This window comes from Mesorhizobium sp. CU3, assembly GCF_006442965.1.
Lineage (GTDB): Bacteria > Pseudomonadota > Alphaproteobacteria > Rhizobiales > Rhizobiaceae > Mesorhizobium.
Genome location: NZ_VFWX01000019.1, coordinates 57672 through 115342, shown reverse-complemented (window position 1 = coordinate 115342; position 57671 = coordinate 57672). Strand labels below are relative to the sequence as shown.

The window sequence follows — 57671 nt, the reverse complement described above, 5'->3', positions numbered from 1 at the left end:
CAAGGCGCTGCGCGTCGATATGCAGATCGAGCTGAAGCGCATCCAGCGCGAGATCGGCATCACCACCATCTTCGTCACGCACGACCAGGAAGAAGCGCTGACGATGAGCGATCGCATCGGCATATTGCGCGACGGCCGGCTGGTGCAAGAAGGTCCGCCGGAAGAGATCTACGACCGGCCGCAAAGCGAGTTCGCCGCGACCTTCCTCGGCGACGCCAACATCTTTCGCGGCAATGCCACCGGCAACGGAATCCTGCTGGCCGACGGCACGACGATTGCCGCTGCCGTGGGCGACAGGTTGGTGCCCGGCGCCAAGGCAAGCTGCGCCGTGCGGCCGGAACGCATCCAGATTTCGACCGGGGTAGTGAAGCCCGACACGGGCAATGCCAACTCGCTCAAGGGGCAGGTGTCGAAACGCATCTTCGCCGGCAACAACAGCACCTATTTCGTCGACCGGGACGGCCAGACGCTGAAAGTGATCGTGCAGAATACGGGCGCCGAACGGCTGGCCGAGGGCGAACCGGTGGTGCTCAGCTGGTCGCCGGACAGCACGGTGCTGATCGCGGCCTAAACTGGCCACGGGCCGGTCAAATCTCCGGAATGCTTTCGCGGAAGATTACCTGCAGGCGCGGCTGGTGCAGTTCGTAGGGCAGTCCCCTGACCGAGTGGGACAGGATGTTGAGCGCTTCCCTGGCCTCGACGCGCGGGTTCTGGTCGATGACGGCATCGAGCGTGCCGTCGAGCAGCAGTTCCTTGGTGCCGTCCGTCACCTCATGGCCGAGGAAGATGATCTCCCGCGCCCGGGCCCGCTCCTTGAGCGCCCGAGCGATGCCGGTATTGCCGGCGCCGACATTGTAGATGGCGGCAAGATCGGGATGGCGCTCGAGCAGGGCTGAAGCTTCCGAATAGGCCTTCTCGCGGTCGTCGAGCATTTCGCGCATCTCGACGATCTCGAGGTTGGGCGATTCTTCCGCCAGGATGTGGCGGAAACCCATCTCGCGCTCCTCATGGCCGCGATAGGCGAGCGAGCCGGCGAACAGCGCGACCTTGCCCGGACGGCCGACGCCCATGAAGCGGTTGAGGAGATAGCCGGCCAGCCGGCCGGCGGCGCGGTTGTCGATGCCGATATAGGCGACCCGCGGCACGTGCAGGATGTCGGAGGCGATGGTGACGACCTTGACGTCGCTGGCCGACAGCGAGCGGATCGCCTCGCGCACCGTCGGATGGTCAAGGGCGATGACGCCGACGCCTTGCGTCTGGCCGTGCAGGTCCTGCAGCAGGCGGGCGAGGCGGTCGGGGTTGAAGCCTTCGATGGTGGTGACGCGGACATCGAGGTCGGGCCGCGTCAGCGCCTGTGCCTCGATGTGGCGATGCAAGAGCTTGATGAAGGAATTGGTGCCGGCCGGCAGGGCGAAGTCGAGCCGGATCGTCTGCCCCGGCACGGCGCGCTGCGGCGTGCCGTTCGGCGTTTCGGCGATATAGCCTAGGCGCTGCGCCATCTCGATGACGATCTCGCGGGTACGCGCCCGCACGCCTGGACGGTTGTTCAGCACGCGATCGACCGTGGCCGGGGAAACGCCGGCTTCGCGGGCTATGTCTGTCAGGGTTGACCGCACGTCTGGCACCTCATCGCAAGCATCAAAATCACGCAGCCTCCAATCCGTTCCGGGAAACCGCTCGGAAGCGGCAGCGATTCTGATGTGAAATGATGTAACCGGGCTTGGCCTCTACGCAAGCCGAGGCGTTACACAAGGCTGCGAAGGTCCGGCCAAGCCGACCGGATCGAGGCGAAAACCCCTCAAATCCAAGCAATGGGTGCGACGTGACGGGTTCGGTGGACAGCATTCTCTCCCTCATTTGCGATCTTATGACGTGTTTTGAGTATTTATGATGTTGACAGGCTTCATGCTCTGTCGTCAATATCCCTCACGTGGGCCATGGAGGAACAGGCCCGAGGGAGGAACTCGATGTCTCAACTGATCCGCATGTCGCGGCGCCGCCTGCTGGCGTCCGGAGGAAAGGCGGCGGTGTTCGTCGCCGCGACTGGCATTGCACCGCAGTTCATTCGTCCCGGCCGCGTCTTCGCGGCGGACGCGCTGGCGCCCGGCATGATCGGCGGGCCGACCGGCTTCGACGGCGCCGAGCGCTATCAGTATGGACCCGACACGCCGGAAGGCCGCGCCGTCGAGGCGGCCAAGGCGCTCAAGGCGGCCGGCAAGGCGCCGGCGAAGATCGTGCTTGGCCTGTCCGACGGCTCGATCGGTCAGCTGACCAAGCCTTTCCCGGCGGGCGCGCCGTCGATCAAGGATCTCTGGGAGAAGGAAACCGGCATCGCGATCGAGATCGTCGGTCTGCCCAACGGTCAGGAATTCACCAAGACGATGCAGGACATCTCCACCAAGGGTGGGGCCTACGACATCTATTCGACCGAGTGGAACCGCCTCGGCGATCTCGCCGAAACCGGCGGCATCGCCAAGCTCGACGACTTCGTCGCGCAGCACAAGCCGGAATGGGACGATCCCAAGACCGGCTACGTCAACGGCGCCAAGGGCGTGTCGCTGCTCAACCAGTATCGCGGCTCGACCTATGGCGTGTCGCTGGACGGCGACTTCCAGACCTGGGTCTACCGCACGGACCTGTTCGGCGACGCCGCCGAGCAGAAGGCGTTCAAGGACAAATACGGCTACGACCTGGCGCCGCCCAAGACCTGGAAGCAGCACAGCGATGTCGCGGCGTTCTTCCAGCGGCCGGACAAGGGCCTGTTCGGTTCGACCGATCTGCGCAACCAGGGCTGGGGCTACACCAACTGGTACCAGCGTTACGTCTCGATGGCTTCGCCCAACCAGTTCCTGTTCGGCGACGACGGCAAGCCGCTGATCAATTCCGAGCAGGGTATCGCGGCGACCAAGGAATATGTGGAGTCGCTGGCCCATCATTCGCCGGACGCGATCTCGTGGGGCTGGCCGGAACAGTACGGCAATTTCGCCAAGGGCGGAGCGGCGATGACCTGCGCCTTCTCCAACCTGCCGAAATTCCTCGACAATGCCGGCAACAAGGATTCCGCCGTCACCGGCAAGATAGGCTCGATGCTGCCGCCGGGACGCGAGATCGACGGCAAGCTGATCAGCCGCTCGGTGCTCTGGTTCTCGCTGACCGGCATGGTGTCGTCGCAGTCGAAGAATCCGGAGGCCGCTTACCTTCTGCTGCAGTGGCTCGGCTCGGCCCGCATCTATGCCTGGATGAGCGCCAATCCCGGCGGCTATCTCGATCCGTTCCGGCTCTCGGATTTTTCCGATCCGCTCGTGCGCCAAACCTACCACGCCTACCACATGGACGTGGTGCGCGAGACGGTGGCGCGCACGGTGCCGACCATCAACTATCCCGGCGCCACGGCCTTCCACAATGCGCTGGACGAGAACCTGATGGCCTCGCTGACCAAGGCCAAAACGCTCGAGCAGGCGATGGCCGACACCGAGCGCGAGTGGAAAAAGATAGCGCGGCGCACCGGCGAGGAGAAATTGCTCGAAGCCATCAAAACCAACAAGGAGGCCTGGCCGACGGTTCTCGATCCGATCAGCTGATCCACCTCCCTGGATCAGAGCCGGAGGGGAGGGGCGAAAGCTCTTCCCCTCTGCACTCAACGCCACCAGCAAAGCAGCCAGATGAAGCGTTCCGTTCCTTTCGAGATTTTCCGCTACGCCGCGATCTTCGCGGCGATGGCGGTGACGCTGGTGCCGATCCTGTGGATGGTGTCGATGGCCTTCAAGCCGATCGGCGAATGGTCGGCGACGGGCGCCGACCTGACATGGTGGCCGAAGCAGCCGACGCTTGCCAATTTCGAGTTCGTCTTCGGCCATTCGACCAACGACCTGATCGTCGCGCTCGACCACACGGCGCTGAAGCCGATCCTGTCGTCGCTGCTTTCGGCGGTGTTCGGTACCGCGATCGCCATGTCGGCGGGCACTGCCGCGGCCTACGGCCTGTCGCGCTTCGGCTCCGGCCAGAACCTGCCGCTGGCGCTGATCCAGCTCAGGCTGTTTCCGCCGATGGCGGTGATGATCCCGGTGATGATCATGTGGGCCTTCCTCAACCTCAACGACACCTGGTGGGGCTTGGCGCTGATCTACGGCATCGTCACGCTGCCCTTCGCTTTCTGGCTGATGAAGACTTTCTTCGACGATATGCCGCGCGAGATCGAGGAGGCGGCCCTCGTCGAGGGCTGTTCGCGACTGCGCGTCTTCACCCGCATCACGCTGCCGATGATGCGCGCGCCGCTGGCGAGTGCCGCGCTCTTCGTCTTCATCCTGAACTGGTCGGATTATCTGATCGCGCTGCTGCTCACCACGCGCGAATGGGTGACAATCCCGGTCTATATGGCCTCGCTGTCGTCCTCGATGACCGGGCAGCTTTATGGCGCCAAGGCCGCGCTCGGCCTGATCGCGGCGGTGCCGCCGGTGATCATGGGCATCGCCATCCAGCGCCACCTGGTGCGCGGGCTGACCTTCGGAGCGCTCAAGCAATGAGCGCGGTGACGGCGACGATTGCGGAGGGCGAGATGGACGCACGGACAAAGCCCGCCGTGCCGGACGAGGGCGCGCGGCTGGGCTTCCGGCTGACCCTGCCGGCGCAGATCCTGGTGCTGTTCATCTCGGCCTTTCCGCTTTTGATGCAGCTCTACATCAGCGTCACCGACTGGTCGCCGCTGTCCGGCGTCGGCTGGTGGAACGCCTGGGAGATGTGGAACAGCTTTGCCAATTACACCGATCTCGCCGCCGATACCCGCTTCTGGAGCGCGTTGCAGCGCACGGCGATCGTCATGCTGGTCTGCGTGCCGGCGGAGTTCCTGCTCGGCCTGGCGCTGGCGACGCTGTTCGCCGACGATTTTCCCGGCAAGCGCGTCTTCTATTCGATCCTGTTGATGCCGATGATGGTGGTGCCGGCGGTCGCCGGCTACATGTTCTTCATGCTGTTCCAGTCGGGCGGTCCGGTGAACGACATCCTGGCGCGGATCATCGGCACGCCGGTGACCATCGCATGGCTGTCGGATCCGACCTTGGCGCTGATTGCCGTCATGATCGCCGACATCTGGCAGTGGACGCCGCTGATGTTCCTCATCCTGCTCGCGGGACTGGTCGGCGTGCCGGAGGACCAGATGAAGGCGGCGACGCTGCTCGGCGCCAATCCTTGGCAGCGCTTCACCACCATCGTGCTGCCGAAGATGAAGACGATCATCATCATCGCGCTGGCGATCCGGGTGATCGAGAATTTCAAGATCTTCGACACGCTCTACATCATGACCGGTGGCGGCCCCGGCGTCGCCACGGAGACGATCTCGGTCTACATCTACAAGGTCACCACCCAGGACCTGATCTGGGGCTATGTGGCGGCCATCGCGCTTGCCATCCTGATCGTGCTTTCGATCGTCGCGGTCTACGCCATGAAGCGCATGGCGAAAGCCCGGGAGGTGCCGGCATGAGCGCCATCCATCTCAAGAACCTCACCAAGTCCTTCGGCGACTTCGCTGCGCTGAAGACGATGGACCTCGAAATCGCCGATGGCGAGTTCATGGCGCTGCTTGGGCCGTCGGGCTGCGGCAAGTCGACGACGATGAACATGATCGCCGGCATGGAGGAGCCGACCAGCGGCAAAATCCTGTTCGGCGAGCGCGACATGGCCGGCGTGCCGATGGGGCGGCGCGGCGTCGGCTTCGTCTTCCAGAACTATGCCATCTTCACCCATATGAGCGTGCGCCAGAACCTCGCCTACGGGCCGAGGATGCGGGGTGCGGCCAAGGCCGAGATCGACCGCCGCGTCTGCGCCATCGCCGAGATGCTGCAGCTCACGCCGCTGCTCGACCGCAAGGCCGACCGGCTGTCGGTCAATATCCTGCAGCGCGTGGCGATCGGCCGCTCGGCGATCATGGAACCGGCGATCTTCCTGCTCGACGAGCCGCTGTCCAATGTCGACGCCGCTTTTCGGGCGGTGATGCGCACCGAGCTCAAGCAGCTGCAGCGGCAGTTCAGGCAGACGATGGTCTATGTCACGCATGACCAGCTCGAAGCGATGACCATGGCCGACCGGATCGCGGTGATGGATCATGGCGTGCTGCAACAGGTCGGTACGCCGCTCGAGGTCTACAACAATCCGGCCAATGTCTTCGTCGCTCGCTTCATCGGCGCGCCGGGCATGAACTTGCTGAGGGGCAGGCCGGCCGAGAGCGACCGTGGGTTGGTGGTCGATCTCGGACCGCTCGGCGTAACGCCACCCTTGCCGGATGGATTGGCTTCGACTGTGAGAGCGATGCGCGGCGACGTGCTCTATGGTTTCCGGCCCGAGCAGGTGACGCTTGCGGAACGCGGGCTGTCAATGCGGGTGAGCTTCGTCGAGCGGATCGGCGCGCGCACCATCGTCCATCTGGGCGAAGGCGAGGGCGCGGTGAAGGCGGTGTTCGAGAACGACGTCGGCCTGTCGGTCGGACAGACGGCGGTCGTCGCGCCGCCGGCTTCGTCGGTGCGCGTCTTCGACGCCACCACCGGCGTCTCAGTGAAGGCGGGCTGAGCCATGGCCGATATCGTTTTCCGCAATGTCACCAAGCGCTACGACAAGACGCTTGCCGTCGACGATGCTTCGTTCACCGTCAACGACAACGAGTTTTTCTGCTTCTTCGGCCCGCCGCTGTCGGGCAAGTCGACGATCCTGCGCCTTGTGCTCGGATTGGAAGCGCCGGATCAAGGCGAGATCCTGATCGGCGGCAAGCCGGTCAACAATGTCTCGCCGGCGGAGCGCAACGTCGCCATGGTGTTCCAGAACCTGGCGCTGTTTCCGCATATGAGTGCGCTCGACAATGTCCGTTTCCCGCTGGTCGAGCGCAAAGTCGTCGAGCTCGATATCAAGAAGCGCGTCGCCGACGTCGCCGCCAAGCTGCATATCGGCCACATCCTGCACAAGCCGCCGGCGCAGCTTTCCGGCGGCGAGCGGCAGCGCGTGGCGATAGCGCGCGCTTTGGTGCGCGACCCTGCCGCCTATCTGATGGACGATCCGATCTCGGCGCTCGACGCGCGGCTGCGCGAGGAAACGCGGGTCGAACTGAAGCGCATCCAGCGCGATCTCGGCAAGACGCTGATCTATGTCACGCATGACCAGGAAGAGGCGATGTCTGTCGCCGACCGCATGGCGATCCTGGAGAACGGCCGGATCCGGCAGGTCGGGGCGCCGGCCGAGATCTACGACCGCCCGGCCAGCGCCTATGTGGCGCGCATGCTGGGATCACCGATGATGAACATTCTGCCATCGGTGCGCGGCGCTGGCGGCGTCGAGGCCGCGGAAGGGACGATCCGCATCGCCGATGCCAAGGCGCCGACCGAGGCGATCGAGATCGGGCTGAGGCCCGAAGACATCAAGGTCCGGCCTTGGACGGATCAAGAGACGGCGGAAGCGGGCCTGGGCCGCCCGGCGCGGGTGTTCGAGGTCGAGCCGCTCGGCGGCTACACCGTGGTGACGCTCGCTGCCGGGCAGGCGCGGCTGCGCGCGCTGCTGCGCGGCCAGCCTGACATCAGGCCGGACGCCATGGTGGCGATATCCTGCGAGCCGGCTCGCGTGCATTATTTCGGCCAGGACGGAGGCGCGTTGTGACGGCAGCCGCGAAGAAAGCATTTCGGGAGGAAGACATGGCAGGCAAAGGCTTCGAGCCGGACGTCAAGGTTCGCACCAAGGAATACCGGATCGGTTGCGTCGGCGCCGGCATGATCATGGCCGAGTGTCATCTCGCCGCCTACAAGGAGGCCGGCTTCCCGGTGGTGGCGATCGCCTCGCGGACCAAGGCAAATGCCCAGAAGGTCGCCAGCCGCTGGGGCATCCCGACGGTGCATGACACGCCGGAACAGCTGATCGAGGATGTCAATGTCGAGATCATCGATCTCGCCTTTCCGCCGGACCTGCAGCCGGCGCTGATCCGCCATGCATTGAAGCAGAAGCATATCAAGGCGATCCTGGCACAGAAGCCATTGGCGCTGTCGGTCGAGGAAGCCGTCAAGCTGCGCGACGAGGCGGCGAAAGCCGGCAAGATCCTCTCGGTCAACCAGAACATGCGCTACGACCAGTCGATGCGCGTCTTGAAGCAGATCATGGACAGCGGCGCGCTGGGCGACATCGTCTTCGCGCAGATCGATATGCATGCCATTCCGCATTGGCAGACATTCCTTCAGGGCTACGACCGGCTGACGCTGGCCAATATGAGCGTGCACCACCTCGACGTACTGCGCTTCCTGTTCGGCGATCCGGAAGAGATCACCACGCTGACGCGCAAGGACCCGCGCACAACGTTCGACCATTCCGACGGCATCACCGTCTCGACGCTGCGCTTCCCGTCCGGCGTGCTCGCCGTCTCGCTGGAGGATGTGTGGTCCGGCCCGCGCCAGGAAGGCTATCGCGACGACCAGCACATCAACTGGCGCGTCGACGGCACCAAGGGCGTCGCCAAGGGCACGATCGGCTGGCCGACCGGTGCGGCCTCGACACTGACCTATGCCTCGGCCGAGACGACCGGCGGCGAGTGGGTGAGCCCAAGCTGGGAGACGATGTGGTTCCCGCACGCCTTCATCGGCGTGATGGAGCAACTGCAGCATGCGGTGAAGACCGGCACGCCGCCAGCGCTCTCCGTCGCCGACAACGTCAAGACCATGGCGCTGGTCGAAGCCGGCTACCGCTCGATGGCCGCGGGCCGCACGGTCAAGCTTTCCGAAATCCCGATCAACTGAAATCACTGGCAACTGAATCGCTTACAGGGAGGAATTCACATCATGATGCAGGCAGGTATTTTCACGGGCTATTTCCCGTACGGCCTCGAAGAGACGGCGCAAAAAATCCGCGGCCTCGGTTTCAACACGGTGCAGCTCGACCTGCACTTCAAGGATGTCGACCTGTCGGCCGGGCAGATCACCAAGGACAAGGCGAAGAAGGTGCGCGACGTCTTCCGCGACCACAACCTGCCGGTCTGCTGCGTGTCTGGCTACACCAACATCATTCATCCGGACAAGGCGGAGCGCGAGAAGCGCGTCGGCTATCTCAAGGAGATCATCCGCAATGCGCGTCACTTTGGCTCGCCCTACGTGATCTCGGAAACCGGCACGTACAACACCGAATCCGACTGGGTGCACCACCCGAAGAACAAGACCGAGGAAGGTTTCGAGGAGTGCCGCAAGGTGATCGCCGATCTGGCCCAGACGGCTTACGACCACGGCGCGGTGTTCCTGCTCGAGACCTATGTCAACAACGTCGTCGGCTCGGTCGAGGAGACGGTGAAGATGTTTGCACAGGTCGACCATCCGGGCCTTGGCCTGTTGATGGATCCGACCAACTATTTCGAGACCCACAACATCGACCGGATGGACCAGATCCTCAACCAGGTGTTTGACACGCTGACCGACAAGATCAAAATCGCTCATGCCAAGGATGTGAAGCGCTCGGGCGACGACAAGTCGGAGAAGCACGCCGATATCGGCGACGCCGATGCGATGGAGAGCCACACCTTCCGCGGTGTCGGCGAGATCGAGCTGCCGGCGCCGGGCCTCGGCTCGCTGAACTACGACCTCTACCTCAAGCGTCTCGCCGAAAAACATCCGAACATCCCGGTGATCATCGAGCATCTGTCGGAAGACGACGTGCCGCGCGCCAAGAAGTTCCTCGACGGGAAATTCCGCGCCAACGGCCTCTGAGGTCGCCAGGCGCCGCCGGCTGAAGGAATGACAGCAAAGTGAAGGATGCCGCCGTCGCATGGTGAAGCTCTATGGACAGACGCTTTCGCGCCGGCAGGTCGCCGAACGCTCCGGCATGCTGTCGCAATTCGCCGGCGTGCGGCTGATGACGCTCGGCGACGGCGTCGAGCGCGGCATCCGCATGCTCGAATTCCGCACCGGCTCGGGCCTGCGCTTCACCGCGCTGGTCGACCGGGCGCTCGACATCGCCGATTGCGAGTACAAGGGCCAGGCGATCGGCTGGCATTCGCCGAGCGGGTTCCGCCATCCCGGCCTGCACGACTATGAGGGCGAGGACGGCTTTGCCTGGGGGCGGTCCTTCTCCGGGCTGCTAGTCACCTGCGGCCTCGATCATATACTCGGCCGCAGCCAGGTGCCGGCCGATAACTACAATTATCCTGGACGCAGGACGGTGACGCATTCGCTGCACGGCCGCGTCGGCACCATTCCGGCGCGGCTGACCGGCTATGGCGAAAGCTGGGACGGCGACCGCTGCGTTTTGTGGGCGGAAGGCACGGTACAGCAGGCAAGCGTCTTCGGCGAGGACTTGCACCTCGTCCGCCGCATCGAGGCCGATGTCGGCGGCAGCGAGATCCGGCTCTCGGATCGCGTCGTCAATCACGGTTTTCACCGCACGCCGCATATGTATTTCTACCACGTCAATGTCGGGCACCCGCTGCTCGACGAAGGTTCGCGCTATCTGGCGCCGATCCGCGACGTGATCTGGGCCGCGCATGAGGGTGAGCGCTACGAGGCGCAGAAGGTCGGATACCGCACAGTGCCCGCGCCGCAACTAGGCTTCAGCGAACAGGTCTGGCAGCATGAGCTCGACGCCGACGCCAAGGGCGAGGTGGCGGTCGCCGTTGTCAACGACCGCCTCGGCCTCGGTTTCGAGGTCGTCACCCGCAAGGACCAGCTGCCTTGCTGTTACGAGTGGCAGAATTTCCAGGCCGGCCAGTATGCGCTCGGCATAGAGCCTTCGACCCATCATGTGCTCGGCAATCTTGCGGCGCGCGAGCGCGGCGAGATGATCTGGCTGGAGCATGATGAAGCCCGTGCCTATGACGCCGTATTTCGTGTTCTCGACGGCGCCGACGCGATCGCCGACGCTGAAGCCAGGATCGCGGGCATCGCCCGCCAGCCCGAGCAGGATTATCCTCAGCCCTCCGGCAAATTTCCAAAACTGGCGGGCAGGGCATGAGCGCGACATTTATCCAAAGCAAGCCCTCCGGCCGGCGGACCGGATTGCCAGCGGTGCACGAAGATTGGAGGTCGAAGTGACGACGATGGCAAACAAGCGCGACTACAGCCTTGTCGGCGAAAGCACGCGTAAGGCGATCGAGACCGGGCTCGCCTCAGCCGAGTGGTATCACACCGATGTGCCGCGCAAGGCGATGAAGGAGCTGATGCAGCGCTCCGACGGTCCGGCGATCCGCGACTCCGTCATCTGGATCGCGGCGATCCTCGGCTCGGCCGCCGGCATCGTCTGGTTCTGGGGTTCGTGGTGGGTGGTGCCGTTCCTGTTCGTCTATGGCGTGCTCTATGGCTCGTCGAGCGACTCGCGCTGGCACGAATGCGGCCACGGCACCGCCTTCCGCACGCGCTGGATGAACGATGTCGTCTATCACATCGCCTCCTTCATGCTGATGCGCAACCCGGTGCAGTGGCGCTGGAGCCATGCGCGGCATCATACCGACACCATCATCGTCGGCCGCGACGCCGAGATCGCGGTGATGCGTCCGCCCGATCTCATCAAGGCGGGTCTCGCTTTCACCGGCATCCTCGATTTCCGCTATTCGCTGCCGATCCTGGTGCGCCAGGCTTTCGGCACATTGTCCGATGACGAGAAGAGCTACATTCCCGAGATGGAGCAGCCAAAAGCGGTGATCGCGGCGCGCTGGCACATGGTCGTGTATGTCGCGACGATCGCTGTCGCGATCGCGTTTAGATCATGGATACCGCTGGTGCTGATTGGCCTGCCGCGCCTCTACGGCACCTGGCATATGGTGACGACGGGCCTGTTGCAGCATATCGGGCTCGCCGACAACGTCATCGACCATCGGCTGAATACGCGCACCGTCTACATGAACCCGGTCAGCCGGTTCATCTACTGGAACATGAACTACCATGTCGAGCACCACATGTTCCCGATGGTGCCCTATCATGCGCTGCCGAAGCTGCATGAGCTGATCAAGCACGATTTGCCGGTGCCGAACCCGTCGATGTGGCACGCCTATCGCGAGGTGTGGCCGGTGCTCATTAGGCAGTTGAAATACGAGGATTTTTATCTCAAGCGTGAATTGCCGTCGACGGCCAAGCCCTATCGCGGCGAGTTCCACGACGTCGACATGTCGGCCGCGGCCGAGTAACAACGCCTGCAAGGATGTAAGATGAGCCGAAAGAGACCCACCGTCGCCGATCTGCGCGCCATGAAGGGCAAGCGGCAGCTGACCATGCTGCGCGTGCTGACGCTGGACGAGGCCGAGGCCGCCGAGCGGGCCGGCATCGACATCGTCTCGGTGCCGCCTGAACTGGTGCTCAACCCGCAATATCGTGACGCGGCGCCCAGCCTCTTCACCATGCCGGGCGAGAACTTCTTCGAGATCGGCACGGCTGACGATTTCGTCCGCTGGTCGTTCCGGCTCTACAAGGCCGGCGCCGACGCCGTCTATTGCAGCGCCGGTTACGCCACGGTCAAGCGCATGGCCGACGACGCGATTCCGGTGATTGGCCACGTAGGCCTCATTCCGTCCCGCGCGACCTGGACCGGCGGCTTCAAGGCTGTCGGCAAGACCGCCGAAACCGCCATGCAGGTGTTCGAGGCGGTCAGGCAGCTCGAGGCCGCCGGCGCCATCGGCGCCGAGATCGAGGTCGTGCCGGTCGAGGTGGCAAAGGCAATCTCCGAGCGCACGCCGCTGATCATGCTGTCGATGGGCGCCGGCACCGGCTGCGACGCGCAATATCTTTTCGCCGAGGACATTCTCGGCACGAACAGGGGCCACATGCCGCGCCACTCGAAAGTCTACCGCAACTTCGCTGCCGAATACGATCGACTGCAGGCGGAACGCGTCGCGGCGTTCTCCGAATATGTCGCCGACGTCAACAGTGGCGCCTATCCGGAAGACCGGCATATCGTGCATATGGATCCGGCCGAGTTCGCCCTCTTCATGAAGAAGGTGGACGCAAGGTTCGAGTGAGCCGCGCTACTAGAGCGGTTCACCGTTTCATGGAAGCGGCGAACCGCTCTATCCCTTTGTTTTTACGCAATTCCTGACGGAAAGCCGCCCACACTTTTCCTGGAATTGCTCTAGGCCTGCCAGCTTCCGTCGGCGAGCGCTGCGTAGAGGGTGTTGGCGCTGGTCCCCAGCGGCCGGTCTTCCTTGAGCGTCGCGACATGCGCGCGGACCGCCGCATGGATCACTCCGGTTGCCGGCGCCAGCACTAGACCTTCGCGCAGGTCGACGGCCTGGGCCGCCGCCATCAGCTCCAGGGCGATCAGACGCCGCCACAGCGTGATCATCTCGGCGCATTTGGCAATGGCGAGCTGCGTCTGCGTTGCGTGATCCTCGACGCCCTCGGACACCGGCAGGAAGTCGAGCATCACCGGATTTGCCTTTTGGCGGATGCCGGCGAGGATCGCCGTCACAGTCTTCTGCAGCGGCACGAAGCCGGCGGACGCGCCGCCGATCGGCGACAGATATTTCGGCAGGCCGTGGCGGGTTGAGCCGGTGAGTTGGATGAAGCGCGCGGCGCATGCTGCCGCGCATTGCGCGATCGCAAGGCCAAGCGTCTCGAAAGCGAGCGCCAGCGAGGCGGTGTGGAAATTGCCGGTCGAGAGCACCAAGCCGTCCTCGGCCAGCACCAGCGGATTATCGGCGGCGGCGTTGAGCTCGATCTCGACCGCGAGCCTTGCGTGGTCGATCGCCTGGATCAGCGTCCCATGGATCGAGGGCATGCAGCGGATCGAGAGCGGATCCTGAATGGTGGCCGGCGCCGGCTCCTGGTCGCGGGCGAGCAGGTCGCGCAGCGTCTTTGCGGCCAGCAACTGGCATGCCGCGGGGTGGGCGATATGCAGGCGCGGGTCGAGAATGGTACGGTTTGCGCCAAGCGCTTCCATGGTCAGCGCGCCGGCCTGTTGCTGCTGTTCCATCGCCGACAGCGCATCGACAAGCGCCAGCGCGCCGGTGCCGGCCGAGACCGCCGAGGCATTGATCAGCGACAACCCGTCCTTCGGCGCCAGGCTGACAGGCGCCAGACGCGCCATCATCAGCGCCTTGGCGGAAGGCATGCGACGGCCCTGGTAGTCGGCATCGCCTTCGCCGATCAGCGTGTGCGCGATCGCCGTCATCATCACCAGGTCGCCGGCGCCGATCGAGCCGAGCGACGGCATCACCGGATGGACGCCGGCATTGAGGGCTTCGACGAGCGCCGTGAACACATGCGGCGAGAGGCCGGAACCGCCCGCCGAAAGCATGGCGAGGCGGGCAAACATCACCGCTCGCACGGTCTGTATCGGCAAGGCTTCGCCGACCGCGGCGCCGCGTCCGTCGAGGAGCTGACGCTGGAAGGCGCTGGCGTCACCTTCCACCGCCGTGCCGAGATTGGCGCCGAGACCGGTGTTCAGACCGTAGATCTGCTGGCCGCCGGCCGCCGCCTCGTCGAGGACTTTTCGTGCCTTGCCGAGCTTCTCGACGACCAGCGGCGTGACCTCGACCTTGTCGGACTTGCGCGCGACGGCCGCGACATCGTCGATGCTGACGCCGGCGCCGGTGAGAACGAGCGGGCTCATGCGAATCTGAGCCTCTGGCCGATGCCGTTTTCGCCGGCCTTGGCGAGCATCGCCTTGCCGAGCGCGATGTCGGAGAGCGACAGGCCCCGGTGCCAGAACAGGATGGTTTCGTCGTCGCTTTGCCGTCCAGTTTTCTTGCCGGCGACGATCTGGCCGAGTTCGGCATGCAGCGTGGATTCGCTCAAGCGTCCGGTCTCGACATGGGCGCGCAGCGAGCCGAACTTGCCGGTCTTGCACTGGCCCCAGTCGTCGACGACGATCTTCACCATGATGTCGGTGAGCGACAATTCCACCGCGCTCATCGTGCCATAGGGCACCACCAAAGCGCCGGGTTTGATCCATTCGGTCTTGAGCAGCGGCTGCGGCTCGTTCAGACGCGACGCCTCGACGACGATGTCGGCGCCCTCGACGCAGCTTTTCCAATCGGCGACGGCGGTGACCTTCTTGCCGAGGTCGGTTGACAATTTCGTGGCAAAGCCGTCGCGGCTTTCCGGCCGACGCGAGTGGACGCGGATCTCGTCGAAGTCGAAGAGGTGGTCGAGCAGGCGCACGTTCCAGTAGGCGGTGCCGCGCGCGCCGATATGGCCGAGCACCTTGGAATTCTTGCGTGCCAGATGTTTGGCGCCGATCGCTGTGACGGCGCCGGTGCGCATGTCGGTGATGACGGTGGCGTCGAGGATGGCGCGCGGCGTGCCGGTGCGCGGATCGAAGAGGTTGAGGATGCCGAACTCGGACGGCAGGCCGTGCTTGTAATTGTCGACATAGTCGCCGACGATCTTGACGCCGGCGGCGTCGAGCGGCGCCACATAGCCGCGCAGCACGTTGAAGTGGCCGTGGAAAGAAGGGTCGGGCTCAAGATGGACACGCGGCTCGATCACCGTCTCGCCCTTGCCCTGCGCGACGAGCCCGGCCTCGACGGCATCGATGATCTCGGCGTCGGTCATGGCCAAAGCCTCAATGTCGAGTGCATTGAGATAGTCGATATAGATCGGCTTCATGCATTTTCCTCAGCCCATCCCCGCGCCCATCCATAACAGGCGAAACGACGACACGGAAGTTTGTTGGTTAAGCTCTGGACTGGGTGGGCTTTATGCTGTTCAACCGGCGCGTCATGAGCAGCATCCCCGACAACGAAGCCGTGTCCGGCGCGCCGTCCGTCGAAGCGAACCAGGCACGGCGCGTGGCGCTGATCGTTGCCGTCGCCTTCTTCATGCAGTTGCTCGATTCGACGATCATCTCGACATCGCTACCGCAGATGGGCCAATCCTTCGGCGTGGCGGCGGTGGCGATGAGCATCGGCATCACCGTCTATATGCTGACCATGGCGGTGTTCGTGCCGCTGTCGGGCTGGCTTGCCGATCGGTTCGGCGCGCGCAACGTCTTCCTCGTCGCGATCGCGCTGTTCACGCTGGCCTCGCTCGCCTGCGGATTTTCGCAAAACCTGACCCAATTCGTCGCCGCGCGCGCCGTGCAAGGCCTGGGCAGCGCCCTGATGACGCCGGTCGGCCGCATCCTGGTGCTGCGCAACGCCTCGAAGTCCGAACTGCTCAACGCCACGGCGCTGATCACATGGCCGGCGCTGTTCGCGCCCGTCGTCGGGCCGGTGCTCGGCGGTTTCATCACCACCTATTTGTCCTGGCACTGGAATTTCTTCATCAATATCCCGCTTGGGCTGATCGGCCTGGCGCTGGTCGGCCGCTTCATTCCGGGCGGCCGGGAAGCCGATGCAAAGCCGCTCGACTGGCCGGGATTTTTCCTGACGTCGCTCGGGCTAGCCTGCCTGCTCTACGGCCTTGAGCGCATCGCGCATCCGGAGGACGGGATGTGGCCGACGCTTGCGCTGCTCGCCAGCGGCGTCGTCATCGGCTGGCTGGCGGTGCGGCATCTCAACCGCGCGCCGCATCCGCTGCTCGACCTCTCCTCGTTAAAGGTGCAGACCTTCGCCATCTCGACGCTTGCCGCCGGCACCATCTTCCGGGTCGTGATCAATGCCACGCCGTTCCTCTTGCCGCTGTTGTTCCAGGTCGGCTTCGGCCTTACGCCCGTCGACGCCGGCTTGATGATCCTGGCCTATTTCCTCGGCAATCTCGGCATGAAGACGGTGACGACGCCGACCTTGCGACGCTTCGGCTTCCGCTCGGTGATGGTCGTCAACGGCATCGTCGCCTCGGCCGCGATCATGGCCTGCGGCTTGATATCGCCCGAGACGCCGCGGGTTCTGGTCATCGCCTTGATGGTGATTGCCGGCCTGTCGCGCTCGATGCAGTTCACCGCGCTCAACACGCTCGCCTTCGCCGATATCGCCGCCGCCCAGCGCAGTTCGGCTGCAACGCTGTCCTCGATGCTGCAGCAGATATCGATGCTGTTCGGCGTCGCGGTGGCGGCCGCGATCCTCAACCTGTCGCAGATCGCCAGGGCGCGGCCGGTGCTGGATCTGGTGGATTTTCGGGTAGCCTTTCTCGTCATCGGCGCCATCGGGCTGATCACGGCGCTGCGTTTTCTGGTGCTGCCGGCCGACGCGGGAGCCGAGGTTTCGGGCCATTCGGCGCAGCGTTGACATCCAGGCGTCGCGGAGATCGCGCGACCGGATTTCATAGAGGAGCAATTATCGTGGCCACCACAAAGCTTCTAAGCGATGCCGAGGTCGAAAAAATCCCGGCGGTGAAGGCCGTTTTCGACGACATCCGCGCAACGCGGAAATCCGATTTCGTCAACAATTTCTGGCGCGGGCTGGCCAACGATCCGGCGGCGCTGAAGCGGGTCTGGGAGCAGCTCAAGGCGGTGATGGTGGCCGACAGCGCCATCGATCCGCTGACCAAGGAGATGATCTATATCGCGGTGTCGGTGGCCAATGGCTGTTCCTATTGCATCCACTCGCATACGGCGGCAGCGCGGGCCAAGGGCATGACCGATGCGCAGCATGGCGAGTTGGTGTCGATCATCGGGCTCGCGGGCCAGACCAACCATCTGGTGACGGCCATGCAGATCCCGGTCGATCCACAATTCGAGGTAAGGTGATGGGCGACTTGGCTGGATGTGTTGTTTAAGAGCTATTCTCGCTAAAATTGTAAGCGTCGTCATCGTCGAGTTTTAGGAAATTGACCCTAAGCAGCTACGGAGGACAATGCTGGGGGTCGATAATGCAGGCGATATTCAATAGAAACGTTCTTCTAGCGATATTATTTTCGGCTCTGACTGTTGTAGGTTTCTGGCTGTTGACCAAGCCCAAGCAGCCAGCGCAACTTCCGACCTTTAGTCGCAGTGTTGCGAAATCGCTTGACGAAGGGATTGCACGCTACGGTGCCGAGGGTTTTCGCAAGAAGAACGAACAGGAATTTCTGGACGCCCTCGCGAACTTTCAAAAGAACGGACCTAAAGCGCCCGACACGTCGCAATAGAGGCACCCTAACTGTGATGTTTGGGCAAAGCCTTCACGCCGGCCGGTAAACCCTCTTCGCCGTGTTCCAAAAAATGTCCGTCTCGGCTTCTGCGCCATGCTTCGCCACCGCCGCGCGGTGCGCCTTGATCAGGTCGGCATGGCTGGTCCAGAGCTTTTCGATCGGGAAGTTCGAGCCGAACATCAGCCGGGTGCTGCCGAGGATTTCGACGGCGTTGTCGACGATGTAGGCGATCAGCTTCGGGTCGTTGCGGTGCTCGAACGTGCCGAGACCCGACAGCTTGGCATAGAGGTTCGGCGCCGTAGCGAGGGTCCGCAGGCCGGCTTTCCAGGCTTCGGTGGTTTCGGGCTCCGTGCCGGTCAGCATGCCGGCATGGGTGAGGATGAAATCGGTTTCCGGGTTTTCGCCGACCAGCGTCAGCCCGTCCTTCATCTGGGCTGGGAAGAGCTGCAGGTCGAAGGACAGGCCGTAGTCCTTCAGCCGCGCGACATTGGCGCGAACATTGGGATCGATGACTTGGTCGGCCGAGGCGGCGAAGCGGAAGGCGGGCGTTTCGTGCCAGTGCAGCTGCATGCGCACGCCGCGCAGCAGCTTGTATTTCATCAACCGGTCGATCTGTGGCCGCACATCGTCCACGGTCATGTCGGCATAGCCGACGATGGCATGCGGCCAGCCGGTTTCATCCGCGGTCTTCTGCAGGAAGGCGACCTCCTTCTCGAAATCCGCCTTGGCCCAGTTGGTCTGGACATAGACGGCCTTCTCGACCCCGGAGCCTTTCTGGTCGTCGAGGAATTCCGTGATCGGATAATCGCGGCGAATCGGCTCGTAGGGGCCGAAGATGCGCGGCACCATCGGCCCGACCAGCCAGGGCTGGTCCTGCTGACGCCAGATATGGAAATGCGCGTCGATGGCCTTCTGCATCACGAGACCCTTTTCCAGATGGCTTCTGCCGCCGGAGCGTGGCGGGCGAGCGCCAGGATGAAATCGCTGAGGCTTCGGACCGACGAGCCGTCGACCAGGTCGTCGAGAACCGGCAGGATGGCACGAAGTGCATCGGTCGCCGGGCGAAAGCGCGGATCGCCGGCGAGCGGCGTCGCCAGTGACAACCGGAAGGCGCGGTCGCTCAGCCGGCGCATCGCGGTCTGGAAGGCGGCATGGTCGCCGCGCTCCAGCGCGTCGGACAGAATGACGACACAGGCGCCGCGCGCGAAGGCGGAAAAGCGCGGCACCGAGAGCAAGGCAAGCAGGGTCGGCCCCATGCGGGTGCCGCCGTCCCAGTCGTCGACGAGCAATGCTGCGCGCGCCAACGCCTGCCCGCGGTCGCGGATGCGCAGCGCCGACGTGACGCGGGTGAGCCGCGTGCCGAAGGTAAAGATTTCCGCGCGGTCGGCACCTTGCACCGTAGCGTGCGCGAGCTTGAGATAATCGGCGGTGTGGAGCTTCATCGAGCCGGAGACATCGATCAACAGCAGCAGTTTTCGCGGCACGGTCTGCCGGCGGCGCAGTTGCGGCGAGGGGATATCGCCATCGGCGCTGACGATTTCGCTGAGCGAGCGCCGAAGATCGAGCGTGCCGCGCGAGCGGGTGCGGGTTGTGCGAAAGGAGCGGCGGGGGGGGAGGGCGGAGGCAAGCTTGCGGCGGAACTGGCCAAGGCCATCGATATCACGCTGGAAGTCGCGGCTGCTCAATTGCTCGAGTGCGGAGGACAGTTCGCCGCCTTTCTCCCGGCGAGTGGTTTGCTTTTCCTCTTCGCGTGTGCCGCGATCGTCCTTGATGCGGGTTTCTTCGTCCTCTTCGCCTTCGATCGAAGGTTTGGCGTCGCCGTAGAAATAGGCGCGGAAATGCGCTTCGAATTCGCTGCGACGGTCGGGCGAGGGGGCCAGCGTGGCGAGTGCGGCTTCGCGGATGTCGTTCATCGAGCGGGGGCCAAGCAGGGTTACGGCCTGCATGAAGCTGGTGATTTGCTCGGGGGCAATGGCGAAGGCGTGACGGCGTAGCAGGCGAGCAAAGCCGAGGAAGGGCGCGGCGGCTTGGGGTAAGCCTTCCTCGCCCCGTTTACGGGGAGAGGATGCCGGCAGGCAGGTGAGGGGCAGCGCCGACATCGGAGGTTGGCGCTGCCCCTCATCCGCCCCTTCGGGGCACCTTCTCCCCGTGAACGGGGAGAAGGGATTGTTGAGGTCGCGCATCACGCAAGGGCCTCCTCGACGATCTTTCCGAGGCCCGGCGCGATCGCAGTCAAATCTTCCTCATCCTTGATCAGCACGCCGATAGCCCGCCGAAAGGCCTCCGGCCATTGGCAGCCGCCTTTCTCAAGGATGGTCGCGGCATTCGCCCATTCGACCGCCTCGGCGATGCCGGGGGGCTTGGCCAGCGGGCGCGCGCGGATTTCCTGCACCGCGTTCGCCACCGCGCGTGCGGTCGCTTCGGCGACGTCGCTGGCGCGCAGCATGATGATCTCGGCTTCGCGGGCGGCGTCGGGATAGCCGATCCAGTGATAGACGCAGCGCCGTCTGAGCGCCTCGGCCAGCTCGCGGGTGCGGTTGGAGGTCAGGATGACGATCGGCTGGGTCGCGGCGCGGATCGTGCCGCGTTCCGGGATGCTGATCTGGAAGTCGGAGAGGAATTCCAAAAGCAGCGCTTCGAACTCGTGGTCGGAGCGGTCGATCTCGTCGACCAGCAGCACGCGCTGGTCCGGCGCTCGCAGCACCTGCAGCAGCGGGCGGGCGATCAGGAAGCGGTCGTCATAGATGTCGATCTCGTGCTCGCCGGCATGGCGGATGGCGAGCAATTGGCGCTGGTAGTTCCACTCGTAGAGCGCATGCGCGGCGTCGATGCCTTCATAGCATTGCAGGCGCACCAGCTCGCGGCCGAGCAGCTCGGCGACCGCTTTCGCGGCTTCGGTCTTGCCGACGCCCGGCGCGCCTTCGAGCAGCAGCGGCTTGCCCAGCCGGATCGCCAGGAAGATCGCGGTCGCGAGGCTCTCGTCGGCGAGGTAGCGCGAGGCGGCAAGACGGGCGGCTATCGCCTCCGGCGAGGCCGCGATCTCAACGGCGTCGGTGAGAGCCATCGTCCCGCTCAGCTTGCTGCCTGCGCCTTCAATGCGCGCAGGATGCGTTCGGGCGTGATCGGCAGCGTGTCGATGCGCACGCCGACGGCGTCGAAGACGGCGTTGGCGACCGCAGGGATCTGCGGGTTGGCGCACATCTCGCCAGGTCCCTTGGCGCCGAACGGCCCGTCGGCGGATGGGCGCTCCAGCACGATGATTTCGGTCTCGGCCAGATCGCCGGGGCCAGGCATCAGATATTGGTTGAAGTCGGTGCCGCCATGGTCGCGGTTCGGGTAATAGGGCTCGGTCGTCTCGTAGAGCGCGTGGCTGATGCCCATCCAGGAGCCGCCGACCAGCTGCTGCTCGACCATTTTCGGATTAAGCGCCCGGCCGATCTCAAAGATGTTCTTCACCGTCAGCACCGTCACTTCGCCGGTCTCGTCGTCGACCTCGACCTCTGCCACGGTGCAGGCGTGGGCGTAGCAGGTGGACGGCTTCATCGCGCCGGTTTCCTTCTCTGGATAGGAGCGCGGGATCAGGAACATGCCGCGTCCCGAAATCGAGCGGCCGCGCTTGAAATGCGCCGACAATGCGACGTCGAAGATCGAGATCGATTTCTGAGGCGCGCCCTTCACCTGTATGTTGCCCTCGCCGTCGGTCTCAAGGTCGGAAGCGTTCACCTCCAGCTCCTCGGCCGCCACTTCCAGCATCACCTGGCGGGCTTCCTTGGCGGCCTGGATGACGGCGTTGCCGGCGCGGTGCGTGCCGCGCGAGGCGAAGGTGCCCATGCAGTGCGGACCGGTGTCGGTGTCGGCTGTGTCGATGATGACGCGGTCGGTCGGCACGCCGATCGTCTCGGCGCAGATCTGCGCCATGATCTGCTTCATGCCCTGGCCGAGATCGACCGACGACAGCGTCACCGTGAAATTGCCGGTCGGCGTCGAATGCACCAGCGCCTGGGTCGGGTCGCCGCCGAGATTCATGCCGGTCGGATAGTTGATCGCGGCGACGCCGCGTCCACGCCGGATCGCCATCTCAGGCTCCCTTCCTGTAGGAGGACATCGCCATGTATTTCTCCGCCACCGGCCAGTTGGCGGCGCGCGAGGCTTCCTGCATGCATTCGATCAGCGCGGCGCCCTCGGTCGGCTGGCGATGCGCCTTCATGTCGCCGTCGCGATAGGCGTTGATGAAGCGGAATTCGAGCGGATCCATGCCGATCAGCCGCGCCAGCTTGTCCATCTGCACTTCGAGCGCGAAGTCGCCGATGGTGACGCCGAAGCCACGCATGGCCGACGAAGGCGTGCGGTTGGTGTAGACGCAATAGGTGTCGATCCAGACATTGGGGATCGTGTAGGGGCCGGGATAGTGCGCGGCGCCCTTCTGCGCGCCATAGGGCGAGTGGCGCGAATAGGCGCCGGCGTCGGTGTAGCCGGTCACCTTGCGCGCGACGATGCGGCCGTCCTTCATGACGCCGTCCTTGATGACGACCTTTTCCGCCGCGCGCGGCGAAGAGACCTGCATCTCTTCCTCGCGGCTGTAGATGAAGGAGACCGGACGTCCCGTGAGCTTGGCGGCGAGGATGGCGATCGGCTCGACGATGACGTCGACCTTACCGCCAAAACCGCCGCCGACGGTGCCGCCGACGAAATGCAATTTCGAACCCGGCATCTGCAGGATGATCGAGGTGTTGTCGAGGGTGAAGAACATCGCCTGCGTGTTGGTGTAGCAGGTGAAGCGGTCATTGCCTTCGGGCGCCACGACGCAGCCGGTCGTCTCGGTCGGCGCGTGCTCGATCGGCGAGGACTGGTAGCTTTGTTCGAGGATGTGGTCGGCCATGGCAAAACCTGCCTCGACATCGCCGAAGCGAACCTTGCGGCACTCGCCGCTGTCATAGAGGTAATAATTTTGCCCGTGATGTTCGTTGACCAAGGGCGCGCCGGGCTTCAGCGCTTCTTCCATGTCGAAGACGGCGGGCAGCACCTCGTAGTCGACCTTGACCTTGGCGGCGGCCTCCTGCGCGGCGCGCTCGGTCTCGGCCAGCACGGCGACCACGGCCTCACCCTTCCAGCGCACCTTGCCGTCGGCCAGCACCGTCTCGTCCTCGGGGCCGATCTGGATCAGGATCAGGATGGTGTAGACATTGTGCGGCACGTCTTTCGCGGTGAGCACGCGCGCGACGCCCGGGTGCTTCTCTGCTTCCGAGGTGTCGATCGAGCGGATGCGGGCGTGGTGGTGCGGGCTGCGCACCATCTTCAAATGCAGCATGCCGGGAAAATTGCGGTCGGCGAAATAGGCGGTCTTGCCGGTCACATGTCCCGGTGAATCGAGGCGCGGCCGCGGCTGACCGATCTCGTGCAGGCCGTCCTTGCGGACATCGGCGAAGTAGTTCTTGCGCAGCTCCATGGCTCGTTCCCTCAGGCGGCGTTCTGCGAGTTGGCGCGCGCGGCGGTGAGCACCGCTTGGATGATCGGCTCGTAGCCGGTGCAGCGGCAGATGTTGCCGGACAGCGCTTCGATCACCTCCTCGCGGCTGGGGTTCGGCGTGCGGTCGAGCAAGACCTTGGCGGCCATGATCATGCCCGGCGTGCAGAAGCCGCATTGGGTGGCGAAGGCGTCGAGGAAGGCGCGCTGCAACGGATGCAGCACACCGCCTTCGGCAAGGCCGGCGGTGGTCTTGATGTCGGTGCCGTTGCAGGTCTCGGCAAGTGTGAGGCAAGAGAGCCGCAGCTCGCCGTCGATGATCACCGAGCAGGCGCCGCAAGTGCCTTGGTGGCAGCCGCCCTTCGGCGAGGTGTCGCCGATCTTGTCGCGCAGCGCGTGGAGCAGCGTCGTGCCGCTTTCGACGAATTCGGCTTTCTCCGAACCGTTGAGCGTGAACTGAACCGGGACTTTTGCCATTCTTTCCTCCCTGCTCGCCTGCCCGAATGAACCGGACAGACGCGCGTCCCCCATGGATGTTTATGTCAGCAACAATCGGCCGAGATGGACCGGCAGCACCTCGGCGCGATACCAGGCGCTGGCGATCGGGTCGGTGATCGGCGCGATGCCTTCGACCGCGGCGGCCAGCGCCGGCGCGATCTCCTGCGGCGTCAGCTTGCAGCCGAGCAGCGCCTTCTCCGCCGCCTTGGCGCGCATCGGCCGGTCGGCCATGCAGCCCAGAGCGATGCGGGCCGAGGTCACGCTGCCGTCGACCGTGCGTTGCAGATGCGCGGCGATGCTCAGCACCGAGATGCCCTTCGGCTTGATGCGCGACACTTTCAGGAAGCGGAAGCTCTCCGCCTTGGGCAATGAAAAGCCGACAGCGGTGACGATGGCGCGACTGGTGTCGCGGCCGGCCAGGAAGGTCTCGATAGGCATTTCGCCGTCTTCGGTGGCGACGGTCGCGTCCAGCGCCAGCAGCGCGACCGCGAAGTCGCCGTAAGGGGCAGTGGCGAACAAATTGCCGCCGACGGTAGCCATGTTGCGGATCGCCGGGCCGCCGACGGCGCGCGCGGCCGGCGCAAGTGCTGCAAGCTCTGGACGGCGCGCGATCGCCGCCATGGTGACGGAAGCGCCGAGCCAGACCTTGTCGTCGGAAACCGCGATCTGCGACAGGCCGGGGTCGGTGACACGGATCAGGCTGGAGACGGAAACGTCGCCTTCATTGGCCGCGCGGATGACGAGCGTGCCGCCGCCAAGATAGCGGGTGCCCGACACCTGCAGCGCGGTGTTGGCGTCTTTCACGCTCGAAAAGGTGCGTAGCGCAAGCGACATGGCGGGCTCCCGTCAGCTCTGACCGGCGAAATGGGTCTTCAGGGCGTTGAAACCGCCTTGGAAGACGTTGGCGCCCATGCCCTCGGCCAGCTTGTCGGCCTCCTCGGGCGCGGCGTCGAAGCTTGCCGTCCATTCGGCGTAGGTGCGGTTGCCGTCGGTGACGCGCCGCAATTGCAGCGTCGCCTTGTGGTTGGTGAGCGGCTGCGGCGTTTCGAGGATGGAATAGCTGACCAGGAAATTCTGGTCGGAGAAGTCGAGCAGTTTCTCCCGCACTGTTGCGCCGCTGACCAGTTTGAAATTTCGCACGCAGCCGATCGCGGTGGCGTCTCTGCCGTCTTCGATATGGCTTTCCACCATGCGCGGATGCCAGCTCGGCAGACCGTTGAAGTCGCGGATGCGCGCCCAGACCTTTTCGACCGGCGCGTCGATGACGCTGGAAATGGTGACTTTCGCCATGGACTGGGTTCCCTTGCCAAGATCGATAGGAGGCTAGGGCCGCCGGCGGGCCGGCGCTTATCAATGCGTCTTGAGCGCGTATCAACCAGTCGGAAAAACAGGCGCCCTAGGTGATCGCCCGTGCGGCTTCTCGATAGAGCGTCGGCGGCACGCCGACATGGTCGCGGAAGAAGCGCGAGAAATTGCCCTGGGTGGTGAAGCCGAGATTGCAGGCGACCGAGATCAGCGGCTCCTGCGACCACTGCAGCTGGCGCACGGCTTCTTCCATGCGCAGCGTGTTCCAGTAGACGTTGGGCGTCAGGTTGGTCTGTTCCTTGAACAAAGCGAAGAAGTGCGGCCGGGATAGGCCGACCGAACGGGCGACGTCGTCGAAGGAGATGCGCTCGCAGACATTGGCCTTCATCAGCTGGATCGCCTTGCGGACGCGGAAATCCTGCAGAGTGTTGAGGCGGCAGCGGGCGACCTGCGCCGAGGCGTCGGCAGCATCGAGCACTGAGTCGATGAAGCGCTCGATCTCGTAGTTGGCGACGTCGTCGACGCTTTCATTGTCGCTGAGGTGATCAAGAAGGTTGGCCGCGGCCTGATGCAGCCAGGGTTCCAGCGTGATCGCGGCCTGCGCGAACAGCGGCGCCGACGACGGCAGGTCGCGACGGCGGCGGGCCCAGTCCGGATCGATGTAGAAGGCCAGGAACAGGCCTGGCCTGCCGTCATGCGAAAGCGCATGGCTGTGCGGCTGGAACGAATTGATGCCGGCGGCGGTGTCCGGTCCGAGCCGCACCGTCTCGCGGCCGATGGTCATTTCGCCGGCCGTGCCTTCCAGCCAGATGATGAGATGCGCCTCGCCATGCGCATGGGTGACGAAGTCGTTGGCGACATTCAGCACGGAGACATGTCCGAACCGGCCCCAATAGAGCCTGATCGCGTCCGTCATGGGTATCGTTCCTCCCGCAGGCGACTGGCCTCCCTTCGCCTGCGGGGGAATAGTGCGGCGGGTGTCTGGTCGCGTCAAGGCAGGCAGAATACGGCCGAACCTGCGTCCCTGCCGTCCGAACGGATTTTCAGACTGAGCGATAGGGACCGAACCGAATAGCGCTAGTCGCTGCGCCTGAAGTTGCGGATACGGTCGAACAGCACCGCCAGGATGATGGCGCCGCCGATAAAGGTGCCCTGCCAAAAGGCATTGATGCCGAGCAGCCCAAGGCTGTTGCGGATCACCTCGATCAGCGCAGCCCCGACGACAGCGCCTATGGCGGTGCCGACGCCGCCGGCGAGATTGGCGCCGCCGATGACGGTTGCGGCGATCACCTGCAGCTCCATACCGGTGCCGAGATTGGTGGTGACCGCGCCCAGCCAGCCGGTCTGGATGATGCCGGCGATTCCCGCCGACAGCGCAGAGATCATGTAGACGGCGACCTTGATCTGCTTGACGGGAACGCCGGTCAGCGTCGCCGCATGCTCATTGCCGCCAATGGCGAAGATATGCCGGCCGAACTTGGTCCAGCGCAGGATGAAGCCGGTGATCAGCGCCAGGATGATCATGTAGAGCACCGGATTGGCGATGCCGAACACCCAGGCGCCACCGCCCAGCGCCAAAAGCTTCTGGTGGTCCGGCCCGAACTGGAAGACCACTGTGTTGTTGGACGCGACCATCGCAAGGCTGCGCGCCACCGACAGCATGCCGAGCGTCACCACGAAGGGCGGGAAGCCGAGATAGGCGATGAGCATGCCGTTGAAGGCGCCGATGGCCAGCGCGGTGACGATCGTGGCCAGTATGCCGATCTCGATCGAATAGCCGGCATGCATGGTGACGGCGAGCACCATCGAGCACAGGCAAAGCACCGAGCCGACCGACAGGTCGATGCCGCCGGTGATGATGACGAAAGTCATGCCGAGCGCGACGATGGCGACGAAGGTGACGTTGCGGGTTATGTTGAAGAGGTTCTTCGAGGTGGCGAAGGAATCGGTGGCGAAGGACAGGAACAGGCAGGCGAGGATGACCGCGATCACCACCCAGAAGGTCTGGTTGGCGAAGAGCCGCGAGAAGAAGGTGTGCTGCTTCTGCGCGATCGTCTGGTCTAGGGTGACTGCCATTATCGACCTTTCCTGCTGAACCGATAAACGCCGCGTTTGCGGGCGTTCATCCCACTTGCTCGATCGCGCCGGTGATCAGGCCGGTGACCTCCTCGGGCGAGCTCGAGGCGATTTTCTTGTCCGCGACCTTGCGGCCGCGCCGCATGACGATGACGCGGTCGGCGACATCGAAGACGTCGGGCATGCGATGGCTGATCAGCACCACGGCGATGCCTTGGTCGCGCAAATGGCGGATCAGGTTGAGCACCTCGGCCACCTGCCTTACCGAGATCGCCGCCGTCGGCTCGTCCATCAGCACGATCTTGGCCTGCGACAGCATGGTGCGGGCGATCGCCACCGCCTGGCGTTGGCCACCCGACATCTGCTTGACGAGGTCGCGCGGGCGGGTTTCGGATTTCAGCTCGGCAAAGAGCTGGCCGGCGCGCTTGTACATGGCGCCATAGTCGAGGATGCGAAGCGGGCCGAAGCCACGGCGCAGCTCGCGGCCGAGATAGACGTTTGCCGCCGCCGTCAGATTGTTGCAGAGCGCCAGGTCCTGGTGGACGATCTCGATGCCATGCTGGCGGGCCTCGGCCGGTTTGTGCAGGACGAGTTCCTTGCCCTCCAGTTGCATGGTGCCGTGGCTCGGGCGGAAATTGCCGGCGATCATCTTGACCAGCGTCGACTTGCCGGCGCCGTTGTCGCCCATCAGGCCGACGACCTGTCCGGCTTCCAGGGTGAACGAAACGTCGTTGACCGCCTGGATGGCGCCGAAATGCTTCGAGATGTTGGCGAGTTCGAGAACCGACACCAGCCTTAAGCCTCCCCATCTGTCCGCTGCCTTGGCCGTCCTGAATGACAGCGTGGCGCAGGTTCGCCCGTCCTGTTCCTCCCAAGCGGGCGCGATGCACACATTTAGGCAAATGCCGGCAAAGGCGTCAATCAATTGTCGGACGATTAATTTCGAGACTCGACGAAAAATCGGTTTTGTAGGACAAATAGCAATTGACGTTAGCGGAAAGCCGATATTAGCTAAGCCTCGGAGGAATAGTTTGCCCGTCCAGCGCGTATATGGCGCAAGGGGCAAATGGTTTGAGAGTGAGGGATCTGAAGGCCGGTCTTGATTCGACTGGCCACGGATCGGCAGATGCTTATCAGCCTGGGCAGGACATGAGCGCTCCTTGGAGGCTCCTTCTGTTCTGTTTGGTCCGGGCTGATCGGTGTGGCGGGCACGCCGTGTCCGTCTGGTTCAAGGGAGGAACTGATTATGAGGAAAACACTTTTGCTCGCCGCCGTCGCCGCCATGGCGATGGGCGCCGGGCCGGCTCTGGCCAAGAAACAGCTCGTCATCGTCGTGAAAGGTCTCGACAACCCCTTCTTCGAAGCCATCCATCAAGGCTGCGAGAAGTGGAACAAGGAAAATGCCAGCTCGGAATATGAGTGCTTCTACACCGGCCCGGCCTCGACGTCGGATGAAGCCGGCGAGGCGCAGATCGTGCAGGATATGTTGAGCAAGCCGGATACGGCGGCGATGGCGATCTCGCCGTCCAATGCGCCGTTGATCGCGCAGACGATCAAGAGCGCCAATCCGTCGATCCCGATCATGACCGTCGATGCCGACCTGGCCAAGGAAGACGCAGCGCTGCGCAAGACCTATCTCGGCACCGACAACTATCTGATGGGCAAGAAGATCGGCGAGTACATCAAGAAGGCCAAGCCGAATGGCGGCACGATCTGCACCATCGAAGGCAATCCGGCGGCCGACAACATCCTGCGCCGCGCGCAAGGCATGCGCGATGCGCTGTCGGGCAAGGAAGGCCTTGCGGCACTTGCCGGCGAGGGCGGCTGGACCGAAGTCGCCGGTTGTCCGGTGTTCACCAATGACGACGGCGCCAAGGGCGTGCAGGCGATGACCGACATCCTCGCCGCCAATCCGAAGCTCGACGCCTTCGGCATCATGGGCGGCTGGCCGCTGTTCGGCGCCCCGCAGCCCTATCGCGACCTGTTCAAGCCGATGGCCGACAAGATCGCCAAGAACGAGTTCGTCATCGGCGCCGCCGACACGATCGGCGACGAGGTGGCGATCGCCAAGGAAGGCCTGGTCACCGCACTGGTCGGCCAGCGGCCGTTCGAGATGGGCTACAAGGCGCCGTCGGTGATGCTCGACCTCATCGCCGGCAAGAAGGTCGACGACCCGGTCTTCACCGGCCTCGACGAATGCACCAAGGAAACGGCCGACACCTGCATCCAGAAGTAGGCTTGGGCTGCATCCGGAACGAAGAGGGGCGCCCCTGCGGCGCCCCTTTTCTTTCAGTGCCGACCCAGTGATTGAACCGGGCATGGCGCCTCCTGCTTCAGATCTTCTGCTTCACGCCGTCCTTGGAAGGCATCAGGTCGACACCGTTGAGCTTGCCGATATGGGTGGCGAGCATCGGCACATACTGCTCGGCCGGACCGGCGGCATGGGCCGTGGCGAAGGAGTTCTTGGTGGCGTTGCCGAGCGGGTTGGCGATGCCCGCGGCGCCTGCCATCGAGCCCAGATAGGTCAAATCCTTGAAGGCGTTGGCGATGGTGAATTTATGCGCGTCGCGGTCACCCTCCAGCGTCCAGCGCATGAAGGTCTGGTAGAAGCCGCAATCCATACGGCCGTTGCGGATGACGCTGTCGAAGCGTTGCGGCGAGATGCCGACCTTCTCGGCCAGCGTCAGCGCCTCCGAATAGATCGCCGCGTAGCCCAGCGAGATGAAGTTGTTGAGCAGCTTCATGCGGTGGCCGTCGCCGGTGTCGCCGATATGGACGATGCGGCCGGCCCAGGTCTCGATCACCGGCTTCAGCCTGGCAAACAGCGCGTCCGGCGCGCCGACCATGGCGTCGAGCGTGCCTTCCCAGGCCTCCTTCGGCGTGCGGCTGAGCGGCGCGTCGACGAGGTCGACGCCGATCGCCTTGAGCTCGGCGGCCAAAGCCACGGTCGAGACCGGGTCCGATGTAGAGCAGTCGACGACGACCGATCCCTTTTTCAGGCCTTGCTTCAGTCCACCCGGGCCGCGGATGATCTCTTCGACCTCGCGTGAGCCGGTGACGCAGATGAAGACAATGTCGGAAGCCGCCGCCACGTCCTTGGACGTCGCGGCTTCCTTGGCGCCGCGGCCGAGCAGGTCCTCTGCCGGCTTGCGGTTCTTGCGGCCGAGAAAGGTCAGCGGGTAGCCCTTGTCGACGATGTTCTTGGCGATGCCGTGCCCCATCAGGCCGAGGCCGATGAAGCCGATTTTTTCGCGCGCCGCGTTCGTGGTCATGTCGTTCGTCCTGTTCGGGTGATTATCGATAATTGTGCCGACGTTCTTGCCGCATATGGTTGCAGAATGCAATATTGTCTGACAATACACCTCAAAGTCCAAACGATGCGGAGAGAGCTGCAAATGACCAAGCGGATCATGTTCACCGGCGGCAGCGGCAAGGCCGGCCGCCATGTCGTGCAATATCTGGTCGAACATGGCTGCCAGGTGCTCAACATCGACACCAGGCCGCTCGACAATCCCAAGGTGCGCACGCTGATCACCGACATCACCGACAGCGGCCAGGTGTTCAACGCGCTGTCGAGCTATGCCGGCCTGCACGAGTTCGATCCGTCGCTGAGGGCGCAGCCGGTCGACGCGGTGGTGCATTTCGCCGCCATTCCGCGCATCATGATCACGCCCGACAACGAGGTATTCCGCATCAATGCGATGGGCACTTACAATGTCATCGAGGCGGCGGTGAAGCTCGGCATCCGCAAGGTGATCATTGCCTCGTCGGAGACGACCTACGGCCTGGTCTTCGCCAATGAACCGCGCAACCCGACGCATTTTCCGCTCGACGAGGACTATGACGTCGACCCGATGGACTCCTATGCACTGTCGAAGATCGTCAACGAGAAGACGGCCCGCGCCTTTGCGCTGCGCAGCGGGTTCGACATCTATGCGCTGCGCATCGGCAACGTCATCGAGCCGCATGAATATTCGCTGTTCCCGAAATGGTTCGCCGATCCCGGATTCCGCAAGCGTATCGCCTGGAGCTATGTCGATGCGCGCGACCTCGGTCAGATCACGCTCCGGGCCATCGAGAAGGACGGGCTGGGCTATCAGGTGTTCAATGCCGCCAATGACGACACATCGTCGGACCTGCCGACGGCGGAGCTTTTGCAGCGCTTCTATCCGGGCGTGCCGGTGAAGGCCGAGCTCGGCGAATATGAGACGCTGCTGTCGAACCGCAAGGCGCGCGACATGCTCGGCTTCCGCCCGGAGCATAGCTGGCGCAACTATGTCAAAACCGCGTGAGAAGAGCGACAAATACTGGTTGAGCTGTGCACATCTTCGCGCCTTGACGCAAAGCAGGCTTGCCGTGCTTGACAGGCCCCTAAAACGGGATTTTGTGGATCACATGCGGGACGCAAAGCCGAACAACGATAAAAAACCGGCGAAGACAGCAGCCGCCGAGCGCGCCGTGGGGGTCCGCCGGGCCGACGCGCCGCGCATTCCGGGCGCCAGCGTGCATACGTCCCTGGCCAGCGAAATCGGGCTCAGGATCGTGCGCGGCGACTATCCGCCGGGCACCATCCTGCCCAATGAAGCCAAATGGTCGGAAACCTTCGACGTCAGCCGCTCGGCGGTGCGCGAGGCGATCAAGATGCTGATGGCAAAGAGCCTTCTGGCATCGCGGCCGAAGATCGGCAGCTGGGTCGAGCCGAAGGAGCGCTGGAACCTGCTCGACCGCGACGTGCTCGCCTGGTACGCGACCTCGCCCGACCGCGAGGTGTTCCTGAAGACGGTGCAGGAGTTCCGCCACATCATCGAGCCGGAAGCCACCGCCTTCGCCGCTATGCGGCGCAGCGACGAGCAGATGGCCGAGATCAGCCAGGCCTGCCGCGAGATGGGCGAGGCGACCAATCTGCAGGAGCGGACGCGGGCAGACACGCGCTTCCACCTCGCTATCCTCAGGGCTTCCGGCAACGATCTGCTGGTACCGCTCGGCGTGCTGATCGAATCCGCCTTCGACCACCTCTTCGCCTACACGACGCGCGAGCTGGACGATCTCCACCATGCCCAGAAGCTGCATGAGGCGATCGAACGGAATATCCGCCTGCAAAGGCCGGATGCGGCGCGCAACGCGGTGCGAAAGCTGCTGGCGAATACCGACGAAGTGATCCAGTCACGCTAAGGTCTGCCCAGGCGGCGATGCCTCTTCAAGTCCTGGAGCCACGGATTTGCCCGTCGTGGCGCTGCTCCGCCCGGCAAATGCGCCGATAGTTGTGCCGGACAGCGGGACGGGAAACGCCTTGACGACGGTAACAGCAAATCCGGCCAACAGCCCGGGCATAGACAGCGGATATGCCTGGATGAGGCTCGCCATTTCGGTGCTGCTCGCCACGATCGGCTGTGTCGGCAGTTGGGCGGTGGTCGTGGTGTTGCCCGCCGTCCAGGCCGAATTCGGCATCGACCGCGCGGCCGCATCGATGCCGTTCACCGCGACGATGGTCGGCTTTGCAGCCGGCAATGTTCTGATCGGCCGCGTCGTCGACCGCCTCGGCTACTGGGTCCCGGCGCTGGTTTCCACCGTAGCGCTCGCCGCCGGCTTCCTGCTCGCGGCCCTGTCGCAGTCGATCTTGCAATTCACCCTTGCCCAGGGCGTTCTGATCGGCGTCGGCACGGCGGCGATCTTCGGGCCGCTGATTGCCGACATCTCGCATTGGTTCAACCTGCGGCGCGGCGTCGCCATGACCGCCGCCGCGTCCGGCAACTATCTCGCCGGCGCGATATGGCCGACGCTCATGCCCCATCTCATCCAGGGCCATGGCTGGCGTATTACCTATGCCGCCATCGGCATCTTCTGCCTGGTGACCATGGTGCCGCTGGTGCTGATGCTGCGACGCAAGGCGCCAAGGCAAGCGGCAGCCGGTTCGCCCGGCGCCAGGGTGGTTCAGCCTATTTCGCTGTCGCCGGGCGCGTTGCAGGTCCTGCTGATCATCGCCGGCCTTGGCTGCTGCGTGGCGATGTCGATGCCGCAGGTCCACATCGTCGCCTATTGCATGGACCTCGGCTATGGCGTGGCGCATGGCGCCGACATGCTGTCGATCATGATGGCGGCGGGTGTCGTCAGCCGGCTTGGCTCGGGCTTCATCGCCGACCGTATCGGCGGCGTGAAGACGCTGCTGATCGGCTCGGCGCTGCAATGCCTGTCGCTGTTTTTCTACATACCTTTCAACGGCTTGGCCTCGCTCTATGTGGTGTCGCTGGTGTTCGGGCTGTCGCAGGGTGGCATCGTGCCGTGTTATGCGATCATTATTCGTGAATACATGCCCGCCAAGGAGGCGGGGCAGCGCATCGGCACCGTGCTGATGGCGACGATCTTCGGCATGGCGATCGGCGGCTGGATGTCGGGCTGGATCTACGATCTCACCGGCTCCTATGCTGCCGCCTTCCTCAACGGCATCGGCTGGAATCTCGTCAATGTCGCGGCGATCGCGCTGCTGATGTGGAAGGCCAACAGAAGCGTCGCGTCCGTTGCCTGACGCCCCTTGCCGACCGGACGCCCCCACCGGCTTGCTTGACAATGGCTGGTGCATGCGCGACCCCAAGCAAATCGAGCTTGGGTTGGGCGATGACTGGAATGCCGATTTTCGTTTCGCTGCCAAGTGTTGGAGACGCGGGGGCGGGGCTGTGACCAAGCCGCGCTCGCGTCGCGGCGGCGGCCGCCCGACCATTGCCGATGTGGCGCGCAAAGCCGGCGTCGGCGCCATCACCGTGTCGCGCGCGCTGCGCGAACCGGGGCGGGTCTCGGAAGATCTTCGCCGGCAAATCCAGGCCGCGGTCGACGAACTCGGCTATGTGCCGGACCCCAATGCGCGGGCGCTAGCCTCGGCGCGCGCCGAAGTGTTCGGCGTGCTTGTGCCTTCGCTGACCAACAACGTCTTCGCCGAAGTGGTGCGCGGCATCTATGACAGCCTGTCGGACAGCCCGTTCCGTATCCAGATGGGCAACACCCATTATTCTGGACTGGAGGAAGAGCGGCTCTTACAGGTGTTCGGCTCGCAGCGGCCGGCGGCGCTGATCGTCGCCGGCATCGACCAGACGCCGGTGTCGCGAAAACTCCTGGAGAATGCCGGTTGCCCGGTGGTGCAGGTCATGGAGACCGGTCCCGATCCCGTCGACATGCTGGTCGGTTTTTCCCATCTCGACGGCGGCAGGACGGCGACCGAACATCTGCTCGAGGCCGGTTACCGCAAGATCGGCTTCATCGGCGCGCGCATGGACCCGCGCTCGCAGCGGCGTCTTGCCGGCTATCGCGCGGCGATGGAAAAGGCCGGGCTGTTCGACCCGCGGCTGGTCACCACGACGCCCTTGCTGTCCAGCGTGACGCTCGGACGCGAATTGCTTCGCGATGCGCTGGCCAAGATGCCCTCGCTTGATGGCGTCTTCTGCAACAATGACGACATTGCGCTCGGCGTGCTCTTCGAATGCCACCGCGCCGCGATCGATGTGCCGAAGACGATCGGCATCGTCGGCTTCAACGATCTCGACATGATGCAGGCGGCCTTTCCGTCCATCACCAGCATCCGTACCCACCGTTATGAGACCGGCAGGCGCGCCGTCGCCATGGCATTGGCGGCGATTGCCGGAAACCGGCCCGAGCAGCGGACCGTCGACCTTGGTTTCGAGCTGATACGCCGGGAAAGCACCGCCCGCTGAGAACACGGAAAAATGACGAAGCAGGTGGCTTTACAGCCCTTCATGGTAGCGCTACCATTTGTCTGTTTAATCGGCGGCCGGCGAGAGTCATGCGCTGTTTATTATACATAAGCAACAGCTCACGCTTGTTTATTATGGATAATATGATAGCGTTCTGGGCTGTCCCGGAAGGCGAGGGAAGAGGAGAAGGCAGGGCGATGTGGGTCGCCCGGCGAGCGCTTCGGTTTGGCTTGAGGGTGCCGGCCGACAGCGTCAGGACTTCATGATTCAGCAGAACTGCAACTGGGAGGAATACCAATGATCAAGTCACTCGTTGGTGGCGTCGTCGCCGCCACGGCATTCGTCATGCTCAACTCAGCCGCCATGGCTGCCGGGCCTGAGATCGTGTCCGGGCCGGCCGCGCAGCCGGATTGCTTCGCGCCATGGTCGGCCGACACCAAATTCTTCAAATTCCCGAAGAAGGAAGGCCCGTTCCGCATCGCCTTCTCCAACGGCTATATCGCCAACACCTGGCGCATCCAGATGGTGCAGACGGCGAAGGCCTATGCGGCGCAGCCGGACGTGAAGGCCAAGATCAAGGAATTCAAGGTCGTGTCGACCGGCGAGGATGTGCCGGCGCAGATATCGGCGATCAACAACTTCATCGATTCTGGCTATGACGCCATCGTCACCGACGCGCAGAACCCGACCGCCTTCGGTCCGGTCATCAAGCGCGCCAAGGAAGCCGGCATCGTGCTGGTCGCCTTCGACAACATCCTCGACACCAAGGACGCCATCAACGTCAATGTCGACCAGAAGGGCCTTGGCGAATTGTGGGCCAAGTGGCTGGTCGAGAAAGTGCCCAATGGCGGTAAGATCCTGGAAGTGCGCGGCGTCGCCGGCACCTCCGTCGATACCGACCGCCACAACGGCATCCATGAGGTCTTCGACGCTTCCGGCAAGAAGTGGGACGTCACCGAAGTCGCCGGCAAATGGGATGACGGCGTGGCCCAGAAGGTGACCGCCGACGCCATCGCCACCAATGGTCCGTTCGACGGCATCACCGGCCAGGGCGGCGACACCGGCATCGTGCAGGCGATGATCGATGCCAAGCATCCCTTCGTGCCGTTCGGCGGCGAGACGGAGAACGGCTTCCGCAAGTTCTGCGCGGCGCATTCGGCCGACGGGCTGAAGTGCACTTCCGCGGGCTCCGGCCCGGCGCAGGTTGCGGTTGCCATCAAGACCGCGATCGCGGCACTCGAGGGCGAGGTCGTGCCGCAGGAAGTGAAGCTGCCTCTGGCGATCGCCTCGGATCCGGACATGAAGGAAGGCACGGATTACTTCCCGAAGGAATCCGACAATTTCTTCGTCGGCAACTCCTTCCCGACCTGCGGCATCAACTTCAGCGCCCAGGAAATCATGGGTCAGACCAAGGCTGACCAGTAAGCTTCCCATCGCAGGTTTGGCGCCGCGGGTCACCCGCGGCGCCATCGTCGTGCAGACCTTGGAGGATCGATGGACGGTGCGGCTCCGCTCTTCCGCATGGAAGGCATATCCAAGCGCTATGGCGGCGTAAGGGCCCTGGAAAAGGCCGACCTCACGGTCACCGCCGGCAGCATCCACGCCATTTTGGGCGAGAACGGCGCCGGCAAGTCGACGCTGATCAAGATCATGGCCGGCGTCGTGGCGCCGGACGAGGGCGCCATGACGCTGGACGGAAGCGAAGTGAGCTTCGCATCGCCGGCCGCGGCCAACCAGGCCGGCATCGTCTGCATCTTCCAGGAGCTGTCGCTCATCCCCGAGCTCAGCGTTGCCGACAACATCGTCATTTCCGATCCGCCGAAACGCTTCGGCATGATCGACCGCAAGGCGCAGCGGCGCATCGCCGAGGAAGCGCTTGCCCGCGCCGGCGCTTCCGATATCCATCCGCGCGCCCTGGTGAAAGACCTGCCGCTGTCGCGCCGGCAGATGGTGGAGATCGCCAAGGCGCTGGCCAGGAAGCCGCGCATCCTGATCCTCGACGAAGCGACTTCGGCGCTCACGGCTGCCGATGTCGCCAGGGTCTTCGAGGTGCTGAAACGGCTGCGTTCGGAAGGGCTTGCGCTGCTTTACATCTCGCATCGCATGAACGAGATCGCGGAACTCGCCGACCATTGCACGGTGTTCCGCAACGGCCGCAATGTCGCGAGCTACAAGGCTGGAACCAAAAGCGACAATGAGGTGGTCGAGCTGATGATCGGCCGCGAATACAGGCACATTTTTCCACCGAAGTCCGCCTCCGCTCAAGCCGCTACGCCGGTGCTCGAGGCGCGCAACCTGTCCTGGGCCGACCGGCTGGACAACATCTCGCTCGGTGTCCGGGCCGGCGAAGTCGTCGGCCTCGGCGGCCTCGACGGCCAGGGCCAGCGCGAATTGCTGCTTGCCTTTTTCGGCGTGCTGCGCGGCCTGCGTGGCGAGGTGCTGATCGACGGCAAGCCAGTCTCCATCGCCAGTCCTCGCGCCGCCAGCGACAGCGGCGTTGGCATGGCGCTGATCCCCGAGGATCGAAAGACCGAGGGGCTGATGCTGCCGATGACGGTGCGCGAGAACCTGTCCTTCGCAGCACTCGACCGGCTGTCGAAAGGCGGCATCATCGACCGCGCCGCCGAGCAGCGGCTGATCGACGACATGGTCGGGCTGCTGGCGATCAAGACCGCTGGCCTCGACATCCCCGTCGGGGCGCTGTCCGGCGGCAATCAGCAGAAAGTCGTGATCGCCAAATGGCTGATGCGGCAGCCGCGCATCATCCTGCTCAACGATCCGACGCGCGGCATCGATGTCGGCACCAAGCAGGAGATCTATCAGCTGATGCGCAAGCTGGCCGATCAAGGCGCCGCGATCCTGTTCTATTCGACCGACTATGACGAACTGATCGGCTGCTGCGACCGCGTGCTGGTGCTCTATGACGGCAGCGTCAAGCGGGAGCTCGTCGGCGCCGAGATCACCGAGCACGCGCTGATCGCCAGTGCGCTCAACATCCACGGCGAGGGCGCCGGTCAGAGCCAAGGAGCGGGCGCATGAAGGATTGGCGCTACCTGATGGCCGAGCAGCGCGGAACGCTGCTCGCGCTCGGCATCTTCATCGTCATGTTCATCATCTACACCACCAACCATCCGGCCGGCTTCACCGCCAATGTGGTGCAGACGGCAGCCAACAAGGGCGTGCTTTTGGCCTTCGTCGCGATGGCGCAGACGCTGGTGGTGATCACCGCCGGCATCGACCTGTCGGTCGGCATGATCCTGCTTTTGACCAACTGCCTCGCCTCATGGCTGGTGGTCGGCACGCCATTCGAGACCACGCTAGGCGTCATCGCGGTTCTGCTCGCCGGGCTCGTCTGTGGCGCGATCAACGGCGCTATCGTCATCTATGGTCGCCTGCAGCCGATCGTCGCCACCATCGCCACGGGAGCTGTTTACTATGGCATCGGCCTGTTGCTGCGGCCTTTCCCGGGCGGCTCCGTCAACGAGGACCTGGCCGATGCGCTGACGGGAAAACTCTTCGACGTGATCCCGACCTCACTGGTCGCGCTGCTCGTCGTGGTGCTGGTCGTCTGGGTGCCGTTCAGCCGCTCGGTTTTCGGCCGCGCGGCCTATGCGGCGGGGTCATCTGAGACGGCTGCCTACATGTCCGGCGTGCCGATCCGGCGCGGCAAGTTCTTCGCCTATATGCTGGCCGGGCTGCTGGCATCGATCGGCGGACTGTTCCTGACCTTCTTCACCTATACGGGCGAAGCAGCCTATGCCAGCGGCAATGCCTACACGCTGTTTTCGATCGCAGCCGTGGTGCTCGGCGGCGTCTCGCTGTTCGGCGGCAAGGGCAGCGCGATCGGCGCGATCTTCGGCGCGCTCGCCTTCCGCACCATCGGCGACCTGTTGTTCGTCTTCGACTTCGATCCACTCTGGCAGCCACTGTTCCAGGGCGTCATCCTGTTGATCGCGGTCAGTCTGGGCGCCTTCGCGCTGTTTAGAGTACGCAACCGGCTGGAGTGGTTCCTGTGAGCGAGACGACGTTGGGCGGTATCGCCGGCCGGATGCCGAAATTCCTGCGCCGCGCGGATCCGGCGGTGGCGACGGCCTTTGCCTGCATCGTCATCCTGCTTCTGCTCGGCAGCCTTTATTCGCGCAGCTTCCTGTCGCCGGAATATCTCTTACAGCAGCTTAAGGTGGCCTCGTTCCTCGGCGTCATCGCCACCGGCATGATGCTGGTCATCCTGCTCGGCCAGATCGATCTGTCCGTGCCGTGGTCGGTCGCGACCGGCGCCATGATGGCCTGCGCGGCTGCCGCCTACGGGCATGCGGGCGTGGTCCTTGCCATCCCGTTCGGCATCCTGTGCGGCGTGGCGATCGGCATCGTCAACGGCTTCGGCGTCGCCTATCTGCGCATCCCTTCGATGATCATCACGCTTGCCACCAACGCCGTCGCGCAAGGGCTGATGGTGGTCTACACGGGCGGGTTCTCGCCGCAGGATTCGGCGACGGCGGCGATGCGCTATCTCGCCACCGGCTCGACCATTCCGGGCGTGCCCAATGGCGTCATCATCTGGGCGCTGATCGGCGCCGCGATGGTCTTCGTGCTGACCCGCACCAGTTTCGGGCGCGCCGTCTACGGCATCGGCAACCGCGAACGCGCGGCCTATCTTTCCGGCATCGACACCCGCCGCATCGTGATGATCGCGTTTGCCGTCTCGGGCGGGCTGTCGGCCTTCGGCGGCGTGCTTCTGGCCGGCTATGCGTCGAAGGCGGCGCAGTCGATGGGCGATGCCTATCTGTTGCCCTCGATTGCCGCGGTGGTGCTGGGCGGCACGTCGATCCTCGGCGGGCGCGGCTCTTATCTCGGCACCGTGGCGGGCGTCATCCTGATCACGCTGTTGCAGTCCATTCTCTCGGTCATGCAGATGCCGGAGGCCGGGCGGCAGATCATCTACGGCGTCGTCATCGTCGCCATGCTCCTGCTCTACGGCCGCGCGCCGGCGAGCCGCTGACCGTGGATGACGAGGCGGCAGGAGCCCGGCCGCCGCAGGCTGGCACAGACGACATCCGGTCGGCGCCAGCCGTCGTCGTCATGGGCGTGGCCGGTTCCGGCAAGACGGTCGTCGGCGAGGCGCTCTCCAAGGCACTTGACGCAGCCTACATCGAAGGCGACAGGCTGCATCCGCCGGAAAACGTGGCGCGCATGGCGCGTGGCGAGCCGCTGACGGACGAACTGCGGGCCGGCTGGCTCGACGCCATCGGCGAAAGCATTGCCGGCACCGTTGCGGCAGGCCAGAAAGCGGTCGCGGCCTGCTCGGCCTTGAAGCGCAGCTATCGCGACCGGCTGCGTCGCTTCTGTCCGGATGTCGTCTTCGTCTATCTGAGGATCGATCGCACGATCGCCTGGCGGCGTGTTGCCAGCCGCAAGGGCCATTTCATGCCGGCAAGCCTGGTCGACAGCCAGTTCGCCACACTGGAAGAGCCAGCGGCTGACGAGCGGGCGATGACGATCGACGGAACGCGCCCAGTCGCGGAGATCCTTAGAGCGTTGCTAGACTAAAGCAAGTTCTCGCTGCCTTAGGCGATTTCATTTTCGATCGCGGCTTCCGTCGGGCGCTCGGTCAGCCGGGCAGCACCGGACCAGACCATCATCTGCGCCGGGAAGAGCCTGAGCGTTTCGAGCATGCGATCGCGTTTCGAAAGGATATAGGCCGCCTGAAGGGCGAGGTTCTTTGCCGTTTTGTCGCCGCTAGCCGGTTCCGGCGCCTTTGGACCCGCGCCGAGCTCGAGCAGGACCGCCCGGTATTCGCGGAACGGGACTGTTTCCAGTGTCGCCATATGGAACAGCGCGGCGCCGGCGCGCGCGGCGAAATTCGCCGGTGCCGAGGCGAGGTGGGTCCAGCCGCGCTCGCCCATGGCGGCTTCGGCGAAGGTGGAGCCGGCGTAGACGGTGTTGGTCATCAGCACCACGCCGTTATCTTTCAGAACCTTCTGGATGCGGATGGTGACCTGATAGGCGTCGGAGCGCTCGAAGACGATCCGGCTCTTCAGAAAACTGTTCTCGACCTTGATCAGCGGCGGGTTGATCATCTTGTGGCCGAACTTGCTTTGCGAAAAGCCATGGAACTCGGCACTGACCTGATGGGCGTCGATGCCGGCCTGTCGAAGCGCCTGCTTGCCCATGATGGTCTGCGCCGTGAACTGATCGCACCAGACGATGGCGCCGCGGCCGCGACGCAAGGCCTCCTCAAGCGCTTCGAGACCTTCCAGCCGGATGGACGGCGACCAGCGACGGCTGTGAACGAGATGCGCGGCAAGCGTCAGGCGGCGGCGGTGAATGGCGGCGAGTTGTTCCGTAAAAAGGCCGCGGGTGTCGACGGCATCGCCGAGCACGGCTTTGACGGCGGCATCGTAGCGGCCATAGTCCTTGCGGAAATGGCGCTTGCGCTTCAGCCCCGATACCCAGCCGCATACGGGCTCCCACGAGGAGACAGGCAGCACGGTGGCGGCGCCGAGATAGAAAGCGGCCAGCAGGACCTCGCGCAGATCGCGGTTGGCGAAGCTCCGCAATTTACCGGGTCGGACAAGCCTGCGGCTGAAGAAGCGAACGGTTTCACCGCGTTCCGGCACCGGCACGTCGGCAATGATCTCGGTGCGAAAGATGTCGGCGGACGTCGGCTTGCGTTTGGCCCTGCGGGAATTGCCAAGCCAAGGCAGCCTCATTCGTCAGAACCCCCGTTCCATTCTTTAAATGGAGCATGATCTTGTCCGAAAACCGGCTTCCACTTTTTCGGGATCATGCTCTGCCGCTTTACTGCGTCGTCAGCAGACAAGCAACCGAAGGCGGATGGATCTCTGTCAGAGCGCTTAGATCTGCGAGGTCAGTTCGGCCGGGAAATCGTCGTTATCGGCATCGCGCATGGCGGCGAGGCTGCGATTGTCGAGCACCTCGGCGATCGCCTGGCGCACTTCCAGCATCATGTGGCGGACCTGGCAGGTCGCTTCGTCGCAATCCTCGCAGCGCTGATACTGCGTGCGGCTGGCGCAAGGGATCGGCGCCAGCGGTCCGTCGAGCACGCGCACGACATGGCCGATCTTGATCTCAGCGGCGGGCCTGGCCAGGCGGTAGCCGCCTTCCTTGCCCTTGCGGCTCTGAACGAAGCCGGCATTGCGCAATTCGCCGAGAATTGCATCCAGGAATTTCTTCGGGATGTTGTTGGCGACCGCAATGTCGTTGACGAATGCAAGCTGGCCAGCCGGCAGGCTGGAAAGATGCACGAGGGCCTTGAGGCCGTATTTGCCTTTTTTGGTCAGCATGCCCGAGTCAGTTCGTAAACCCCAATGCGCCTGCATCTGGCGGTTGTTTGTGTGCAAATCATGACAGTTTGGCCGCCGAATGCCGTCTGGCCCAACAATTTGCCGGGCAGCTTAGGCACAAACGCGTTGATTCTTCGTAACGTTTTTCACATTGGCGGCTGGGCTTTCCCCAACAAAGCCGTCTCGCCCGGTAAGAAAGAAAGCCGGCAAAGCCGGCTTTCTTGCGCTTCCTGATTGTGGGCGATCTTCAACGGCTGCCATAGGCCTGGTCGAGCAACCCGCCGGCTGCGAAATGCTCCTTTTGCACCTTGTCCCATCCGCCAAAAACCTCTTCGACCGTCAGCAGGCGGACATCAGGGAAATCGGCCTTGTACTTCGCGGCCACCGCCGCATCGCGAGCCCGCAGGCCGTTGTTGGCGGCGATATCCTGGCCCTCCGGCGTATAGAGGAAATCGAGATAGGACTTCGCCAGATCCCGGCTGCCGTGCTGATCGACGACCTTGTCGACGATGGCCACCGGGAACTCGGCCAGCAGGCTGACCGAAGGCGTGACCTGCTCGAACTTGTCGTCGCCGTATTCCTTGCGGATGCCGCGCGTCTCGGATTCGAAGGTGATCAGCACGTCGCCGATCTCGCGCTGCACGAAGGTGGTGGTGGCAGCGCGGCCGCCAGTGTCGAAGATCGGCACGTTGTTGAACAGCTTGGTGATGAACTCCTTCACCTTGGCGTCGTCGCCCTTGAAGGCCTCCTTGGCGTAGGCGGTGGCGGCCAGATAGGTGTAGCGCGCATTGCCCGAGGTTTTCGGGTTGGGGAAGATCACCTGCACGTCGTCGCGCACTAGGTCGTTCCAGTCCTTGATGTGCTTCGGGTTGCCCGCGCGGACAAGAAACGAAGGTAACGAATAGAAGGGCGAGGCGTTGTCCGGAAAATCCTTCTGCCAGTCGGCGGAGACAAGGCCCTTCTTGACCAGGAAGTCGACGTCGGTGACCTGGTTGAAAGTGACGACGTCGGCGGCAAGACCCTCTGCAATCGCGCGCGCCTGCGCCGAGGTGCCGGCATGCGACTGGTCGATGGTGACGCCGGGGTGCTTGGCGACGAACGCCTTGTTGACGGCGACGAACAGCTCGCGGCCGACGTCGTAGGAGGCATTCAAGAGCTTATCGGCCGACCAGGCTTGGGAGGACGCGAGGACGAGGCCGGCAAAGGCTGCGATGCCGAGCAATAGACGCTTCATGAAACGCTCCAGAGAAAATCAGACCATGGACTATAGCTCCAACCATAGCCGGATAGGGTGAGCGTCACGAGACACGCCGGCCGATGTGATGCCTGACGGCTGGAAAATCTCTCGCCGAAACAGCTGTTTGGTAGGATTTTCTTTCAAACGGATTCACCGCCTCCCTGGGCGGGAAGCGTGGGCCGTCGAAGCCGGAAGGGTCAGCCTGCCGGAAAAAGCTTCCAGCGCCGCGGCCTGAAGGCGACGCGGCTCTTCTGTGCGGCGGGATGGTCGACCGGCAATTCGATCTCGACGCGCTGGCGCTCGCCGCCGACCTCGAGTTCGACGCGCCTCGTGCCGGCGACGCGGCGGCTGGCGGCGACCGTGCCGGCGATGCAGCCGCTGCAACCGTCGAGCAGGTCGACATCGTGCGGGCGGAAACAGAGAACCGCTTCGCCGGGCGGCGCATGCGGCGCCGAGAGGCCGATCGGCCGGTCGGCGATCCAGACCTCGCCATTGTCGACCTTGACCGGCAGCGAGCTCGACTCGCCGATGAAGGAATAGACGAAGGGCGAGTTCGGCGTGTCGTAGATCTCGTCGGCCGAGCCGACCTGCTCGATGCGGCCCTGGCTCATCACCACGACGCGGTCGGCGAGTTCCAGCGCTTCTTCCTGGTCGTGGGTGACGAAGACGGTGGTGTGGCCGGTGCGGTCGTGAATGTCGCGCAGCCAGCGGCGCAGCTCGCGGCGCACCTGCGCATCGAGCGCGCCGAACGGCTCGTCGAGCAGGAGCACCTTGGGCTCGATCGCCATGGCGCGGGCAAGCGCGACGCGCTGGCGCTGGCCGCCGGAGAGCTGCGCCGGATAGCGCTTTTCCAGTCCCGACAGCTGGACGAGATCGAGCAGCTCCGAGGCGCGGCGGCGGATTTCGTGCGCCGGCGGCCGCGCCGCGCCGTGGCGGACTTTGAGGCCGAAGCCGATATTGTCGGCCACCGTCATATGGCGGAAGAGCGCGTAATGCTGGAAAACGAAGCCGACATTGCGCTCCTGGATCGACTTTTGCGAGGCGTCCTCCTCGCCGAAGAAGATGGCTCCCTTGGTAGGCCGCTCCAGGCCGGCGATCAGGCGCAACAGCGTCGTCTTGCCCGAGCCGGACGGGCCGAGCAAGGCGATGAGTTCACCGGACTTGATGTCGAGCGACACGTCGTGGAGCGCCGGAAACCGCTCAAACTCCTTGCGCACGTTGACAACGCGAACTTCCATATAAATCCCTCAGTCAGTTGATGCATGTCGTTGTCCCAAAACCGCCAGGCACTTTTGGGCGACATGCATCTAGTGTCCGCGCGTCGCGGCGATCTCGGCGCCGTAGCGCATCTCGAGCAGTGTTTTCAAGACCAGCGTCACCAGCGCGAGGCCGGCAAGCAACGAAGCCACGGCGAAGGCGCCGACGGCATTGTATTCGTTGTAGAGTATCTCGACATGCAGCGGCATGGTGTTGGTGAGGCCGCGAATGTGGCCGGACACCACCGACACGGCGCCGAACTCGCCCATGGCGCGCGCATTGCACAGCAGCACGCCGTAGAGCAGCCCCCATTTGATGTTGGGCAGCGTCACATACCAGAAAGCCTGCCAGCCATTGGCGCCGAGCGAGAGCGCCGCCTCCTCATCGCCATTGCCCTGTTCCTGCATCAGCGGGATCAGCTCGCGGGCAACGAAGGGGAAGGTGACGAAGACGGTGGCGAGCACGATGCCGGGCACCGCGAACAGGATCTGGATGCCATGCGCCTTCAGCCATTCGCCGAGCAGGCCCTGTGCGCCGAAGAGCAGCACATAAACCAGGCCGGAGATGACCGGCGAGACCGAGAAGGGCAGGTCGATCAGCGTGGTCAGGAACGCCTTGCCCTTGAATTCGAACTTGGCGATCGCCCAGGCGGCCGAAAGGCCGAAAATCAGGTTGAGCGGCACCGCGATCGCCGCCACCAACAGGGTCAGTCGGATGGCGGAGCGCGTGTCGGCATCGCCGAGCGAAGCGAAATAGGCGCCCACGCCTTTGGCGAAAGCCTCCTTGAAGACGATGATCAGCGGCAGCAGCAAGAAGATGACGAGAAAAGCCAGCGTCAGGAGCGTCAGCGTGATCCGGACCGGTCGGCTTTCCGTTACTGCGGCCGAACGGCTCTCATGCTGCGGCTCATAGGATATGATCTCGGGGTCAGCCATAGCGCTTGCGGCTCCATGTCTGCACAAGGTTGATGACCAGCAGCATGATGAAGGACAGGCCCAGCATGATCGCCGCGATCGCGGTGGCGGCCGGGTAGTTGTATTCCTCGAGGCGGATGACGATCAAAAGCGGCGCGATCTCGGATTTGTAGGGCAGGTTGCCGGCGATGAAGATGACCGAGCCGTATTCGCCGACGCCGCGCGCGAAGGCGAGCGAGAAGCCGGTGATGATGGCCGGCGCCAGGCCGGGCAGGAGCACGCGGGTGATGATCTGGAAGCGGCTGGCGCCGAGCGTGGCTGCCGCTTCCTCGACCTCCTTGTCGATCTCCTCCATGATCGGCTGGACAGTGCGCACGACGAAGGGCAGGCCGATGAAGACCAGCGCCACCACGATGCCGAGTGGCGTGTAGGCGACCTTGATGCCGAGCGGCATCAAAAGTTGGCCCAGCCAGCCCTTGGGGGCATAAAGCGTGGTGAGCGCGATGCCGGCGACGGCGGTCGGCAGCGCGAAGGGCAAATCGACCATGGCGTCGACGACGCGGCGGCCGGGAAAGCGGTAGCGGACCAGAACCCACGCGACGAGCGAGCCGAAGACGACATTGACGGCGGCCGCGATGAAGGCCGTGCCGAAGCTGATCTTGAGAGCCGTGAGCGTGCGCCGGTCGGTGGCCAAAGCCCAGAAATCGGTCCAGCCGAGCGCTGCCGAGCGCCAGATCAACCCGGACAGCGGGATGAGGATGATGAGCGTGAGGTAGGCAAGCGAGAAGCCGAGCGTCAATCCGAAACCCGGAATGACACTCGGCTGCCTGAATCGCCACCCCGCCTGGGCGGGTGCTGTGGTCATGCTGTTCTGGATCGTCCCTTCTTACTCAACCAGATTGCCGTCTCTGATACGCTGCCTGTGCGGCTTGGCGCATCAATTGGCGGGCTTGTAGATCTGGTCGAATATACCACCGTCGCCGAAATGGTAAGGCTGCGCTTTCTTCCAGCCGCCGAATTGCGGATCGTCGATGCTGACGAGCTTGATCGCCGGCAGCTTGGCGAGATCCTCTGGCGGAACCAGGTCGGGCTTGGCCGGACGGTAGTGGTTCTTGGCGATGATGGTCTGGCCTTCCTTGGAATAGAGCCAGGAGAGATAGGCTTCGGCGACCTTGCGCGTGCCCTTGGCGTCGACATTTGCGTCGACGACGGCGACCGGCGGCTCGGCGAGGATCGAGGTCGGCGGATAGACGATGTCGAAATTGTCGGCACCGAATTCGTCGAGCGCCAGATAGGCGTCGTTTTCCCAGCCGATCAGCACGTCGCCCAGGCCCTTCTGCGCGAAGGTGACGGTCGAGCCGCGCGCGCCGCTGTCGAGCACGGGCGCGTTGGCGTAGAGCTTGGCGACGAACTCCTTGGTCTTGGCTTCGTCATTGCCGTCCTGCGCGTTCGCGTAGGCCCAGGCGGCCAGGTAGTTCCAGCGGGCGCCGCCGGAGGTCTTCGGGTTCGGCGTGATCACCTGTACGCCGTCCTTCACCAGATCGCCCCAGTCCTTGATGCCCTTGGGGTTTCCCTTGCGCACCAGGAAGACGATGGTCGAGGTGTAAGGCGCTGAATTGTTTTCGAATTTCGTGCGCCAGTCCGGATTGATCTTCTTCGACTTCGACACGATTGCGTTGATGTCGCCTTCGAGCGCCAGCGTCACCACATCGGCGTCGAGGCCGTCGATCACGGCGCGTGCCTGTGCGCCGGAACCGCCATGCGATTGCTGGATGGTGACGGTCTCGCCTGTCTCGGCCTTCCAGTGCGCGACGAAGGCCTCGTCATAGGCCTTGTAGAGTTCCCGTGTCGGGTCGTAGGACACGTTCAGAATGGTGGTGTCGGCAAAGGCGAAACCCAAGGTGCCGAACTGGACAGATGTGGCGACCAGCGCGCCGAGCAGTTTCTTGAAATGAGGTATGGTCATTCCCGCCTCCGTTGAACTGCTGCGAACTCTAGCGAGTTTATAGAATTTAGATGCATTGATTGTTGCCTTTTTCACCTCCTTGCAGCAATTTTTCGCCGACCTTTGGCCAATCGAGGAAATAACTTCCTCAAGCGGCGGTCACATGGCTCGCCGTAAGCCGGGCTAACTAGATGCGACCAGGGGAAGGGCAAGCCCCGCGCCTCACTTGGCGGTGACTGGAAAATCGAAGCGCTGTTTTGGAAAAGGCTCTTTCGCCAGCGTGAAATGCCACCATTCGCGAGAATAGTTGCGAAAGCCGGCTGCCTGCATCGCGGCAAGCAGCAGCTTGCGGTTCGATGCGGCTTCGGCGCCGATCAAGGCGCTGGCGGTCTGGCTCTTCGGGTCGAAACAGTCGAAACCGGTGCCGAAATCGAGCGTGTCGCCATCCGACGCGCCGCAGGCCGGTCGCGGCTGGCTGCTCTCTTCCAACGTCGCGATGGCAAGGTCGACGGTCGAGCCGCGCGAATGGCTGGACAGTTCGCCGACATAGCCCTCGGCGATGAGGTCGCCGCGCTTGACGCTCGGATACCATTGCGGATCGGGCGGGCCGCCTTCTCGCGTCCATTTGCCCATGTCGGCGACGGCGCATGCCGGCCGATAGCAGTCGAAGACGACTAGCGTCAGCCCTTTCTCGGTGATCGCGTCCTGAACGCGGGCCAGAGCCTTTGCCGCTTGCGCGGTCAGGATGCAGACCGGAGCGTCATAGCCGTCGGCCTTGCGGTGCAGGAAGTTTTCCAGGCCGGCATAGCGGATGTCCTGGCGGATGCTCGAGTCGACATCGGCCAGCCTGACGAAGCCTGCGGGGAGGGGAGCGGCATGGGTTGGGAGCGGGCTTGCGATCGCTAGCGCTGCGACGAATGCTCCAAACAAAGGTCGGTGCCTCGCGCCGAGCATCAGGCGCAGAAACGCAATCCGCTGAATCGCTTGCCGCATCTTACTCAACGAAAACCTTCACGCTGGCCGCGCGGCCCACAGCGTCGATCACCGTCAGCGTCGAATAGCCGGTGCCGTCCGGCTGCCAGGTGGCGGTGCGGCGGCGGTCGATGCCGGCGAGCGGCTTGCCATTGGCCAGCCAGCGGAACGGCGCGCGGCCGCCTTGCAGCTTCAGCACCAGCGGCGTGGCGTCGGCCGAGTTGGTGCCGAGATCGACGCGGGCGCCATTCGGCGGGAAGATGATGGTCGGCGCGGGCTCGACGGCGGTCGCCTGCACCAGTCCGTCGGAGCCGGCGCCGAAGCGGGCGAGCGTCACCGGCAGTTCCTCGCGCTTGGGGTTGAAGACGCCCGGCGGCCGGCTGGGCAGCGGCACGCTGACGAGGCCGGAGCGGACGAAGCCTTCGAACAGGATGGGCGCCGCAGAGACATAGCCGGACAGCCCGGGCACGGGGCTCGCGTCCGCCCGGCCGACCCAGACGCCCAGCACGTAGCGGCCGTCGAAGCCCACCGACCAGGCGTCGCGATAGCCGTAGGAGGTGCCGGTCTTGTAGGCGATGCCGCGCTGCATGGCGCCTTCCGGCGGCTTTACGCCGGAGAGGATGTCGTTGATCTGCCACGCCGCCTGGTCGTCGAGGATGGTGGCGGTGGTGCGCTGGGCATCGGCCGGCTCGGTGCCGTCATGCAGCGAGTGCATCTTCCCGCCATTGGCGAGCCCGGTATAGAGCTGTACGAGGTCGCGCAGCGTGACGCCGACGCCGCCAAGCCCGATCGCCAGGCCCGGCGCCTCGTTGACCGGCAGAATCGGGTTGACGCCGGCTTGGCGGAAGCGCGCCGTCAGCCGCGCAGGACCGACCGCGTCGAGCACCCGGATCGCCGGCACGTTGAGCGACAGCTGCAGCGCCTGGCGGATCGAGACGTCGCCCTGATAGCCCATGTCGAAATTTTTCGGACGGTAGCCGCCGAAATCGGCTGGGCTGTCCTCGATGATCATCTCCTGCGCCACCAGCCCCTGCTCGAAGGCCAGCCCATAGATGAACGGCTTCAGCGTCGAGCCCGGCGAGCGCACGACCTTGGTCATGTCGATCCAGCCGGAGCGGCTGGCGTCGAAGAAATCGGCCGAGCCGACTTCGCCAAGAATGTCGCCGGTGCGCGCATCGGCCATCACCATGGCGATGGAGAGTTTCGGACCGAGCTTGCGGGCGGCGTCTCGCGCGACCTGCTCCAGCCCTTGCTGCACGCTTTTGCGGATGGTGAGCTGCAGCGGCTTGCCGGGCACCGCCCTTGGCAGCATGGCATAGGAGGCGTGCGCGGCCAGCGCCGGCAGCTTCCGGCGCAGGCCGGAGACGTCGTCAAGTGCGGCGCGCTGCGCCTCGCGCTCGCCGAGCAGACCGGCCGAGACCATACGGGTCAGCACGCGGTCGCGCGCGGCGTGCGCTATGTCGAGGTTGCGGTCGGGCCGGCGCTTTTCCGGCAATTGCGGCAGAGCGACGAGGAGCGCGGCTTCCGAGACGGTCAGCCGTTTCGGCTCCTTGCCGAAGTAAGCGAGCGAGGCGGCGCGCACGCCTTCGAGATTGCCGCCATAGGGGGCGAGCGTCAGGTAGCGTTCGAGGATCTCCTGCTTGGAGAGTCGCCGCTCGATCTGGATGGCGCGCAGCATCTGCTTGATCTTGGAGCCGAAGCTGCGGCTGTCGCGCGGCTCGATCAGCCGGGCAAGCTGCATCGACAAGGTCGAGCCGCCGGAGACGATGTGGCCGCTAGTGACGAGCTGGCCGGCGGCGCGGCAGAGCGCCAGAAGGTCGACGCCGCGGTGGTCCCAGAAGCGCTTGTCTTCATAGGTGACCAGCATGTCGACGAACTGCCTGTCGACCTGGTCGAGCCGCGTCTCGAGCCGCCAGTAGCCGTCCGGCGTGGCGAAGGCGCGCAACAACTGGCCGTCGCGGTCCTGGACTTCGGTCGAGACGGTCAGCGTCGCCGGCAGCGGCGGCGGGAAGGCGCGATCGAGCTCCCAGAGCGCGGCGATGGACGCGACTACGAAACCGGCGAGGCAGGCGCCGGCGATCGCGGTTCGTCTGAGAATTTTTCTGGAGAGCATTGCGCTGCCCCTCATCCGCCTGCCGGCACCTTCTCCCCGTATAGAGACGGGGAGAAGGAGATCCCGGTGGCTATTCCGACTTTATCTCCATGATGCCGGTGGCGGTGCGGGCCGAGTATTGCGGCCGGTACATGTCCTCCACCGTCGCCGCTGGATGGGCGTAGGTGCCGGGCGTCACGGCGCGCACGACATAGGCCAGCGTGAGGTTGCGGTCGCCGTCGCCTTCATTCGGATTGAAGGCGGCGACGAAACGGTCGTCGCGGAACTCCAGATGCGCGGCGTCGGTCTGCGCCAGCCAGGAGAAGTTCGACAATTGCGCGCTGGACACCAGGCCCGGATTGTCTATCTCGAAGCCGGCCGGCAACAGGTCGGTGATCAGCAGGCGCGAGGGCCACTTGTTCTGCTCATAGACCTTGAGCACGACCACATAGCGCTCGTTCTGCTTGGCCTCGGTGACGTTGGCTTCGGTGCCGTCGAGCTTGTAGTAGGTGCGATCGATGGTGAAGCCGTCGCCGCCGGCCGGCAGCGGCTCGACCGGAGCGGCGACCGTCGTCACCACGGCCTGCAGCGGCGTCGTGCCGGTGTTGGCGATGGTGAGGGGGCTGTCGATCAGGTCGCTGCCGGCGACCTGGTCGGAATAGCCGCCCGAATGCGGCGCGCCGTTGACGGAAAGCGTGATGGAATCATTGCCTTCCTTCAGCGCCCGCGCGGCAAGCAGCATCCAGGATTCGTCCTGGGTGGTGGTCCAGCGGGCATCGGCGCGCTCGCGGCCGACCAGCTTGATCAGCTGCGGCATGATGCTCGGCACCGGCTTCGATTCCGCTGCCAGCGCCAGCATCGCCGCGCCGTCACGCAGCGGCGAGCCGTAGTCCGAGCGGTAGTAGTCGTAGTCGGTGTCGGCTTGCGCCAGCCTGAGCGCCGTCTGGAAGGTGGCTTCCGAGCGCTGCGTGTCGCCATATAGCGCGAGGCTCGCCGCCAGCTGGGCGACGGCCATCGGGCTGGTGAAGGCTTCGAGCTGCGTGTCGGCGTAGTAGCGCAGATCGCCGATCGAGGCCTTCTTGTTGCGGGCCAGCACATAGAGCGCATAGGCGATCTCGCTGCCGCGATCCTGGACGCTCTGGTCGTAGCCGAGCGAGTTCTGCAGGTTGTTCAGCGCCTGGTTCATCGCAAGCGCCGGAACATCATACTTTTCCTCGCGCGCCCGGGTCAGGAACTCGGTGACATAAGCGTCGAGCCACAGGTCGCCGGAGCCCGGCCCCCACAGGCCGAAGCTGCCGCTCGAAGCCTGGTAGGACAGCACCTTGTAGATCGCGTCCTGGATGCGCTGGTGCAGATCCGGATCGTTCTCCATGCCGATGCTCTTGGCCATGTCGTTGACATAGAGCAGCGGCATGGCGCGGCTGGTGGTCTGCTCGGCGCAGCCATAGGGGTAGCGGTCGAGCGACATCAGCAGCGATGGCACGTCGAGCGCGGACGACTGCGAAACGCCGACGCTGACCGAAGCGCCGTCGAGCACGCTTGCGGCCAGCAGTTCCTTGTCGACGCGCAGCGAGCCGCCATGCGGCTTCAGGTCGACAACCATGCGGTTGGTGACCGGAAGCTGCGCCGGCCGCACCGGCAGATAGAGGGTCTGCTCGACCTGCGTACCGTCGGCATGCGCGAGCTTGACGGTGACGGAGGCGTCGCCGGCGGTCTTGGCGACCAGCCGGAAGGTCAGCGACTGGCGCTTGCCCTGGGCGAGCGTCAGCTTCTCGGGTAGGGGCTTGTCGCCGGTCGAAAGATCGCCGGTCGTGGTGACCGAGAGCGCGTAGTCGCCGGCCGGGCCGTCAGTGTCGGCGATGTCGAGGCGCATGGTCGCCGCATCGCCCGGCGCCAGGAAGCGCGGCAGGCCGGCGGTGATTACCACCGGATCGCGCACGATGACGTCGGTCTGGGCGTGGCCGACCGCATCCTTGGTCCAGGCAACGGCCATGACGCGCACGGTGCCGTTGAATTGCGGGATGTCGAAGTCGATGCGGGCCTTGCCGTTGGCGTCGAGCTCGACCGGGCCGGAGAAGAAGGCGACCAGCTTTTCAGTCGGCGGGCTGCCTTGCGCCTGCATGTTGGCGCCGTCGCCGCCGGTCCGTATTTTACCCATGGCGCCGAGCGAGCCGTCGATCAGGCGGCCGTAGAGGTCGCGGATCTCCAGCCCCAGCATGCGCTGGCCGAAGAACCAGTCCTCCGGATCGGGCGCCTTGTAGTTGGTGAGGTTGAGGATGCCGACATCGACGGCAGCCACCATGACGTAGGCGTTGGTGCCAGGCGCGGCGCCATTCACTGCGACCGGGATCGACAGTTGCTGGCGCGGCACGGTCTTTTCCGGCGGCGTCAGGCTCACGCCAAGCTTCTTCGAGCCCGGGTCGACCGTCAGCCATTTGACGCCGATGGCGCGGGCCGGCATGCGCGATTCCTGCGCGTCGCCCGGCCGGAACAAGGTCGCCGTGACATAGGCGCCGGCGCCCCAGTCGTCGCCGACCGGGATGTCGACGGTGGCGCCGCCTGCCGGCACCGTGGCGGTCACGGTCTTCAACAGCTTCTCGGCGCCGATGGTGACAAGCAACTCGCCGGCAAAATGCGGCGAGACCTTCAGCTTGGCGACCTCGCCGGCGGCATAGGTGTCCTTGTCGAGAGCGATCTCCAGCCCGTCGGGCGTCTCGGTGGTGGTGGAGGCGACATACCAGCCGGCGTCGAACTCATAGCTGGTCGCCGGACCTTCCGGATCGGCGGTCTCGACCTCGAGCCGGTAGCGGCCCCAGTCGACGGGCAGCGAGACCGTCGCCTCGCCATCGGCCTTCAGGTCTAACTGGCCATTGGCCACGGCCTTGGTGAGGTTCACCGCCTCGTAGTTCCAGGAATTGTTCGAGCGGTACCATTGATAATTGCGCTCGACCTTGACCAGCGACCACTGGGCGCCCTTCAAATCCTCGCGCTTGCCGTTCGGGTCGACGGCGATGATGCTGAACTTGGCGGTGCCGCCCTGCGGCACCTCGTCATCCGCGAAATCCGGGCGGATGCCAATCATGTCCTTCAGCGGGTGCACGGCGAGATCGAGCGAGCGCTCGACGGCGCGGCCGCCGGCTTCGCGCATGCGCACAGTTACCTTGGCGTTGACCAGCTTGGTGGTCGACGGCAGTTGGTCGATCGTGACCGGGAAGGTCGCCTTGCCGTCGTCGCCGACGACCGGAAGGTTGGTGAAGGGCGTCACGGTCGGCTCGGCCGACTGCTCGTCGGCGAGGCCGAAGGTGAAGTCCTTGAAGCTGTCCCAGGTGCTTGTCGTCGACAGCGTCAACTCGCCTTCGAGCGCCAGGCCCGCGGCCGGCGCGCCGTAGAGGAAGCGACCATCGACGGTGGCGTTGGCGGTCTCGCCCTGGGCGATCTCCTTCTTGTCGGCGGTCAGGTCGAACTCGATGCGATCCGGCACGAAGTCCTCGACCAGGAACATCTGGCTGGCGACGGGCGACTGCTTGGGATCGGTGTAGATCGACACCGTCCAAGTGCCGCGCATGGCGTTGGCCTCGAGCGGCAGGTCGACGGCGTGGCCGCCGGCGGATTCGCCATTGCTGACGATGCGGCGGTTCTCGACGCCGTCGGGACGAGTGAAGATGAAGGTCAGCGGCAGGTTCTCGACCGCCTTGGCGGCGCCGTCGCGGGCAAGGGCCGCGACATGCACGTCCTCGCCGGCGCGGTAGATGCCGCGCTCGGTCCAGGCATAGACGTCGAGCGCGCCGGGCGAGGCGCGTCCCTCGACGCCGCGGTCAGACAGGTCGAAGCCGGCCTTGCCCATGTCGAGGAAGACGAAGTCGCTGTCGCCCTGCTTGGCCATCAGCACGGCCGGCACCATGCCGTTCTCGCCGCGGGTGAGGCCGGCATTGAAGACGGCGCGGCCTTCGGCGTCGGTGGTGGCGGTGCCGAGAATCTCATTGTTCTTGGCCAGCAGCGTCAGCTCGGCGCCAGAAATCGGCTTGGCCGAACCCAGCGAACGGGCAAAGACGTTGAGGCCGTCCTGGCCGGTATAGGTCGAAAGGCCGATGTCGGAGACGACGAACCACTGCGTGGCGCGCGTGCCGTAATCATCGCCCTTGTCGTCGACCGGCTGCGCGGTCAGCACATAGACGCCGGGCTTGCGCTGCGGGATCGCCTGATCGACCGGGAAGGAGGTCGTGACTTCCTTGTTGAGATCGTTGGCGATGTCGAGCGTGCCGAACCAGACCGGCTCGCCCATCTGGTCCGAAATGGTGGAAATGTCGTAGCCGTCGAGCTGATGCAGGAACTGATAGCCGGACAGAAGCTGCGCCAGCGAACGATCGCCGATGCGGTAGAGCGACATCTTGGCGGCGTTCATGTTGACGGTGACGACGGGGATGCCGCGGCGCGCGCCAGCCGGCAGGACAAAGGAGTCGCCGGTGAAGCGGGCCGACGGGGCGCGATCCTGGACATAGATCGACAGCGCCACCGGGGCTTCGATGGTCTCGCCGATAGCGGCCGGCAGGCCGGCGCGGAAGGTCACGTCATAATGCTGGCCGTGCTCCAGGCCCTCGACGCAGATCTGCTTGTCCTTGGCCTCGACAGCCTTGGGTGCGGCGTTGTCGACCGTCACGAACTGCGAATAGTCGACGCCGGTCTTGACCAGTTCCTCGGAAAACTGGGCGCAGATGCGCGGCGTGGAGGAATCGGCGTCGACGGTGTGCTCGACGATCCGGAAACCTTTGCGCGCCTTGAGGTCGGCATAGTCGGCCTGGACCGCCGGCGAGTTGACCAGCGCCAGGCTCGCCTCATAGGCTTGAAGCGACGGCCGGAATTGGTCGCGCTTGTCGAGGCCCTGGGCGACCAGCGCCAGCGCCTCGGCGCGGGTCTTTGCGGTGCGCGCGAGCTTGTAGGCGTTGAAGGCGGCGGAGGTGCCGTTCGTCGGCAAAGTCGCGGGCTCGGTGGTGTTCGAAGCCGGCTCTACGGCGAAGGTCTCGCGCGCCAGCCCCAGCCACAGCGCGCCATCGTCGGGCAGCACCGAGAGCGCGGCCTGGTATTTCTGCATGGCCAGGCGATGGTCGCCGGTGAGCGCCGCCTGCTCGGCGGCGGCTTGCAGGGCGGCAAGCCCTTCGGTTGGCTTGTCATAGGCCGGGTCGGTCAGCTTGTTGCGGAACTGCTGCGCCTGGTCGGCCATCCAGTTGGGGAAGAAGGCGAGCGCCGGCGGCGCGCCGATATCGGGATCGCCATCGACGTTTGCAACCTTGCCGGCGACGGCGCCGGTAAAGGGTTTGAGCTGATTATAGTCGGATTTGAGAAAACACCACTTGGCCTTGGTGTTGTAGGTGAAGGCGCGGCAGGCTGGATCGCCCAGGCATGTGGTCTTGCATTGGTCGAGGGTGACGTTCTGATCCGACCGGAGGTCGAAACCGAAATAGTCGGAATTGTCGATCGTCACGATTCGCCGGGCTTCGGCCGCGAACGCCGCCCCGCCCAGGGCGAAAAAGATGAGGAGAATGAAAGAGAGACCACGAGCCGCGCGCATTGCCATACCACCCTCCAGACATCGCCAGCGTCCGGGTATGATCAAGCTTTGGCAAGGCTTGTCAACGCCGGAACAACGCAGGTTAATTACCCGCGAACGGTTTCCATGCCGGCCAAGGGCCGGTATTTCGACAGAACCTCTGTGAGACGGATCACACTTTCTTGCGGAATCGCAAAAGGTGTGAATTCCAAGCCCGGTCTATTTCAGACAATTGGATTGTGGCCCCTTTACGAACGTTGCGGAACTTCATTCCAATTTTAGTTTTGTCGACTAGGTTGTCTTAATGCCGGCGCATGAAACGCAGATGTCAGGAGGGTTCGCGCCAGGGCGCGGGCTTCCGCGCGCCCTGCTTTTCGCGCTGTTTTGCGCCATCTTGCTGGCCGCCGAAGTGCGTTCGGCAGCCGCTTTCGAGATTTTCGGCATCAAGCTCTGGGGCTCGTCCGACAACGAGGACGCCGACATCGTCGACCCGTTGCGCTATTCGGTGACCATCGACGCGCCCGATGCCGACAAGGACTTGGTGAAGAAACTCGAAAATGCCTCCGCGCTGAAAAACGACGAGAAGCATCCGGTTTCGGGTTCGCTCGGCCTGATGGCCAAGGCGCGCGGCGACCGAGAACAACTGGTTGCGGCGCTTTACGCGGACGCACGTTACGAGGGCGTGGTCACGATCGCCATCCAGGGCAAGTCGATCGACGAATTGCCGCCCGATGCCGAATTCAAGGGACCGCAGCCTATCCCGGTGGTGGTTACCATCGCGCCCGGCCCGAAATTCACGCTCGGCAACATCCGCCTCAAGGGCGATGCGGCGGGGCTGGCGAGCGCCGATTTCGGCCTGATCGCCGGCGGCGATGCAGGCTCGGGCGCGGTGCTCAAGGCCGAAGCCCTGATCGTGCGGGCACTGAAGGACGAGGGCAGGCCACTTGCCAAGGTGACCGACCGCGAGATCGTCGCCGAGCATGACACCTCGACGCTCGACGTCACGCTGACGGTGGCGGCCGGCCCGGTAGCCGGCTATGGCGACACGACGGTCGAAGGCACCGAGAAGGTCGACCGCAACTTCACCGAATACATGACCGGGCTGCAGCGCGGCAAGCAGTACTCGCCGCAGGAGATCGACGACGCGCGCGACCGGCTGCTTGGGCTCGAAGTGTTCAACAGCGTCACGATCAAGGAGGGCGATAAGCTCGACGCCAATGGCAACATACCGATCGACGTTCAGGTCAGCGAGCGCAAGCCGCGCTATTTCGGCATCGGCGGCACTGTCTCGAACACGGAAGGGCTGGGGCTGGAAGGCTATTGGGGTCACCGCAACCTGTTCGGCCAGGCCGAGAAGCTGCGCATAGACGGCTCGATCAGCGGCATCGGCTCCAACAGCATCTCGGCGCTGAACTACAATG

General features: G+C 64.4%; 50 protein-coding genes (2 of these 50 cut by a window edge). 25 read left to right on the top strand and 25 right to left on the bottom strand.

Annotation, left to right across the window (positions count from 1 at the left end; all coding sequences use genetic code 11):
• Window positions 1-571: the 3' portion of an ABC transporter ATP-binding protein gene (locus FJ988_RS25240; RefSeq protein ID WP_140821067.1), read on the top strand. The gene continues 494 nt to the left of window position 1, outside the view; 571 of the gene's 1065 nt are visible here — the last part of the coding sequence; its start codon lies off the left edge, out of view; its stop codon occupies window positions 569-571.
• Window positions 572-587: 16 nt separating this feature from the next.
• Here FJ988_RS25240 and FJ988_RS25235 read toward each other — a convergent pair whose 3' ends face one another.
• Window positions 588-1616 carry a LacI family DNA-binding transcriptional regulator gene (locus tag FJ988_RS25235; RefSeq protein WP_140821066.1) on the bottom strand — a complete coding sequence of 343 codons (1029 nt, stop codon included), beginning with the start codon at window positions 1614-1616 and terminating at the stop codon, window positions 588-590.
• A 351-nt stretch (window positions 1617-1967) separates the two neighbouring features.
• On the opposite strand from FJ988_RS25235, the gene FJ988_RS25230 reads away from it, so the two are divergent.
• The 10 genes from FJ988_RS25230 (at window position 1968) to FJ988_RS25185 (ending at window position 12949) form a co-directional block, all read left to right on the top strand.
• Complete coding sequence (locus FJ988_RS25230) at window positions 1968-3581, top strand: extracellular solute-binding protein (RefSeq protein WP_140821065.1); 1614 nt, start codon at window positions 1968-1970, stop codon at window positions 3579-3581.
• Window positions 3582-3662: 81 nt separating this feature from the next.
• The gene (locus tag FJ988_RS25225; protein ID WP_140821064.1) at window positions 3663-4523 is read left to right on the top strand and encodes a carbohydrate ABC transporter permease; all 861 of its coding nucleotides are present in this window, start codon (window positions 3663-3665) and stop codon (window positions 4521-4523) included.
• Window positions 4520-5476: a carbohydrate ABC transporter permease gene (locus FJ988_RS25220; protein WP_140821063.1), complete on the top strand. Its 957-nt coding sequence runs from the start codon at window positions 4520-4522 to the stop codon at window positions 5474-5476. Before FJ988_RS25225 ends, FJ988_RS25220 begins: the two co-directional genes overlap by 4 nt.
• On the top strand, window positions 5473-6558 hold the full coding sequence (locus FJ988_RS25215; protein ID WP_140821062.1) for an ABC transporter ATP-binding protein: 1086 nt from the start codon (window positions 5473-5475) through the stop codon (window positions 6556-6558). Before FJ988_RS25220 ends, FJ988_RS25215 begins: the two co-directional genes overlap by 4 nt.
• A gap of 3 nt (window positions 6559-6561) precedes the next feature.
• Window positions 6562-7632, top strand: a complete 1071-nt coding sequence (locus tag FJ988_RS25210; protein WP_140821061.1) for an ABC transporter ATP-binding protein — start codon at window positions 6562-6564, stop codon at window positions 7630-7632.
• Window positions 7633-7667: 35 nt separating this feature from the next.
• Window positions 7668-8756, top strand: a complete 1089-nt coding sequence (locus FJ988_RS25205; protein ID WP_140821060.1) for a Gfo/Idh/MocA family protein — start codon at window positions 7668-7670, stop codon at window positions 8754-8756.
• A gap of 42 nt (window positions 8757-8798) precedes the next feature.
• Entirely contained in the window at window positions 8799-9713 is a 915-nt protein-coding gene (locus FJ988_RS25200) for a sugar phosphate isomerase/epimerase (protein ID WP_140821059.1), read from the top strand.
• Window positions 9714-9771: 58 nt separating this feature from the next.
• Window positions 9772-10953, top strand: coding sequence for an aldose 1-epimerase family protein (locus tag FJ988_RS25195; RefSeq protein ID WP_140821058.1), 1182 nt, complete (start codon window positions 9772-9774; stop codon window positions 10951-10953).
• An 85-nt stretch (window positions 10954-11038) separates the two neighbouring features.
• Window positions 11039-12121 carry a fatty acid desaturase family protein gene (locus FJ988_RS25190; protein ID WP_140821092.1) on the top strand — a complete coding sequence of 361 codons (1083 nt, stop codon included), beginning with the start codon at window positions 11039-11041 and terminating at the stop codon, window positions 12119-12121.
• A 21-nt stretch (window positions 12122-12142) separates the two neighbouring features.
• Window positions 12143-12949, top strand: coding sequence for a 3-methyl-2-oxobutanoate hydroxymethyltransferase (locus tag FJ988_RS25185; RefSeq protein WP_140821057.1), 807 nt, complete (start codon window positions 12143-12145; stop codon window positions 12947-12949).
• Between the two features lie 110 nt (window positions 12950-13059).
• Here FJ988_RS25185 and hutH read toward each other — a convergent pair whose 3' ends face one another.
• A complete protein-coding gene (hutH, locus tag FJ988_RS25180; RefSeq protein ID WP_140821056.1) occupies window positions 13060-14541 on the bottom strand; it encodes a histidine ammonia-lyase in 1482 nt (493 codons plus the stop codon).
• A complete protein-coding gene (locus FJ988_RS25175) occupies window positions 14538-15539 on the bottom strand; it encodes an ornithine cyclodeaminase family protein (RefSeq protein ID WP_140821055.1) in 1002 nt (333 codons plus the stop codon). Before FJ988_RS25175 ends, hutH begins: the two co-directional genes overlap by 4 nt.
• 113 nt (window positions 15540-15652) lie before the next feature.
• Between FJ988_RS25175 and FJ988_RS25170 the strand changes: the two genes are divergently transcribed.
• From FJ988_RS25170 to FJ988_RS25160, 3 genes are all read left to right on the top strand, one after another.
• On the top strand, window positions 15653-17098 hold the full coding sequence (locus FJ988_RS25170; protein WP_140821091.1) for a DHA2 family efflux MFS transporter permease subunit: 1446 nt from the start codon (window positions 15653-15655) through the stop codon (window positions 17096-17098).
• 53 nt (window positions 17099-17151) lie between these two features.
• Complete coding sequence (locus FJ988_RS25165) at window positions 17152-17559, top strand: carboxymuconolactone decarboxylase family protein (protein ID WP_140821054.1); 408 nt, start codon at window positions 17152-17154, stop codon at window positions 17557-17559.
• Window positions 17560-17681: 122 nt separating this feature from the next.
• The gene (locus FJ988_RS25160) at window positions 17682-17939 is read left to right on the top strand and encodes a hypothetical protein (RefSeq protein WP_140821053.1); all 258 of its coding nucleotides are present in this window, start codon (window positions 17682-17684) and stop codon (window positions 17937-17939) included.
• Between the two features lie 33 nt (window positions 17940-17972).
• On the opposite strand, the gene FJ988_RS25155 is transcribed toward FJ988_RS25160, so the two are convergent.
• From FJ988_RS25155 to FJ988_RS25105, 11 genes are all read right to left on the bottom strand, one after another.
• On the bottom strand, window positions 17973-18860 hold the full coding sequence (locus tag FJ988_RS25155; protein ID WP_181183664.1) for an amidohydrolase: 888 nt from the start codon (window positions 18858-18860) through the stop codon (window positions 17973-17975).
• Entirely contained in the window at window positions 18860-20125 is a 1266-nt protein-coding gene (locus tag FJ988_RS25150) for a VWA domain-containing protein (protein WP_246688656.1), read from the bottom strand. Before FJ988_RS25150 ends, FJ988_RS25155 begins: the two co-directional genes overlap by 1 nt.
• Complete coding sequence (locus tag FJ988_RS25145; protein ID WP_140821051.1) at window positions 20125-21006, bottom strand: MoxR family ATPase; 882 nt, start codon at window positions 21004-21006, stop codon at window positions 20125-20127. The genes FJ988_RS25150 and FJ988_RS25145 overlap by 1 nt, the downstream gene beginning before the upstream one ends.
• An 8-nt stretch (window positions 21007-21014) precedes the next feature.
• A complete protein-coding gene (locus FJ988_RS31450) occupies window positions 21015-22019 on the bottom strand; it encodes a xanthine dehydrogenase family protein molybdopterin-binding subunit (RefSeq protein WP_140821050.1) in 1005 nt (334 codons plus the stop codon).
• A 1-nt stretch (window position 22020) separates the two neighbouring features.
• A complete protein-coding gene (locus FJ988_RS31445) occupies window positions 22021-23388 on the bottom strand; it encodes a xanthine dehydrogenase family protein molybdopterin-binding subunit (RefSeq protein WP_140821049.1) in 1368 nt (455 codons plus the stop codon).
• Between the two features lie 11 nt (window positions 23389-23399).
• A complete protein-coding gene (locus FJ988_RS25130) occupies window positions 23400-23882 on the bottom strand; it encodes a (2Fe-2S)-binding protein (protein WP_140821048.1) in 483 nt (160 codons plus the stop codon).
• Between the two features lie 60 nt (window positions 23883-23942).
• Window positions 23943-24737: a xanthine dehydrogenase family protein subunit M gene (locus FJ988_RS25125; protein WP_140821047.1), complete on the bottom strand. Its 795-nt coding sequence runs from the start codon at window positions 24735-24737 to the stop codon at window positions 23943-23945.
• 12 nt (window positions 24738-24749) lie between these two features.
• A complete protein-coding gene (locus tag FJ988_RS25120) occupies window positions 24750-25193 on the bottom strand; it encodes an SRPBCC family protein (RefSeq protein ID WP_140821046.1) in 444 nt (147 codons plus the stop codon).
• A gap of 106 nt (window positions 25194-25299) precedes the next feature.
• Window positions 25300-26124, bottom strand: a complete 825-nt coding sequence (locus FJ988_RS25115) for an AraC family transcriptional regulator (protein WP_140821045.1) — start codon at window positions 26122-26124, stop codon at window positions 25300-25302.
• 161 nt (window positions 26125-26285) lie between these two features.
• Entirely contained in the window at window positions 26286-27284 is a 999-nt protein-coding gene (locus FJ988_RS25110; RefSeq protein ID WP_140821044.1) for an ABC transporter permease, read from the bottom strand.
• Window positions 27285-27330: 46 nt separating this feature from the next.
• On the bottom strand, window positions 27331-28074 hold the full coding sequence (locus FJ988_RS25105) for an ATP-binding cassette domain-containing protein (RefSeq protein ID WP_140821043.1): 744 nt from the start codon (window positions 28072-28074) through the stop codon (window positions 27331-27333).
• 456 nt (window positions 28075-28530) lie between these two features.
• Here FJ988_RS25105 and FJ988_RS25100 point away from each other — a divergent pair, with 456 nt between their 5' ends.
• Window positions 28531-29520 (top strand): sugar-binding protein, encoded by a 990-nt coding sequence (locus FJ988_RS25100; RefSeq protein ID WP_140821042.1) that lies wholly within the window; start codon window positions 28531-28533, stop codon window positions 29518-29520.
• 97 nt (window positions 29521-29617) lie between these two features.
• Here FJ988_RS25100 and FJ988_RS25095 read toward each other — a convergent pair whose 3' ends face one another.
• Window positions 29618-30556: an NAD(P)-dependent oxidoreductase gene (locus tag FJ988_RS25095; protein WP_140821041.1), complete on the bottom strand. Its 939-nt coding sequence runs from the start codon at window positions 30554-30556 to the stop codon at window positions 29618-29620.
• A gap of 123 nt (window positions 30557-30679) precedes the next feature.
• Between FJ988_RS25095 and FJ988_RS25090 the strand changes: the two genes are divergently transcribed.
• The 9 genes from FJ988_RS25090 (at window position 30680) to FJ988_RS25050 (ending at window position 40531) form a co-directional block, all read left to right on the top strand.
• Window positions 30680-31576, top strand: coding sequence for an NAD(P)-dependent oxidoreductase (locus FJ988_RS25090; RefSeq protein WP_140821040.1), 897 nt, complete (start codon window positions 30680-30682; stop codon window positions 31574-31576).
• A gap of 103 nt (window positions 31577-31679) precedes the next feature.
• Entirely contained in the window at window positions 31680-32456 is a 777-nt protein-coding gene (locus FJ988_RS25085) for a FadR/GntR family transcriptional regulator (RefSeq protein ID WP_140821039.1), read from the top strand.
• A gap of 178 nt (window positions 32457-32634) precedes the next feature.
• Complete coding sequence (locus FJ988_RS25080; protein ID WP_140821038.1) at window positions 32635-33807, top strand: MFS transporter; 1173 nt, start codon at window positions 32635-32637, stop codon at window positions 33805-33807.
• Between the two features lie 148 nt (window positions 33808-33955).
• The gene (locus tag FJ988_RS25075) at window positions 33956-34984 is read left to right on the top strand and encodes a LacI family DNA-binding transcriptional regulator (protein ID WP_140821037.1); all 1029 of its coding nucleotides are present in this window, start codon (window positions 33956-33958) and stop codon (window positions 34982-34984) included.
• Window positions 34985-35281: 297 nt separating this feature from the next.
• On the top strand, window positions 35282-36409 hold the full coding sequence (locus FJ988_RS25070) for a sugar ABC transporter substrate-binding protein (RefSeq protein ID WP_140821036.1): 1128 nt from the start codon (window positions 35282-35284) through the stop codon (window positions 36407-36409).
• 69 nt (window positions 36410-36478) lie between these two features.
• Window positions 36479-38023: a sugar ABC transporter ATP-binding protein gene (locus tag FJ988_RS25065; protein WP_140821035.1), complete on the top strand. Its 1545-nt coding sequence runs from the start codon at window positions 36479-36481 to the stop codon at window positions 38021-38023.
• A complete protein-coding gene (locus tag FJ988_RS25060; RefSeq protein WP_140821034.1) occupies window positions 38020-39000 on the top strand; it encodes an ABC transporter permease in 981 nt (326 codons plus the stop codon). The genes FJ988_RS25065 and FJ988_RS25060 overlap by 4 nt, the downstream gene beginning before the upstream one ends.
• Window positions 38997-39983, top strand: coding sequence for an ABC transporter permease (locus FJ988_RS25055; RefSeq protein WP_140821033.1), 987 nt, complete (start codon window positions 38997-38999; stop codon window positions 39981-39983). Before FJ988_RS25060 ends, FJ988_RS25055 begins: the two co-directional genes overlap by 4 nt.
• A 2-nt stretch (window positions 39984-39985) precedes the next feature.
• On the top strand, window positions 39986-40531 hold the full coding sequence (locus tag FJ988_RS25050; protein ID WP_407067743.1) for a gluconokinase: 546 nt from the start codon (window positions 39986-39988) through the stop codon (window positions 40529-40531).
• A 17-nt stretch (window positions 40532-40548) separates the two neighbouring features.
• Here FJ988_RS25050 and FJ988_RS25045 read toward each other — a convergent pair whose 3' ends face one another.
• The 10 genes from FJ988_RS25045 to FJ988_RS25000 form a co-directional block, all read right to left on the bottom strand.
• Window positions 40549-41694, bottom strand: a complete 1146-nt coding sequence (locus tag FJ988_RS25045) for a hypothetical protein (protein WP_140821032.1) — start codon at window positions 41692-41694, stop codon at window positions 40549-40551.
• A 144-nt stretch (window positions 41695-41838) separates the two neighbouring features.
• The gene (locus FJ988_RS25040) at window positions 41839-42288 is read right to left on the bottom strand and encodes an Rrf2 family transcriptional regulator (RefSeq protein WP_140821031.1); all 450 of its coding nucleotides are present in this window, start codon (window positions 42286-42288) and stop codon (window positions 41839-41841) included.
• Window positions 42289-42535: 247 nt separating this feature from the next.
• Window positions 42536-43522, bottom strand: a complete 987-nt coding sequence (locus FJ988_RS25035) for a sulfate ABC transporter substrate-binding protein (protein ID WP_140821030.1) — start codon at window positions 43520-43522, stop codon at window positions 42536-42538.
• Window positions 43523-43722: 200 nt separating this feature from the next.
• A complete protein-coding gene (locus FJ988_RS25030) occupies window positions 43723-44763 on the bottom strand; it encodes a sulfate/molybdate ABC transporter ATP-binding protein (RefSeq protein WP_140821029.1) in 1041 nt (346 codons plus the stop codon).
• 69 nt (window positions 44764-44832) lie between these two features.
• Window positions 44833-45717 carry a sulfate ABC transporter permease subunit CysW gene (gene cysW, locus FJ988_RS25025; RefSeq protein WP_140821028.1) on the bottom strand — a complete coding sequence of 295 codons (885 nt, stop codon included), beginning with the start codon at window positions 45715-45717 and terminating at the stop codon, window positions 44833-44835.
• Window positions 45710-46561: a sulfate ABC transporter permease subunit CysT gene (gene cysT / locus FJ988_RS25020; protein WP_140821027.1), complete on the bottom strand. Its 852-nt coding sequence runs from the start codon at window positions 46559-46561 to the stop codon at window positions 45710-45712. The genes cysW and cysT overlap by 8 nt, the downstream gene beginning before the upstream one ends.
• A gap of 72 nt (window positions 46562-46633) precedes the next feature.
• The gene (locus FJ988_RS25015; RefSeq protein WP_140821026.1) at window positions 46634-47662 is read right to left on the bottom strand and encodes a sulfate ABC transporter substrate-binding protein; all 1029 of its coding nucleotides are present in this window, start codon (window positions 47660-47662) and stop codon (window positions 46634-46636) included.
• Between the two features lie 201 nt (window positions 47663-47863).
• Complete coding sequence (locus FJ988_RS25010; protein ID WP_348644339.1) at window positions 47864-48571, bottom strand: M15 family metallopeptidase; 708 nt, start codon at window positions 48569-48571, stop codon at window positions 47864-47866.
• Between the two features lie 64 nt (window positions 48572-48635).
• Entirely contained in the window at window positions 48636-50726 is a 2091-nt protein-coding gene (gene pbpC / locus FJ988_RS25005; protein WP_246688655.1) for a penicillin-binding protein 1C, read from the bottom strand.
• Between the two features lie 70 nt (window positions 50727-50796).
• Window positions 50797-56277, bottom strand: a complete 5481-nt coding sequence (locus FJ988_RS25000; protein WP_140821023.1) for an alpha-2-macroglobulin family protein — start codon at window positions 56275-56277, stop codon at window positions 50797-50799.
• 277 nt (window positions 56278-56554) lie between these two features.
• Here FJ988_RS25000 and FJ988_RS24995 point away from each other — a divergent pair, with 277 nt between their 5' ends.
• Window positions 56555-57671 carry the 5' portion of an autotransporter assembly complex family protein gene (locus FJ988_RS24995; protein WP_140821022.1) on the top strand. 812 nt of this gene lie beyond the right edge of the window, so only the first 1117 of its 1929 coding nucleotides appear in the window; the start codon lies at window positions 56555-56557; its stop codon lies beyond the right edge, outside the window.

Coding starts and splice junctions, on each gene's coding strand:
- FJ988_RS25115 (WP_140821045.1), bottom strand. CDS start 26,124: ATGACGGACGCGATCAGGCTCTATTGGGGCCGGTTCGGACATGTCTCC.
- FJ988_RS25190 (WP_140821092.1), top strand. CDS start 11,039: ATGGCAAACAAGCGCGACTACAGCCTTGTCGGCGAAAGCACGCGTAAG.
- FJ988_RS25045 (WP_140821032.1), bottom strand. CDS start 41,694: ATGAGGCTGCCTTGGCTTGGCAATTCCCGCAGGGCCAAACGCAAGCCG.
- FJ988_RS25150 (WP_246688656.1), bottom strand. CDS start 20,125: ATGCGCGACCTCAACAATCCCTTCTCCCCGTTCACGGGGAGAAGGTGC.
- FJ988_RS25195 (WP_140821058.1), top strand. CDS start 9,772: ATGGTGAAGCTCTATGGACAGACGCTTTCGCGCCGGCAGGTCGCCGAA.
- FJ988_RS31445 (WP_140821049.1), bottom strand. CDS start 23,388: ATGGAGCTGCGCAAGAACTACTTCGCCGATGTCCGCAAGGACGGCCTG.
- FJ988_RS31450 (WP_140821050.1), bottom strand. CDS start 22,019: ATGGCGATCCGGCGTGGACGCGGCGTCGCCGCGATCAACTATCCGACC.
- FJ988_RS25040 (WP_140821031.1), bottom strand. CDS start 42,288: ATGCTGACCAAAAAAGGCAAATACGGCCTCAAGGCCCTCGTGCATCTT.
- FJ988_RS25225 (WP_140821064.1), top strand. CDS start 3,663: ATGAAGCGTTCCGTTCCTTTCGAGATTTTCCGCTACGCCGCGATCTTC.
- cysT (WP_140821027.1), bottom strand. CDS start 46,561: ATGACCACAGCACCCGCCCAGGCGGGGTGGCGATTCAGGCAGCCGAGT.
- FJ988_RS25145 (WP_140821051.1), bottom strand. CDS start 21,006: ATGGCTCTCACCGACGCCGTTGAGATCGCGGCCTCGCCGGAGGCGATA.
- FJ988_RS25155 (WP_181183664.1), bottom strand. CDS start 18,860: ATGCAGAAGGCCATCGACGCGCATTTCCATATCTGGCGTCAGCAGGAC.
- FJ988_RS25100 (WP_140821042.1), top strand. CDS start 28,531: ATGAGGAAAACACTTTTGCTCGCCGCCGTCGCCGCCATGGCGATGGGC.
- FJ988_RS25200 (WP_140821059.1), top strand. CDS start 8,799: ATGATGCAGGCAGGTATTTTCACGGGCTATTTCCCGTACGGCCTCGAA.
- FJ988_RS25130 (WP_140821048.1), bottom strand. CDS start 23,882: ATGGCAAAAGTCCCGGTTCAGTTCACGCTCAACGGTTCGGAGAAAGCC.
- FJ988_RS25175 (WP_140821055.1), bottom strand. CDS start 15,539: ATGAAGCCGATCTATATCGACTATCTCAATGCACTCGACATTGAGGCT.
- hutH (WP_140821056.1), bottom strand. CDS start 14,541: ATGAGCCCGCTCGTTCTCACCGGCGCCGGCGTCAGCATCGACGATGTC.
- pbpC (WP_246688655.1), bottom strand. CDS start 50,726: ATGCTCTCCAGAAAAATTCTCAGACGAACCGCGATCGCCGGCGCCTGC.
- FJ988_RS25160 (WP_140821053.1), top strand. CDS start 17,682: ATGCAGGCGATATTCAATAGAAACGTTCTTCTAGCGATATTATTTTCG.
- FJ988_RS25110 (WP_140821044.1), bottom strand. CDS start 27,284: ATGGCAGTCACCCTAGACCAGACGATCGCGCAGAAGCAGCACACCTTC.
- FJ988_RS25205 (WP_140821060.1), top strand. CDS start 7,668: ATGGCAGGCAAAGGCTTCGAGCCGGACGTCAAGGTTCGCACCAAGGAA.
- cysW (WP_140821028.1), bottom strand. CDS start 45,717: ATGGCTGACCCCGAGATCATATCCTATGAGCCGCAGCATGAGAGCCGT.
- FJ988_RS25030 (WP_140821029.1), bottom strand. CDS start 44,763: ATGGAAGTTCGCGTTGTCAACGTGCGCAAGGAGTTTGAGCGGTTTCCG.
- FJ988_RS25220 (WP_140821063.1), top strand. CDS start 4,520: ATGAGCGCGGTGACGGCGACGATTGCGGAGGGCGAGATGGACGCACGG.
- FJ988_RS25215 (WP_140821062.1), top strand. CDS start 5,473: ATGAGCGCCATCCATCTCAAGAACCTCACCAAGTCCTTCGGCGACTTC.
- FJ988_RS25060 (WP_140821034.1), top strand. CDS start 38,020: ATGAAGGATTGGCGCTACCTGATGGCCGAGCAGCGCGGAACGCTGCTC.
- FJ988_RS25230 (WP_140821065.1), top strand. CDS start 1,968: ATGTCTCAACTGATCCGCATGTCGCGGCGCCGCCTGCTGGCGTCCGGA.
- FJ988_RS25080 (WP_140821038.1), top strand. CDS start 32,635: ATGAGGCTCGCCATTTCGGTGCTGCTCGCCACGATCGGCTGTGTCGGC.
- FJ988_RS25185 (WP_140821057.1), top strand. CDS start 12,143: ATGAGCCGAAAGAGACCCACCGTCGCCGATCTGCGCGCCATGAAGGGC.
- FJ988_RS25090 (WP_140821040.1), top strand. CDS start 30,680: ATGACCAAGCGGATCATGTTCACCGGCGGCAGCGGCAAGGCCGGCCGC.
- FJ988_RS25000 (WP_140821023.1), bottom strand. CDS start 56,277: ATGGCAATGCGCGCGGCTCGTGGTCTCTCTTTCATTCTCCTCATCTTT.
- FJ988_RS25170 (WP_140821091.1), top strand. CDS start 15,653: ATGAGCAGCATCCCCGACAACGAAGCCGTGTCCGGCGCGCCGTCCGTC.
- FJ988_RS25035 (WP_140821030.1), bottom strand. CDS start 43,522: ATGAAGCGTCTATTGCTCGGCATCGCAGCCTTTGCCGGCCTCGTCCTC.
- FJ988_RS25085 (WP_140821039.1), top strand. CDS start 31,680: ATGCGGGACGCAAAGCCGAACAACGATAAAAAACCGGCGAAGACAGCA.
- FJ988_RS25120 (WP_140821046.1), bottom strand. CDS start 25,193: ATGGCGAAAGTCACCATTTCCAGCGTCATCGACGCGCCGGTCGAAAAG.
- FJ988_RS25095 (WP_140821041.1), bottom strand. CDS start 30,556: ATGACCACGAACGCGGCGCGCGAAAAAATCGGCTTCATCGGCCTCGGC.
- FJ988_RS25210 (WP_140821061.1), top strand. CDS start 6,562: ATGGCCGATATCGTTTTCCGCAATGTCACCAAGCGCTACGACAAGACG.
- FJ988_RS25015 (WP_140821026.1), bottom strand. CDS start 47,662: ATGACCATACCTCATTTCAAGAAACTGCTCGGCGCGCTGGTCGCCACA.
- FJ988_RS25125 (WP_140821047.1), bottom strand. CDS start 24,737: ATGTCGCTTGCGCTACGCACCTTTTCGAGCGTGAAAGACGCCAACACC.
- FJ988_RS25070 (WP_140821036.1), top strand. CDS start 35,282: ATGATCAAGTCACTCGTTGGTGGCGTCGTCGCCGCCACGGCATTCGTC.
- FJ988_RS25065 (WP_140821035.1), top strand. CDS start 36,479: ATGGACGGTGCGGCTCCGCTCTTCCGCATGGAAGGCATATCCAAGCGC.